Source organism: Microbulbifer litoralis (assembly GCF_023634065.1).
In the GTDB taxonomy this organism is placed as follows: domain Bacteria; phylum Pseudomonadota; class Gammaproteobacteria; order Pseudomonadales; family Cellvibrionaceae; genus Microbulbifer; species Microbulbifer litoralis.
This window is the reverse complement of the sequence record NZ_JALKCV010000008.1, coordinates 115,344-173,014: the sequence shown is the minus strand read 5'-3', so window position 1 is coordinate 173,014 and position 57,671 is coordinate 115,344. Positions and strand designations below refer to the sequence as shown.

The following is a 57,671-nucleotide window of genomic DNA, read 5'->3' as shown; positions in this document are numbered from 1 at the left end:
CCTGCCGAGCGCCCGCGATGCCGCGACCTTTATCGGCGCCGGCCGCGCCGTCGACACCATCGACACCATGCCGGATGCGGACTGCTGGCTGATCGCCACCAGCGACGGCCAGATAACCGCAGTCGCCGGGGCCCTGGGGCGACGCGCGGAACGCGGGCACAGCGTAATATTTCACTGCAGCGGCGCCCTCAGCTCGGAAGTTCTCGCCCCCTGCAGACCCGCCGCCACCGCCAGCGCCCACCCGGTGCACAGTTTTGCCGCGCCGGAATCGTCGCTGCAGACACTGGCCGGCAGCAGCGTCGCCCTCGAGGGCGATCCGCGCGCGCTGGACATACTGGGCAGCGCGTTTACCGCGCTCGACTGCACAACACTGACCATCGAAGCGGAAAACAAAAGCCTCTACCACGCCGGCTCGGTCTTTGCCTGCAACTACCTGACCGCACTGATGGACCTGAGCCTGCGCACCTTCGCCGCCGCCGGTATCGATCGCGAGCGGGCGCTGCAAATGCTGCAGCCCATCGTATTGCAGACGGCCCGCAACAATATGCAGCTCGGCCCCGAACGGGCGCTGACCGGCCCCATCGCGCGCGGCGATACGGCCACCGTGGCCACACAGCTGGACGCCCTGCGGGCGGCGGATCCGCAACTGGCGCAGTGCTATCGCCAACTGGGGCTGGCCTGTGTAGAGTTGGCCCGCCGCGGCGCACTGCCGGAAGACGCGGCCAAAACCCTGACTGAATTGCTGGAAGAACCATCGCGGTGAAAGACCCACAACCAAAACCCGGGAAATCCCGAGCCAGGGAAGACTCCCCCGAATACCTGCAGAAGCGCGCTTTCTACGACAGCCTGCTGACCATTTACGGGCGCAAACCGGTACTGGAAGCACTCGAGGACCTGTCCCTGCCGGTCCACAAACTGCACCTGGCCGACAGCAACCGCCGCGACCACCTGATTGCGCGTATCGAGCAGCTGGCCACCGAACGCCAACTCGAAATCGCCCACTGGGATCGCAAGGGACTATCGCGTATTTCCGGGAACGCGCGCCAGGACCAGGGTGTGGCCCTGGACCTGGCACTGCCCCACTACGGCAGCGCCGAGGCATTTTTGCAGCAGATGCCCGACAGGCCCTATGAATTGCTGGCCCTGGATGGCATTACCAACCCGCAGAACCTGGGCATGATCATCCGCTCCGCCTGCGCCGGCGGTATGGACGGAATCATCCTGCCGAAGAAAGGCTGCGCGCAGATCGATCCGCTGGTGATCAAGGCGAGCACCGGCACCGCCTTTAAAATGCGGCTGCTGCGCTGCGAAAAACTGGCCCCCACCCTGGCGCAATTTCGCCAGCGGGGTGCGCGCGTCTGCGGACTTTCATCCCACGCACGCGATACCGTTACCGGGCTCGACAAGAGTGCGGCGACGGTATTTGTACTGGGCAACGAAACCCACGGTGTCAGCGACGCCGTCGCCGAGCAGTGCACACAGCGTCTCAGGATCCCGATGAAAAACGGCGTGGAAAGCCTCAATGTGGCGGTAACCGCTGCCCTGATCAGTTTCCGCTAAACCCCTCACGGGCGAGCGGCGAGCCTGTCGCCCCGAATTTTGCCCTGGACGACATCCTGTCTCATTTTTCCACAAAGTCCGAAAAAATCGCGCCATTTTGTGGAAAAGGGGGCGGTTTCAACTACATATCTTCAAGGGTAAAAAGAGACCGTCCCGAAAAGGATTTCGGGCCCGATACCGCCCGCGGCAGCGCGCGGCGGAACCAATAACAGTAAACAAGGATGTAACGCCATGCGCCTGTACCACTCACTGCTCCTGTCTGCGGGGCTGTTCACCGCGGCGATGCCGGTTGCCGCGGAAGGCCCCGCCGACAACTATCTCGACCTGACGCCCTATTTCACCCGCGTCGACAGCGACCGCAACACCGAGCGCCAGGCCGGTGGCCTGCGCGCCGCCTACGGCTGGGGCTGGCAGGGCCACTGGTATTCCGAGGTGCAGGTGTTCGGCGCCATCCTGGAAACCGAGAACACCAACGGCAGTGTGGAATTCCAGGACCAGACGGATTACTACATGTCCGGGGTCGGCCTCGACGTGGTCTACAACTTCGGGGACCGCGACGGCTACACCCCCTTCCTGCTGGCGGGCCTCGGTGGTGTCTACGACGATGTGATGCCGGATTCCGACGACACCACCAGCGCCTTTGTAAATTTCGCCGCCGGCTTCACCAGCCAGGAAATTTCCGCACGCGGTATCCGCCTGCGCGCCGAAGTCCGCTACCTGTACGATTTCTTCGAAGACGGCATGAGCGACTGGCAGCTGGGCTTCGGCATCAGTATCCCGCTGCGCTGCCCGCCTCCCCCGGCGCCCGTATACGCCGCCGCACCCAGGCAGACGGGCCCGGTCAACGTCAACCTGCGGGACTCCGATGGCGACGGCGTGCTCGACCGGGACGATCGCTGCCCGGATACCCTGCCCGGCGCACGGGTGGACAGCGAGGGCTGCGTGCTGGCCAACCAGACCATCACGCTGGACGATATCCACTTCGAATTCAATTCGGCGATACTGACCCCCGCCGCCAGAAACTCCCTGCAGGAGGTTGCCCGCTCCCTGCGCAGCCAGCCCGGCAACCAGGTGGAAATCGCCGGCCACACCGACAGCCTCGGTAACGACAGCTACAACCTGAAACTGTCCCGGCAACGGGCCAACTCCGTCCGTGCCTACCTGGTCCGCAACGGTGTCGACGCAAACCGGCTCACCGCCAACGGCTACGGCGAGCAGCAACCGCTGGAGTCCAATGCCACCGACAGCGGTCGCGCCATGAACCGGCGCGTGGAAATGCGTTTTCGCTGATCGCCCCGGTGGAACCCCGGCTTCCCGGGGTTCCCCGTGTCATGGGCCCACGGCGACGATACACCCCCGCTTCGACGGCACAGGCGCACACACAACAGGCTTTTCGCGCCCCGCGGTAGACAACCGCGCCCACCGGATCAACACTTCCCCCATCAAAAATGAAAAGGAAATCATTGACCATGAAAAGATCTCTCCTGGCGCTGCCGCTTACCCTCTCACTCCCCCTCTCCGGCAGCTTTCTCTCCAGCGGCGCAATCGCCGAGGGGCTGGATGATATTTACGTGGACCTGATGCCGGTCTTCAGCCGCGTGGACAGTGACCGCAGTGCCGACAACGATGCCTACGGCGCTCGCGCCATCTACGGCCGTGGTTGGCGGGGCCCCTGGTACACCGAGGTTCAGGCATTCGGCATACGCGCGGACGGAAGGAATCTGCTGAGCGGCAAAAACCTCTATACCTCCGGCGTCGGCATGGACATGGTCTACGCCTTCCGGGACCGCTCGGGCTATACCCCCTTCCTGCTCGGCGGCGCCGGCGGCACTGTCAACAACGGCTACCCCGGCGGCGCGGACGTCAACGGCTTTATCAACCTGGGGGCGGGTTTTGTCAGCGCGCCGATCAACAGCAACGGCCTGAAAATCCGCGCCGAAGTGCGCTACCTGCGGGATTATTTCGCCGATGACATGAACGACTGGCAACTTGGGCTCGGCTTCAGCTTCCCGCTCCAGAAAGCGGCCGAGCCCGCCCCGGCCCCGGCCCCGGCGCCGGCCCCCAAACCCGCCCCGCAACCGCCGAAAGACTCCGACGGCGACGGCGTTTTGGACAAGGACGACCGCTGTCCCGACACCCTGCCGAACACCCGCGTAGACAGTGAGGGCTGCGCTCTCAAGGCACAGACCATCACGCTGGAAGACATCCGCTTTGAATTCAATTCCGCCACGCTGACGCCCGCCGCCACCGGGTCGCTGAACAAGGTCGTGAAGGCCCTCAACAACCAGCCCGGCGCCAGTGTGGAAGTGGCCGGCCACACCGACAGCCTCGGCAACGATGCCTACAACAAACGCCTCTCCGACCAGCGCGCCAATTCCGTGCGCCAGTACCTGGTCGACAACGGCATCGCCGCCTCGCGGATCACCGCCAGGGGATACGGCGAGGAACAGCCGGTCGCCAGCAATGACACCGAGGCCGGGCGCGCGCAGAACCGCCGCGTGGAACTGCGCTTCAAGTAGTCGGCACAACCCATCTTGCTCACAGATTCTGTGGATATCTCTGTGGGCAAGACACGGGAAAATCCCGCCAGGCCCCGTGACAACTCTGCAACCTTTTTGTGATGAAAACTTAATCAATGCCAGAAGCATTTAAAAATCAATAAGTTACAGAGTGTAATAAAACGATCTTGACAACAAGAGAAGCTAACTGCGGCACGGGAAAACGGTTGATTTCCCTGTGGAAATAGTTTCGCGGGAATGGGACTGAAGAGTCACAGTGACCACTGCCTCCCCGCCCCCTCAGGGCAACTGCATCGGGAAACCGCGCAGGCGCCTGCCGGTGGCACTGAAGATGGCATTGGAGATCGCGGGCGCCACCGGAACGACGGCAAACTCGCCGACACCCGCCGGCGGCCGCCCCTCGAAGTCGTGTAACTCGATCCGCATCTCCGGACAATCCACCATGGTTGCCAGCGGCATATCGTGGAAGTTGCTCTGGCGCACGGCACCGCCCACGACATCGATGCCGCCGTAAAGCACCGGTGTCAGGCCCCACAGGACACTGCTCTCGATCTGGCCCCGCACCAGGTTCGGGTTGACGATCAGGCCGCAATCCGCAACCACATACACGCGCACCACCCTGTAGCCGGTTTCGCCGCACTCGACCTCCACCACCTGCGCGCAGAAACTCCTGTCGTGATAGGCGGAAACGGCGACCCCCAGGCCGGTATTCTTCGGGCGGGGCCTACGCCATTGCGACAACTCCGCCACGGCTTCCAGCACCCGGACCTGCAATCGTTTCAGCTGCGGCAGCTGCGCTTCGAGGCTGTCGTTGTGGGAACTGCGGTAATCGTCCGGCGCCGGCCGCCGGGTCTGCGCAATCCGGTAGTCGATCGGATCGGCGCCGACCGCGCGGGCGATCTCGTCGATAAAGATCTCCCGCGAGAAGGTATCCTGGTGCTTGACCACACTGCGCCAGGAACCCCACTGCACCGGCGAATCGCGGTAGTGATGGGAATTGACATGCAGGTGGTTGAAACCATAGAAGTAGGTCATCTCCCCGCCGCCCCACTCGTGTGTGCTGATGGAAGACAGCGCCAGGCTGTCGATATTTCCGTCCGCATCCAGCGCCGCGCGGTAATGATCCCGGCGCAGCGGGTGGTAGGCGCCGAAGCGGATTTCGTCCTCGCGTGTCCAGGTCAGCTTCACCTTTCTGCCCAGCGCCCGCGAGATGGCCGCGGCCTCGATCAGGAAGTCGCAGAAATAGCGCCGGCCATAGCCACCGCCCATGCGGTAGTTGTGAATGGTGATGGCGGCCTTGTCGATAGCGAAATTGGCCGCCAGTTGATGCGCGCTGTACTGCGGCGACTGGGTGCCGGCCCAGATCTGCAGGTGTTTACGATCGGAAAAATCGGCGATGGCGCAGAGCGGCTCCATCAGGCCGTGGGCCATGTAGGGATTCTGGTAGGCCGCCTCGATCACGCGCTCCGCACCGTCGAAACCGGCCAGTTGCCGGCCGGCGGTCTGCCGCTCGACGTCGGGAATCTCCCGCAGTTCATCGAAAATGCGGTAGAGGGATTCGCTGTCACCTCCCTCGACCGGGCTCCATTCCACGTCCAGCAGGCGGCGCGCTTTCAGGCAGGCCCAGGTTGAGTGGCCGACAATGGCGATACCACCGGGAATCCCCTTGTCGAACATCGCATCGCGCGCGGTGGGCTCGACGGCGAACACGCTTTCGATCCCGGCGAGCTTGCGGCACTCGCGCGCATCGAACGACAGCGGGCGGCTGCCCCGCACCGGCGGACGCACCAGTACGGCGTGCAACATGTCCGGCAGCGACTCGTCGATCGAGTAGCGCAGGGTGCCGCGGACAATCGCACGATTCTCCAACCCGGGGTGCGAGCGCCCGATAATCGAGTAATCGTCCGGGTGTTTCAGGGGCGGGTCGGCGGGGACCGGTTGTCGCGCCGCGGCCGCTGCCAGTTCCCCATAGCCGAGGCGGCGCCCGCTGGGGCGGTGGATCACGAAGCCGTTGCGGGCGATACAGTCCCGTATGTCGACCCGCCAGCGCGCGGCCGCGGCGCGGCGCAGCATCTCGCGCGCACTGGCGCCAGCGGTGCGCATCAGCGTCCATTCGGATTCCACGGAGTAACTGCCGCCGGTGCCGAAGCGCCCCCACTCCTCCGCATATCCCTCGATCTCGCGGCTGAAGTCGAGCCGCCGCACCTGCACAGCGTTCCAGTCTGCCTCCAGCTCCTCCGCCGCGATCATCGCGATACCGGTCTGGGCCCCCTGCCCCATTTCCTGCTTGAAGACGCGGATCAGCACCGCGCCGTGTTCGCTGACCTCAATCAGTGGGCCGAGCAGCCCGGGCCCGGCATCATCCCCGCGACCGGCTGACACCGCCGTTGGCGCGGCGCCGGCGAGCGACAGTGCAAATCCCCCGCCGGCGAGCCCCGCTGCCCTGAGAAAACGACGACGGCTGATCACGACGGCTCCCCTTCACTTTGCAACTGTCCAGCCGCGCGATGGATGGCGCGGCGAATACGGCTGTAGCTGCCGCAGCGGCACAGGTTGGTCATATGGGTATTGATATCGCCGTTGCCCGGCTGCGGAACGCTTTTCAACAGCGCCGCTGCGGCCATGATCTGCCCGCTCTGGCAGTAGCCGCACTGGGGGACATCCACCTCCATCCAGGCCCGCTGCAACGGGTGCAACGCTCCCGCCCCACCGGCCAGGCCCTCGATGGTCGTGATACTGGCGCCGGCCAGGGTCCCGACCGGCCGCTGGCAGGCGCGCACCGCGCGCCCGTCGATATGCACGGTGCAGGCCCCGCACAGGCCGATACCGCAGCCGTACTTGGTACCGGTCAGGCCGAGCGACTCGCGCAGAAACCACAGCAGCGGCATATCGCCGTCGGCCTCTGTCACCGAGACCCGGCGCCGATTGACATCAAACTGGATCATGTTTGCTTTCCCCCCGGATGGTATTGGCGTTACAGGCGCGAGCTCCACAAGCGGCCGCGCTCCCGCAGTTGCCACACTAAAGGGCCCGGGGGGATGTACCGCTGGCCCTGGGACGAATCGCCGGACCCCGGGACGAACGACCGCCGACCGCGCGGCGACCGGGATGCGGGGTCCGCGGGCCAGTGATAGATTAGCCGTGCACGGACATTCCACTGATCGACAGTAATCGGGACACACGGGACGGAGGCTGGCTGCGGTGATAAGACAGGTAATGCTTCAGGGGTTTTTCGGCTTCAGGGAAATCCGGCCAGGGGAGATCGCCACAGCCTGCGTCGGCTGGCTCGGCTATATTATCGCGCTGACCGGCTACTGCATCGTGCACCAGCTGGTGGTCAGGACCACGCCGCTGGATATCCACGGATCCTTTACCTGGGCGCTGCGGGAGTGGGGTTTCTGGATCCTGCTGACGATGCTGGTCTTCAACCTGCTGCGCCCCCATCGCAGTGCGGGGCTGCGGCTGGTGCGGCAACTGCCACTGCTACTGGTTTTCGTTCTGGCCCTGTCGCTAACCTGCCGTGTGGTGATGGACAGTTTCGGCGCGGACCGGGGGATTGCCAGCACGCTGGTAGTACACCTGCCGCGGCACCTGGCGGCGCTGCTGGTGGTACTGGGCATCTGGTATTTCTTCCTGCGTCAGCCGGGGCCGGCCGGGCTGAATGGAGGGGATGGAGGGGACACCGCGCGGGACGGCGGGAGCGGATCCGCGCAGCGGGAACACCTGATGGTCGACAGGGGCAGCGGCAAAAAACTGCTGGCTTTCCGGCAGATCGAATCCCTGACCGCGGCGGGCAACTATGTGGAGGTGTACAGCGGCGGCGAAACCTACCTGATACGTGCGACCATGAAACAACTCCAGGCGACCCTGCCGGACAGCCTGTTCCTGCGCTCGCACCGCTCGCATATCGTCAATATCCGCGAGATCGAGCGCATCGCACCGGGCAATCACACACTGCAAATGCGCTCCGGCCGGCGCCTGCCCCTGAGCAAGAGTTACCGCGGGCAACTGTACCGCTATCGACTCAATTCGGATTCCCGCAGTGAGCAGGGCGAGCGGTAGGAGCCAACCTGCAGGCGAATTTCCCGCAGCCCCCGCTCTTTGCGCCTGTGGGCAGCCCCCTACAGGCTGACGCGGAACGTCGTCGCCCCTTCCTCTCCATCGGTATCATTTTTCTCCCGGAAGCGGGTGCCGCCACTGCCGGCATTCAACTGGCGAATCGCGCTCGGCGCACCCCGCCCGTCCAGCTCGACCAGGCCGATGCCCGACTGGTTCCACAGCCGCTCACCGGCTTCCCGCCCGGTGGGCAACCTGGGGCTGATACGCATCCGGCGGCGCTTGGTAAACCAGTTCAGCGGCGAGCGCGGCGCGTACAGCCAGCGGTTCAGACGATCCAGGAATTCCAGCAGTCGCTGCGGGAATTCATTCTTGATGCCGCTGCTGGTCACCTGCCAGATCCTCGGGCTGGCGGAGCGGTGGCGCAGGCGCACGTCGTAGGCAAAGGAGTAGTGCACATCGCCGGAGAGGACGACAAAGGTTTCCGGCGTGCCCGAGTGACCGAAAATATTCAGCAGCACACTGGCCGCACCGCGGTGGGCCATCCAGTTTTCGGCATCCACTACCAGCGGCCGGCCGATAAATGTGAACAGTTGCTGCAACACCTCGATCAGCTTGACACCGAACATGGGCGCCGGCGATACCACGATCACGGCGCTCTCGCCCATCACCGACTGTTGGAATTCGGTCAGCGCCTCCCAGTCCATCAGCCCGGACGGGCGGCCCGGGGCAATCTCGCTGCGCCAGCGATGGGTGCGGGTGTCCAGCACCACCACCGGCGGCGACGTCGGCAGGCGGTAGTGCCACCGGCCGAAGCGCAGCAATGCATCGACCAATTCATCGTGGGTCCGCTCCGGCAGGAACCCGTCCGCATCGACCTCCCGCACCAGATCCGCAACCTGCGGCAGCAGCTCGCCGAAGGCCGCCGGTTCATTGCCCCAGCCCTGGCACAGCAGGTAGCCGATCAGCGCGTTGCCGACAATACGCCGCGAGAAAGCGTGCTCGTAGACCGTCGTTTCCCACAGTGCGGACAGGTTCCAGTCATCGGTGACATCGTGATCGTCAAAGATCATGTAGGTGGGGATATGGGCCAGTGCCCTGGCCGCGCGGGGCAGTTCGTCGATAAAGCGCTCGATGCACTGCCGCTCCCGCCGGTAGTCATCGGCCTCCTGCGCGGCCAGTGACGGCAGCGCCAGGTCGACCAGTCGCCAGCATACCGGCGACCAGGCCAGCAGGTACATGGCCATGACTTCCGCCAGGGAAATCAGGTGATTGCGGGCATTGGCGGAGGAGAAAACCGGCTTGCGGGCACCACCGAAGAACCGCTCGACCAGAGCCACGTTGCGCTCGGTGGCCGGCAGCAGTTGATGGCGGTGGTAAAAGGTGCGGGAATCGGCGCGCAGTACCCTGCTGTCGGCCACCTCGGCATCGGGCACCCGCTCCTCGAACAGCCCCAGCCGCTCGATCAACTGGTGGATGGCGCTCAATGTCGGCCCGGCGACATCGTCCACATAGACCTGGTCACCGGTCAGCAGCAACAGCGCCGGGCGCGCTTCCACATCGTCGCCGGCGGCCGCCACCTCGGCATCGACCCGCACCAGCCCGTCGCCGGCCGGATGGTGCGGGCGCCGGCAGGAACCGTGGAAAACCCGGTCGAGGCGCTGCTTCACGACGTAGTCGGGGTGGCTGACGCCGGGCCGACACAGGTGTGGGGCCCAGTCCCGGATCCAGGCGAGCGCATCGCCTGCGCCGTCGGCAGACGCCAGCCCCAGGTCGTAACCCACCAGGCTGCCTTCGGGCACAGGCTCGTCGAACGCCACCTGGACCAGGCACAGGAAAGCCCGTTCGCCGAACGGGATCCTCCGGACCTCCTCCCCGTCCAGGTCGCGCTCCATCGACGAGCCGGCCGCGGTCAGGCGCAGGCGCAAAGTTGCCGCGACCGATGTCACCAGCCACAGGGCCAGGCCGTCGGCGGTCGCCCGCCGGACAATGGGGCCGGCCAACACCGGCGGCAGGAGATCCCCCGTCCCGCGATGCTGCGGCGATTCAGGGGCGCCGTTCACCGGTTGCTGCCGGGATTGCATGCAATCAACAGGGGGCCGCGCCGCGCGGGAACACCGCCAGCGGGTGGGTGGTGGTGACAGCCAGCTGCACGCGCTCGCCGGGCTCGGCCCGGACCTCGTGGCTGACCCGCACTTTCAACTGCGAGCCGCCGTCGATATTGACCGCGTAGAGCCGAGAACAGCCCTCGTAGCGCACCCAGTCTATCACGCCGTTGCCGCTGGCCAGCGGCGTCAGCGACAGGTCGTCCGGGCGCACCAGCAGGTCGACCTCGCCGCTGGCACCGTCGACGGGAATGCCCGGCGCCGGGCCCAGCGCGGTCGAGACCTGCTCGCCCCGCAATTGACCGGGCAGGAAACTGGCCTCGCCGAGGAAGCGGGCCACGAAGCGGCTGGCCGGTTCGGAGAAACACTTTTCCGGCGTATCCAGCTGTTCCAGTTTACCGCCGTTCAGGATGCCGACGCGGTCGCCCACGGACAGCGCCTCTTCCTGGTCGTGAGTGACCCAGATGGCCGGCACGCCGGCGGTCTTCAGTGCCGCGCGGATTTCCCAGCGCAGGCTGTCCTTGAGTGCCGCGTCCAGGTTGGACAGGGGTTCGTCCAGCAGGATAAAGGCCGGCTCGTGGGCCAGGGTGCGGGCCAGTGCGACCCGCTGCTTCTGGCCGCCGGACAGGCGGTTGGGTTTGGCGTAGCGGAAATCGTCCAGGCCCAGCAGTTTCAGCCAGTGGTCGGCCAGTGCCGTGTCGGTCAGCCGGAAACACACATTCTGCTCGACGGTGAGGTGCGGGAAGAGCGCGAAATCCTGGAACACCATGCCCACATTGCGCTTCTCCGGCGGCACGGTACTGGATGGTGTGGATCGCCGGGTTCCCAGCAGGATCTCTCCCCTGGAAATCGGGATCAGGCCGGCCAGCGCCTGCAGGATGGTGGTTTTGCCACAGCCGGTGGGGCCCACCAGCATCAGGACTTCGTCGTCCGCCAGCGCCAGGTCGAGGTTCTCCACCACGCGGGTGGAACCGTAATTCACGGACAGATTGCTAACCTTCAGCATTGACCTTGGGGACTCTCCAAAACTTCGAATTCGGCCCGGCGCTCGCCGGACAACATCAGGGCCAGCCCCAGCGCCGACATCAGCACCAGCAACAGTCCGGGAATGGCCGCGCGGCCAAAATACCCCGCTTCGTACACGCGCCACAAGTAGGTGGCCAGGGTTTCGAAGCCGGTGGGGCCCAGCAACAGCGTCGCCGGCAGTTCGCGCATGGCCTCCAGGAACACCAGCGCCGCGCCGGCCACCATGCCGCGCAGTGTCAGCGGCAGGGTCACACGCCGGAATGCCTCCCGCGGGCTGGCGCCGAGCAGGCGCGCGGCCTTCACCAGGCTGGGATCCAGCCCCTCGGCGGTGGAGCGCACCGAGCCCACCGCCAGCGGCAGGAAGCGCAGCACATAGGCCAGAACCAGTAGCCCCAGGGTCTGGTACAGGAACGGCAGTTGCAAACCGATATAGACCAGCGCCGTGCCCATGACGATACCGGGCACACCGAAACCGAAATAGGTCACCCGCTCCATCAGGCGCCCCGCCCTGCCGGCAATGGCCGCATGGGCCACCGGCACCGCCAGCACCACCGCCGCCAGCGCGGCCAGGAAAGAGGCGTGCACGGAGTTCCAGGCGTAGCGGAAATCGAAGCCGCCAGCGCCCTCGCGCAGCAGCCAGACGCCAAACACCAACAGCGGCAGTACCACCGCCAGCAGCGTCACCGGCGCCACCGCCAGCAGGGTCAGCAGTTTCTGCCAGCGGCCGGGCCACAGCGTCAGCTGGCGGCCGGGTTTTTCCGCGCTGCCGCGCACACGGGACTCCAGGAACAGCACCAGGCCGACGATCACCAGCAACTGCAGCGACAGCATTGCCGCCTGGCTGAGGCCGAACGCGTTGTACTCGACAAAAATGACGCGGGTAAAGGTATCCAGGCGCATGATGGCCGGGGTACCGAAGTCCGACAGTGTGTACAGGGCCACCAGCAGGCCGCCGGCGGTGATGCCGGTGATCGCACGCGGCAACACCACCCGCCAGAGACTGGCGGCCACCGTCATGCCCAGGGTACGGGCCGCGTTGACCAGGCTGGCGTCGAGGCTCAGCAGCGAGGCGCGCGTGGTCAGCATCACGAAGGGATAGGAGTAGAGTGTCATCACCAGCGCAGCGCCCGGCAGTCCGTTCACCGCGGGCGTCTCCAGCCCCGACAGGTTTTCGATCTCGCCTCCCGGACCGAAGGCTGCGTAGAGGGTAAAGGCACCGATATAGCTGGGGATGGCCAGCGGTGCCGCCAGCAGGATCAGCCACAGCCGCCGCCAGGGCATCTGGACATAGGCAGTGACCAGCGCCAGCGGCACACCGATCGCGATGGAGCCCAACACCGTAAACACCATCAGCAACAGTGTGTTGGTGAGCACCCGCAGGTTGTGGGCATCGAACAGCTGTGCGCTGTCTACCGCCAGCCAGAAAAGCACGCTTACCGGCGCCAGCGCCAGCAGCGCTATCAGCAGCGCCAGCGGATAGGACCCGGGCCAATCAAACCGGGGCCAGCGGGCGATGGATCGCAGCGTCATAGCACCCCGACACTGCGCATCAGGTCAAGTGTCGGGCGCAGATCGGCCAGCTGGGTCAGGTCCACTTTCGGCGGCGAAATGGTATCCAGCGGCGGCAGCCCCTGCGGCGCAGCCACGCCCTCGACCAGTGGAATCTCATAGGCTTCCGAGGCCAGGTAGGACTGCACTTCGCGGGTCAGCAGGTAGCGGATGAAATTGATCGGCAGGTCGCCCTCGCTCAGCGCCAGGATACCGGATGCGTTCACCAGGCAGCCGGCGTCGCCGTTGCTGAATGCCAGGTCGACACTGGCATCGGGCTTACCGGATTTCAGTCGCAGCGTGTAGTAGTGGTTGGCAAAGCCCAGGTCCACTTCGCCGCGCTCGACGCCCATCACCACGCCCAGCTCGCCGGCGTAGCTCTTGGCGCGCGCCTTGATTCCCCGCAGCCAGTCGCCGGTGACCTTGTCGCCTTCCAGCAGGCGCATGGCGGTCACGAACGACTGGAAGGAGGCGTAGGCCGGCGCCCAGCCGATGGAAAAATCGCTGTCCGCCAGTGCCATCACGCTGTCGGGAATCTGCTCCGGCGCCAGCCGCCCGGTATTGTACGGCAGTGTGCGGATACGGCCGGTGACCGGCGCCCACTGCGGGTAGCGAAAACCGGTCTTGAGTTGCCCGGTCAGGTCCGCCGGCAGCTGTCGCGCCAGCCCCGCATCCGAGACCATGCCGATGGCCCCGGAATCCACCGCCCAGAAGATATCCGCGCGGCGCACACCCGCCCTGGCCTCGGCGACGATGGTGTTGGCCAGCGCAGCGGTGGAGCCGCGGCGGATCTGCAGGTTCAGTTTGGGATTGCGCTTGCGGATGGCCTCGAGCACATTCTCGTAGAGACCGCCCTCGCCGCGCCCCAGGTAGAGGGTGATATCCCCTTCCAGCGGCGGCAAGTCATCGACCGATACGGCACCGCCCGATTTGCCCGCGGCCGCCAGGCTGCGGCCGACCGAAAACGGCAGACCGCCCAGGGCGCCGGCCGCGGCCAGCGCCTGTACAAAAGTTCTGCGCTGCATTTGATACCCCCTACAGTTCCGCGCCCGCCACCCCGCCTGTACGGCGTGGCGATTCGATAAAAAAACGGATTCTAAACCGAACAGCGTCAGAAAACGTCCTTGCGGTCTTTCTCCGCTTTCACCAGCAGCGCCTTGGCCCTGTCCAGCTTGACCTGCATGGCCTTGACCACGTCGCGCACATCGTCGACCGACGCGTTGCGCTTCAGCGCCTGTGGCAGTGTCACGTTGAAGTCTTTTTCCAGGTCTTCCACCAGCGCCGCATCCTGTTCGATCAGCGCACCTTCAACCCCTTCGAAACGCTGCAGGTAGGTATCGTGAACGATGGTGGTTGCGGCCTCCGGCAGCTTCTCGGCGTACTTGGCCACCACGCGGTCCAGGCGGTGCTTGATGTCCTCCAGGGTCGCCGGCATGGTGGTCGGTTCGTTTTCGGTGGTCTGCACCTCGGCCAGCAGGCCTTTCTCCTGGTACTGGGCCGCCAGCTTCACGGCGCCCAGGGCCTGCCACAGGGTGTGCTCCAGCTCGACCTGCTCTTCACGCACCGCGCTCACCGGCGCGCCTTTATCGATGGCCTGCTTGATACCGTAGATTCCCTGCCAGATGCTGGCATAGGTGGGGACGTGGTTGGTCTCGATGGCGAGATGGAAATCCACCTCTTCCCAGAAGCCCGCCAGCGCATCGGAGTCCGCGGCCTTCTGGCCCCGCTTTTCGTAGGTGTCGACGACGCCGCCGAATTTACCGATCAGCCACTGTACCTCTTCGGTGTACTGGTCCAGGTGTCCCTTCAGGTCGTTGACGTGGTCACCGACAGCGCCGTGGGCAGAAACCTGGCCCGCCGCCAGCATGGCGAACAGGCCGAACAGCAGGCCGAATTGATTCCGCACTCGCGATAAAGATTGCATAGGAATGTCCCCCTCCGTGAATTGGCCAGAAATGATACTCATTATCAAAGGAGAGATAAAGCGTCGCGGGACGGAATGCGCGGGCGAAGCGGTGTATTGCCGCGGATCGCAGCCCCGCCACGATGGCGCGGCTTGGCGGCTACTTCAGGGACGCGGCCCGTCGGCGCCATCCACCCAATCGGCAATCCCACCCGGAGAGATCTCCGCAATCTCGCGCGCAGTCCGCTCGAGTGTCATGGCCAGGCGTTCAAACAGGCCCTCGATGATGGCCGCCTGCCGGGTCGGCTCGCCGGTGCGGCGGATCGCCTGCAGAAGGCGTTCGCTGGCTCGCCGAAATTCCGGGTTCACTTCGCCGCGGGCACTCTTGAGATAGGTGTCCGACAACACCCGCTGCCATTCCCGCAGCCGCCGGTCGACGACCGGCGAGCGGTGGTCCTGGACCAGCCGGCGCAGGCGGACGGATACATGCCCCAGGTTGAGGCCGGTAAAACCCAGGTCGGTCATATGCCGCTCAGCGGAGCCACCGGCCCGGTCGTAATTGGCCAGTCGCAACAATCGCTCGCCCATGCGGCCGTTGAACCAGTCCTCCGGCTGATCGTGATTATCCAGATCCCTGAGGTCCCGCGCGGTCGAGTGGATCAGGCGCCGCTGCAGCAACTGGCTGTCCGGCGGTGAAATCAGCCGGAAAACCCAGAACAGGATACCGATACCGACGAGCAGCCCCAGCGCGGTGCTGACCGCCGCCCCCGCATCGAAGGTCATGTTGTTGCTCGGCTGGGTAATCAGCGTAAACGGGATACAGAAACCCAGGCCGTAGGGCAGTGTCTCCTGGTTGGCGAGCACCAGCAGGCCGGCAAAGTACGGCCCCGCCAGAACCAGCACCAGTATCTCGAAGTCACCACTGCCGCGGGACAACAGCCCCAGCCCGAACAGCAATGCCACCGGGATGGATACCACGACCCCGACCAGCAATCGCGGCAATATGGATGACAGCGCCACCAGCGAGAAGCGCGCGAACATGACGGAAAAGACCACCGGCAGGATCATCAGCATGATCGCCGCCGGGCTGGCTGTCTGGATCCAGACAAAGGCCCCGATGGTGAAGACCACCGCGGTGCGAAAACCGTTGACTGCGCCGATCAGCGGATCGCGATGGGTTTTCAGGCTGGGGGCATTCAACAGGGTCCGGTCCCGGTATTGCAGGGCGTTGTAGGCCCGCAGTACCACCGCCAGGTCGCCAACCATTTCCACCGCTGTCTGCCCCATGCGGGAAACGATGGCCGACTCCCCCTCCCAGCCGGCGCACCTGTCCATGAGTTCGCGGCGCAGCGCCTGCGACAACCGGTAGGCTTCGCCGTAACTGTCCGTCTCAACAATCCGGCGGAGCCGCGCGCGCAGCACTGACAGCAGCCCGGCGAATGCCGGCGAAACCTGGTCCGCGTGTTCGCGACGGAAGCGGCCGAGAATCTGCGCCACCGCCAGCAACGACAGGATGCGATTGCACAGCAGGCTCGCCGCCCGCGCCCTGCCCGGCCCCTCGGGGCCCTCGTAGACCGCCGCGCTGGAATCGTCGTTGACGGCCACCAGGGTTTCCAGGATCGGATCCGTCTGTTCGCGCCGCTGCGCGCGGCTGCTGTCCGGATCCAGTTCCAGCGCGAGGTATTCCAGGGTCCGGTTGATGGCGGTACGGGCGTGAAAGCGCAGGTTGTCCTTGACCGTCACCGGCCACACCAGCCGGCTGACCAGCATGGCGCAGATGGCCCCGACGCTGATCTCACTGATCCGCGCGCGCGCGATGGCAAAAATGGCCTCGCTGTCCGTCGTGCTCGCATCCGCCATCACCAGGATCACCACCAGCCCGGCGGTCATGCCCGCCATCGCGAAGGCGTAGATGTAATTGGTGCTGTGGACCATGGACGCCGCGGCGGAATTGAAGCCGATCCACAGCGCCAGGCATCCCAGCGCCGGGACCGGATAGGCCGACAGGAAGGCCAGGATCAGGATACCGACCACCCCACCCGCCACCGATCCGATAATCTGGCACAGCGCCTTTTCCACCACCAGCCCGCTCTCCGGGCGTATCTGCAGGAAAACCGCGGAGACCAGCGCCCAGTAAGGGCGCTCCAGTTGCAGGTACATGGCGACATACAGCGCCAACGCCATGGCGAGGACGCCCTTGAAGGCAAAGATGACCGCGCGCCGGTCCGGCATCAACAACTGGGCGAGTACGGAAGGCAGCGTCACGATCCGGGCCCCGCTACTCTCGATCGAGATAGATCGACACGGTCATGCCGGCACTGATATTCACGCCCTCGGGCAGCGGGTCCAGCGCGATATCCACCGGGATGCGCTGCGCCAGCCGCACCCAGTTGAAGACCTGCTGGACCTCCGGCAGCAACTGGCTGTTGCCATTGGTATTGCTGTCGGCAATGCCCCCCGCAATGCTGACCACCCTGCCCGTCAGCATGCGGTCGCTGCCCATCAGCCGGATTCGGGCAGTCTGCCCCACGTGCACCAGTTGCAGCTTGGTCTCCTCGAAATAGCCGGTGACATAAAAGGAACCGGTCTCGATCAGGGACAGCACCGGCGCACCGCGGGTGGCGTAATTGCCCTGGCGCAGCGTCAGGTTGCTGACGATACCGCTTTCGGGCGCCACCACCTGCACCCGCTCCAGGTCGATCAGGGCCGCTTCCAGTTGCGCCCGGGCCAGGTCGTAGTCGGCCTTCGCGGCCTCCGCCTGGATACGGTAGATGTCCACATCCTCCTCGCTGATGGCATCGCGCGCGGACAGGCGCCGGCGCCGCCGGTCCTGGTGCCTGGCGAGTTCCCAGGCCACCCGCTTCTGCTCCACCAAAGCCCTGGCCTCGGCGACTTCCGGCTTGAAGCGGGCGTCGTCGATCGCAAACAGCAGGTCGCCCTTTCCCACCCGCTGCTGATTCTTGACCGCCAGCCGGGTCACCCAACCGGACACATCCGGCGCGATGATGATGACATCGGCGCGAACCCGGCCGTCGCGCGTCCAGGGCGAATACAGGTAGTGGTTCCAGACCCAGGTACCGGCTGCAATGGCGGCTGCCACGACCACCAGGGTGACCCCTATACGCAACAGCTTTCCCATCGGTCAGACCCGGCTCCCGACGAAATAAACCACCAGTGCCAGGTAACAGACGAAAAGCCCGACATCGAACCAGGCCTCCCGCCACAGCAGCCGGCGCAGATCCAACTGGTGCAGTAGCAGGTGCGAAACGAACGTCAGCGCCAGGGCAATGGGGACAAACACCACCATGGGGCTGAACAGCATTCCGCCAAATCCCAGTTCGTGCAGCATGGATGCTTCGCTCTCCGCAAAAAGCCACCGCCGGACACAAAACGGCGCCGGTAATCCATGAAAGACTAGCAATTACATGCAGGGGAAGAGGTTCGTGGAGAACGCCGGGTCCAAACCTGGCCCACAGATCGGCGCCGATTCCGTTCCCGGCTGTGAGCGGGAGAGGCCAAGTCAACTTGAACCGGTATTAAGAGTTGCCGAACAGCTGTTCCAGAAGCCTGCGAATGGCAAGGGCGTGCTCTTCGACAACCAGAGAGTAATGATTGCGAACTGCCGGGCCCGGCTGGTAATCGCCGCTATCCAGGGCGGCCTGTACCGACACCAGGGCCACCAGCTTGTCCACCTGGAGATAGAGATCCTCCTCCAATCTGGCTCGCGATGACAGCTCCGCTTGCAGACTGCCGGTAAACTGGTGATGCACTCCCCTACCCTCCGTTAATCAAATCCAAAACGCCAGGGATTTCCTCCCACTCCGGATATCGCCTATAGAACCATGGTCAGCAGGAAATTACCCACATGTGGGTTGCGATCTACCTTACAACCCATGTATGGGTAGCAATCAACTGAAATTCCGCAAAGTCCTCGCCCGCCAGCTCCGGGCCAGGCGGAACGCCATGGGACTGGGCCAGCAAGAGTTTGCCAAAAAACTGGCTATCAGCCAGTCCACCCTCGCCCGTATTGAAAGCGGCCAGCAGAATGTGACGATCGATATGCTGGAACTTATTTGTAGCCGTTTAAAGTGCGAGATCTTCGAGCTACTGCCAGATCAATAGAGCTGGTGCTCAACGGTCAGCATATTCCCACCGGCCAGGGCAACCTGACTTTTACCACCTTCTTAACCATTTGATATAAGCACCTTCCCCAACACCCTGCCGGATTCCAGTGCTTCGTGCGCCTCGGCAATACGGTCGAGCACCAGGTTCAATCCAATTCTCGGCTTGTATGCACCTGCCGCGAGGCATTGATTGATATCCGTGATCGCCGCTTTCTTTGCCTCATCGGGCACGTGATAGATATAGACAAAGCGCAGGACAACCCCCTGCATCATTGCTTTCAGCATCGGTAGCGAAAGCGCGTCCTCGGCACCATCAACCGCATATGTACTGATGACACCACCCTGGGCCAGACACCTCAAGTCCGTATCCAGGTTGGATTTCACATTCACATCAACAATGCGTTCGACCCCGGCGCCATCCGTTGCGAGTAAAACGACATCAGCGACATTTTCCTCAAACCGGTCAATAATCAAGTCTGCGCCATTAGCCCTGGCAACCTCCGCCTGCATTTCTCCGGCTACTGTTGTCGCAACCCAGGCTCCCGCCCACTTGGCCAGCAGGATGGCCGCAGTCCCCACGACACCGGCGCCGCCGTGCACCAAAACCCGGCGACCACGAAGTTCACCATCGGCGAACAAACAGTGGTGTGCCGTCAGAGCTGGAATCCCCAACGCAGCGCCAATATCAAAGGAGGTATTTTCGGGCAGCGTCACCGCTTGCAGGGACGGGACCACGACGTACTCCGCTGCCGTGCCATCGGCGCTGCCATGTTGCGCCTCGTAGATCCATACACGCTCTCCGATCCTCTCCGCGGATACCTGCTCACCTACCGCATCGATGACCCCGGCACCATCCTGATGGGGAACAATTCGGGGAAAGGCCATGGATGAAGAGAACCCTGTGCGCGCCTTGACATCCGTTGGATTCAGGCCTGAAACATAAACCCGGACCCGAACCTCCCCCGGCCCGGGCTCGGGCACCGGAACTTCCCCCAGGACCAACACATCTCGCGCCGCCCCCTGACGCTCGTAATAAACCGCTTTCATATCAATCTCCAGGCTGTTTCGCGATCGGCCCATCTCGGCCAACCTTTACCCGCTCAGGATCAAAGAAAGGGATACTTTTGACAAGTAGGCACAATAATGATACCTAAGGATATTAAATATACTATAGAGCAGGCCAAGCAATGAGTTCGCCACGCAAGGAATATATCTGTGCCGTCGAGGCCACCGTCGATGTCATGGGCGGCAAATGGAAACCGCTGATCATTCACTACCTGCTGGGGGGAACCAAAAGGTTTGGCGAACTGCGAAAACTGATAGGCGGCGTCACCCAGCGCTCCCTGACACTACAACTGCGCCAGCTTGAAGTCGACGGCATCGTCAACCGGGAAGTCTTTCCGGAAGTGCCTCCCCGGGTCGAGTACTCACTGACCGGTTTCGGAACAACGCTCGCCCCGATACTGGAAGCGATGAAACAATGGGGAGAAAACCATATCGCCAATCAGCAGTACTAACGGGCCACACGCGATGCCGTACTTCCCTGAAATCAGGAGACACGGCCATGCCACCTGATCAGTAAATATTGGGTGTCATGTTCGAGTGGACTTTACGTAGCCTGAAGGGAGATTCTCAGGTAACTTGTCAACCGCGAACGTTGCGATTCCCTGGTGTTCGTGGCTTACCCGTGGCTTCGATCTCCCCGACAGATAACAACCATAGAAAGCCTTATTTTTCGCCAAGAAAATAGCAGATTCCGTGAAATACTATTTATCTTTTAAATCCAGAACAGCATCCGCCCAAGCTACAATAACGGGGGACGAACCATCTCCCACCTGCCGTGCAACAAGTTCAATAACATCCACGTTCCGCACATCGGCCCTGAGCATCCGGGGCTCACTTTTCACACCTTCTGCGGAGGTTGACGTTATTTCCTCACCATCACCGTAAATGACAAATTCGACTTTCGCCTTGCCACCTGGAGTGTTGCCATCTATTCCGACAAAAACACTAAGTTCGTCGAATTGACCAAGCGCCTTAACCTCCAGTCGTGAATTTGCCAAAACCCCAATGCCATTTCTATATTCTTCCCCATCCAGCGTGATGCTATCACCGTATGGAGAGGCATTGACCCTGGGCCCACCGAATCCGGGGTAGTGCTGTCGATAAGCACTTCCACTTCGCTCAGGGTTGTGCTTCAAACTCAATCTTCGATGGGCCTTTGGGTCCAGCCCAAGCGTGTCCACACCGTCGACAGCGACATTGATACGGCCAGGAATTTCAGACAAGTAAATTCCATCCTTGAGTTGCCTATCGCCAGTGGCTTTGAAGATCAGGGACTCATGAGGCGCTAACTGAAAGATCTTTTCGCCTACAAACCGATATTGATCCTTTCTTGTCCACAAGTTCCTGAGTGAAACAGGAGTATCCGCCCTCATATTCAAGTCGGAAGCATGCAGTGTCACCCGCGTTGCTTCGGCACTGCGGTTAAATAGCAGAACGGCTTTTTCCGATGAGTTCTGCAAGCTCTTCACAATAACCTGAGCATTCTCGCCGTCATAAGCCAGTACTCCCTGGTTGCCCGCGGGATCCTGGTTCACAGCTATGATCTCCTCTGCACCCCATATATTCAGCAGGGATTGCGGAGCGTTCCTCAAATCAAAACCGATCATTAACGGCGCAGCAATCACAGACCAAAGCGCAAAATGGCTTTTCGCTTCAGTCAGATGATCCTCATCGAAATCGCCGTGGCCTATATACAGCATATCCGGGTCGTTCCAGTTTCCGGGTCCCGCGAACAAGGCCCTGGTCACTGCGCTGTCGAAAACATGCAACATACTATCCCAACTGTTGCGTATATCTTCGCTGGTGCGCCACAGGTTGCCATGATTCTTGCCCCACGACCGGACGTTGGCCGTGCCCCAGGTGCATATCGACAAGATGTAATCATTATCGGGGTTCGAACGACCCAGGGTGGCACTCAGATTGCGATAGAGCCCCTCTACGGCGGCGACGTCGGTGCTGGGTAAATCTCCCCTTACGATAAGAGGCTCAAAGGATTGATAGTCGAACTCGGAAACAAACTCCTTGCTCGCGCTATAGTCGGCAATACCACAAGCATCGACCTTCACATAATCAAACCCCCACTCTTCGAAGAACAGCGCAATGTCCCCCGGCAGGTGATTCCAGAGGCCGACCTCACGCTCCGCCGTTGACCCTTCTGGCAGGTTTGGGCTGTGCAAATCCCAAACCTGAGAGCAGGCATTGCGCCCCACGTCCGTGTAGATCCCCGCTTTCAACCCCATATTGTGTATGCGCTCTACAAACGGGCGAAAACTGGTGTCCCGCTTTTCACCCAGGTCGGCGCTGGGAAAGATGGAGGTGCGTATGACAATCCGGTCGTCGGACTGGCGTCTTTTCAACCACCAGCCATCGTCGATATTGATGTATCTGTAACCTTTCTTTGCCAGTCCGGAATCCACGATGGTCTTTGCCGCGCCCATCACTTTGCCTTCATCAACTTCGGTTCTGAACGCATTCCAGGAGTTCCAACCCATCGGCGGAGTACTGGCGTTACCTCCGGTGAATGCAGACCAATGACCACTTGGGGAAAGCCGGGCGTCCAAAGACATTTCCGCCGGCTCATTGGGCATTTCGGCCCGCGCGCCAATACATAGAAGGAATATGACTATACCAAAACAGGGAGTTGTCTTTTTCATATCATTGCTTCAATAATCTTCGCAGCCGATCCGCCAGCTATTCAAAGACAACTGCTTTTTCAGCCAGGACAGGTTCATATTGTTGGCCTGTGGGCAGAATTGCGCCGGCTCACCGGTATACTCCACACCAAACACCGCTTTGCCCGCGTTGATGAAAACCTGATAACCGCTGCACTCGTTGTATTCAAAACACTGCTCATTGAGCGCCCAATCAAAGTCTCCAACCAGGTCGGCCAACTGACCCACATCATTTTTGAGACCGACGGAAAGTCCCCGGGCATGGGCCTCCTGGGCGATCCAGCGGTTATAGGCCAGCTGGTCGGCACCAATCAGTGGAAGACCGGTTTCGTCGCCATTGGTATAGGCATCCATATTGTCCGGCTCGACACCGTCACAGCCTTTACTGACAGCCAGGTCCAACCGCGCCCCCATGATGTCGGTCAACAGATCAATACGGCGAATATCCAGCCAACGCTCGTCCCAATCCGCCATGTTGCCCGCAAAGGGCGGCTCATTGCCCGTGTACTGTTCATCGGTGATAAAGGGAAAAAACAGCTGCCAGTCTTCACGCCATCCTTCATAAGTACCGGCACTGAAGTAGCAGATGACAGTCCGTCCCTGATCTTTCAAATCCTGGATTTGTGCAGCCGGGGTATCAAACAGATCGACATCGTACATATCCACGTCGAAGCTGGTATCCAGGGTTCCGTTTATCTGCCACTGCCAAGTCAGGTTCTGGGCGGGAGTGGGTTTCCACCAATCGCCATTACCACCGCCTTGCTCGCTACCCTGCAGCTCGATGGTCATTAAATCGACATTGCTGACATCCAGGTTGTTGTTGGAACGGTAACGGACCTTGATAAGCCCGCTGGCGTTGATGTAACGCTCAGGGTTCTGTTGGACAACCAGGTTCTGCGCATACCACTGCCAGTTGGCAGCGCCCGCATTGTCACCCAGAGTCACCCATTTTCCGTCAACAAAGTCGCGCAGTTGAAACACCCAGCGCTGCGCCGCCTTGGCCTCACCAATCGTGTTGACCTTCAGTGCAAGGCTTTGCCACGAAGTCCCCGGTTGAGGTGACGGCGCATTGAAAAGGAACTGGCCAACAAACCGGGCGCTGCCGGGTGCCGCCTCCAGGTAGGTAGACCAATTGTCCTGCTGTCCGGCCTGGTCCTGTGTTTTCAACACCTCTATCGGCTGGTTGCTGATCTGCCCCTGGGATACGTTGATACTGTCGACATAGAGGGTTTCGGCCCGACAGGCACCGGCCAGCAGTGCCGCCGACAGTATTACCAGTTGCACGATGTTGATCTTTGACATTTCGCTTTCCTTATCAATATTTTCTATCGGTATTCGTCGATATAATCGGTCCCACTAGAATTTGTACCTCAAACCCAGGTTGGCCTTGCGCCCCCACTCGGCATAGGAGCCGGGAATGTCATTGCGGCCCTGATAACTGTGCCAGTTGTCATTCAACAGGTTATTAATCTCCAGGAATACTACCGTGTTCTCGCCAAAGGCATAGCTTGCGGAGGCAGACGCCCAAGTCATTGCATCGGTTGTGGATTTATAGGTGGTTTCACCCTCCGCGTTCAACGGGCTCCAATGGCTGCTGATATAGTTTTCGGTATGATCCGCCGACAGTTGCAGGCTGAGGTTCTCGGTTCCATACAGCAGGGTCAGGGAATAGGAAGTATCCGGCACACCCGCTAGCACGCCCTCCTTCACACCGCTGATATAGGATTCGGTATCGATATAGGTATAGTTGGCAGTAACACCGAAGCCGTTGTCAAAGAAATGCTGCAACCCGAGTTCGTAACCAAGTACCTTGGCTCTATCCAGGTTTTGTGGCTCAAATACATTGAAGGGCTGCTGGATGTATTCGCCCGTCGCAAAGTCTTCGCGCGGGAATACCGGCCGGGCTTCCGGGTTGTCGGGATATCTCTCCCGCCAGTCCTGAATAAAACCCGATATGTTCTTCTTGAAAACGGCGCCCGTCAGTGCCGACCCTTCCCGAAAGTACCATTCCAGGGAAATATCCGCCTGCTCGGCTTCCACTGGTGACAATTTCGGGTTGCCCACATGGTTTATCGTCCACTCCCCCCAACTCGCGGCCACATCGTCCACCTGGGTGGAGAGCTGGTTCAGGGACGCCCTGGCCATCACCTTGGCATAGGAAAGCCGCAGTTGCAGGTCGTCGGTAAACTCATAGGTGAAATTCGCTGAAGGCAGCAGCTTGGAATAGGAGTTGTTTTCGGATATGGCGACAGGGTCCTTGTGGACAACGACATAATTCCACTCCGACAGCGCATCTATGCGCTCGATCTCCCACAGCCAGCCGTCTGAAGTGGTATCGGTTGTCACATGCCGCAACCCCAGGTTGGCCCGCCAGTTGTCACTGATCAGGTTGGCCTGCATGTAGGCAGACAGGGTTTCCTCGGTCACGGCAAAAGACTCATTGGCGTTGAAGACGGGCGCATCCTGGTAGGAGTATCCCTCCGGGTAGAGCTCGCCGGTATTGGGGTTGATGATATCCGGGTTGTCGTCCGCGGCATGCAGCGCCTCCTGGTAGGCATCCAGGTCAAAGCCGATGAACTGGCGGGGAAAGTTACCACCAATATCCGACAGGAAATCCTCCACCGGGAAGGGCCGCACCACGTTGACGCCGGTTTCCCCAAAGGTGAAAGGGGCCGAGCTGTAGAGTTCCCGGGCATGCTGGTTATCAAACTTGGTGCGCTGTTTGGTCCGCTCGTTGTAGACCAGCCCGAAGTCCAACGACGCCAACTCGATATCCAGGACGGGAATTGACAGCTGGCCGGCGTCGGGGGCCCAGTTGCCGACCAGTGAAGCACCGTTTACTTCATCATCGATATTCACACCATTGGATTGCGAGTAGTGAGGTCCGAACTGGCTGTCATTGACCAGATCCCCGACCGAATCAATACCCGTGCTTTCATCAAAATCGAATTCCAGGTTGGGAAGACCACCCGGGGTCAGACTAAAGGTGGCAGTATTGGGCACACCTCCCACACCGTGGGCCACCACGAACTTGTCCTTGCCGCCGGCATCTCGGGTGGCCTTGGACAAATAGATGTCTCCCACCAGCTCCAGGTTGTCATTGACGGCAAAGCTTCCGTTCAGGCCCAACTGGTAGGTATCAACAACCCGGTGATCCGTAATGGTTACCAGTTCCGGAATCAGGTTGTCCATGGTGAAACCGGTCACAATGGTGCCTTCCGGATTCAGTTCAGTCGGCGCGCCCTCAAAAGTGGCATCCCTCCAGGTCGCGGAGCGCCCGATCATGTAATAGGACTGGGTATAACCATAGGAAGGGGAATCCAGCCGGGTGAACAGGCCGTCGACCGCGATGTCCACCCTGTCATTCGGCTGATATTGGAAAACACCCGACAGGGCGGTGCGCTTGCGCTCTTCCTGGTGGGCGGTGGTGGCGAAGGTACTCGGGATCTTGAGCATGTAGGAGGAATCCATCCAGTCCACATAGCCCTTGTCGCCATCGTGGTCCCAGTCCCAGTTTTCACCATAATTGAGATCCGTCATCTCATCGGTTCTCATGGTGGTGTCACTATACAGGGCGGATACCAGGATACCCATTGTGTCGTCGGCGAAAGTGTTGCTGCTGACGGCCGTCAGCTTGTAACCACTGTCGTCCGCCTTGTCGCTGTAATTGCCCTCCACGCTGATCGAACTCTGTGGTTCCTGGTAATCAAACGGTCTCGCGGTCACCAGGTTGATGGCTCCCCCTATGCTGCCTTCCAGCGTTGCAGCGGTAACGGATTTGTGCACCCAGGCTTCGGAAATCACTTCCGATGGCAACACATCGAAAGCGAACTCCCGCCCTTCCGCATCCGTGGCCATCAGGCGGTTATTCATGGTGACGATGCTGAACTGCGGACCCAGGCCGCGGATGCTGACACCGGACCCCTCCCCCCCGCGGGTGCGATCGATGGTTACGCCTGTGATATGTGCCAGGGAGTCGGCCACGTTGTCGTCCGGGAAGAGCCCCAACTCCTCTGCCGAAATTCCGTCCCTGACGGAATCCGCCATGCGCTTGCCATCCAGGGAATTGATCAGGCTTTGTTGCTCCGCAGTGACGACCACGACCTCCATCGCCTGCTCTTGCTCTTCCTGTTCCGTCGCCGCCAGACTCTGTTGGGCAGCCAACAGGGCAACCGTCAGCGCGGTCAAACTGAACCCTTTGGTTTCACTTTGCATGTTTCACTCCTTATTATTGGTTATATTTTGTACCTGATATTTAGAGCGAACCACTCAACCGGCGACCACCTCTCCGCTGCCGGATTGTTAATTCCACTCCATCTTGCTCGATGCTTTCAGGCTATTTGCCACGGAGAACCATCTTGACAATAAAAAATATAATGAAACCATAAAATTATATTGTCAATGGAACCTCATAATAAAAACATCAAAAAGTAACTTACACGAGCATAGTGAAACTTAAAGGAATGAGATGTTTCTTTTTATCAATCAAAAAGTGCGCCAATAGATTACTGTGGATTCAGGCGTCCACCAATAATGGGCATTCGCGGGCGGCGAGCAGCACCCCCGGCCTGACGCAGCCGCCAAATCGGAGACTGCGCGTTGGTTATTCGAAATGGATGCTGTCGATGATGACGGTGCCCACCCCGCCATGCCAGAAACTCATGATCAGTTGTGGAGGCACATTGCGATTGATGCCGTTGTCGGCCATGGGAATCCTGATATCCCGGTAAGACGTAGTGATCACCGGATGATTGCCACCGTCGAGAACAAATCCAGAAAACAGCTTCGATGCTCCGCCCAGCGACAGGTTGAAGTGATCCTGCTCGCCACCGGCGGCGCCCCTGATTCGCACCACGAGATAGGTGTACCCGGTGAGATCCTCGGCCACATCGGAGCCAAACCAACCACAGTTGTCGTAGCTGAGGACCAGCCCACCGCCAGACACCTCGGCGGCACCATCGCCGTTGAGAAAACAGTTCCCGCCAGTCCACTTGCCAAGGTCGTTCCGGGCACTCGACGGCCACGGCGGATCACCGTCGTAATCGTCCAGCACCAGACCGGCTACCGGTGGCGGATCGTCGGTGGTCACCGCCACCGTATTGCTCACCGGCGAACGGTTACCCGCCGCGTCCACGGCCTTGACCGCATACTCATAGTCCGTCGACGGAGCCAGCCCCGAGTCGGTATAGGCCGCGCCCGCCAGCGATTCGATCAGCGTGCCATCCCGGAACACTTCATACCCGGTCACCGCCATATTGTCGGCCGCCCCGCTCCACGACAGGGACGCCGTCGTATCCGTCACATCGCTCAACACCACGACCGGCGCGGTCGGCGCAACACAATCTCCCGCACATCCGCCCAAAGCGAGGTCACCGAGATTCACCCAGCCGTCCGCACCCTGGTTGGCGTTGGCGAACGACAGTGGATACGGCGGGCGCCACTGGTCGATAACCGAATCGGCAAGGCGTGACGCGGCCGGCCGGGAGCGGAGTACTCCGGGAGTGACCGCCTCGAGCGGGTTTCGCACGCGTAGGACAAGTTCGTAATCGCCCTCGGGAAGGCCCGCGGCATTCAGGTCGACGGAGAAATTGATCGGCCGGCCGAACTCCACATACGAGGGATCGGCACCGACATTCCAGTCCGGAAAGGCGCGAATCTGCAGTGGTTGCACCTGCCGGATATCCCAGTTGGTGTCCCAGCTTTGCACCATGACGCCGGCACTGTCCCGCAGACCGAGTTGCACGGTCCACGGATAGTAGAAAGGCGCCACGCCGCGATTCTCGATGGTGACACCCACACGGAAGTTGCCGGACACGGTGGCATCGAAGTTGGCCTGTGGGATATGCAGTGTGTACCCCATTCTGCGCACACCGGCGGCCACGTTTGGGTCGCTCACACTGTAGCTGCCCGCGCCTGTCTCGTTGATCATCCAGCTGATATGGGTAAGCTCCGTCGCGGCCAGTACGTCATCGACCTGGCCGGAACCAGCGGGCCAGGCGGCATACAGACTTCCCTGGATCTCCGGGCGCGCCTCACCGCCAATCGACTGGGATGTCCAGCGGTTTTCGATACCGGCATCCAGCAACAGCTGCGTGAATGCGTCGGCCCAACCGCTCATGGAAACCGGCAGCGTCAGGCTTTTGAGTTCGCCGTTTCGCCACTCCCTGTACGGCCAGGAGTCGTCGTGAAAACCGATACCGGCAGTGTCTGCACCGGCAAGATACGGGTAGCGCACCTCGAGCTGGATATTGTCGAACGCCTGGTCATAGGCCTCGATCAGGGTACGAATCGTGGCGTCGCTCGGCATCAGGTCCGGGTAGCCGTCACCGGGATCACGGTCGTAGGGCCAGGTGTGCCACTCGCCCCAGAGCCCGACCAGCCCCAGCGACATAAAGCCGATGGGCGGATCCGCGGTAGCACCCGGCCCGGCGGTATCGTAGCGGGCCGCAAAAGCGTTAATGAAGTTGGTAAATGCATCGATAGTGTCCGGGTCGTCGTAATCCGGGCTGACAGTTCCCCAGTATCCGTTGGTCCGCATCTCCACCTCGCCGTCCAGACACGGCGGGGTGCCGCTGCCCGGGTGACTGCCGGTACCGCCGTCGGGGTACTCGACGTAGAAGCGGAACACGAGCTGGCGCCCCCATACAGCGGCTTCATCCAGCGCCTTGTCGAAGGCACTCCAGTCGAAGACGTTACAACTGGACGGATCACTCATGACCTCGCTGAGAGCGAAATAGCTCCACATCAGCCCGCCGGGATATTTCTCGTTATAGTTGCTCCCCGGGAACAGATAGGGGGCAAAGCCTTTGAGCGGTTGACCGACAGGTGTGTCGGCGTAGCTGTATGTGTGCGCCGTCAAACTGGTGTCGGGTCCCTGGCCGACGGGGGGCCGGGGCGGCGGTCCCTGCGGGTCGGCCGCAGCCCGCGGCGCCACCGCGCTCGCGACGAGGAACACAGCGATTGAGGTAATGGCAGTGACCTGCGACAGTATTCGATTGAGTTTCACGATTCCTCCAGAGTTGTCTCGATAATAAGACGCGCCCGATAATCGCGTCAGGAACTGGCGTGCACGCCGCGCTCGCAGCGGGGCCCGACTCCTGCTAACGCAACGCGCTGAATGTCTGGCCCCACTCATCACGTTTCACTCCCTGTTCTGGATTATTTTTTTGCGCTTCCTTGTGGGGTAACCCGGTCCGTCCGCAAACACTTCCGGTTATCAGCTCAACAGTTTTAATATTATTAATATGATTAAACTGAAAAATTACTTTGTCAACAGAGTGGTATGGAAATACGCGCCTAAAAGAAACTTTTTAGACGCAAAGTGAAACTTCTGGAGATGGAATGTTTTGATTTACAGCCAGGAAGGGGGGTGAAAAAGCGATAACCCATAGCGCAGGCTTCTTCCTGCTCGCTCGATTATCGAAGCGCGATCATTGGAGGAAAGGGGAGTTCGGGGATGGATATCCCCACCCGGGGCAACTCGGGCCGAGCTGCTTTTACACGGCTGTGATATCAGGAATCAGAACCGACGACAATAACATCAATCCCCATTTCCATCAGTCCTTCCCGATATTCGTCGGGGATGCCATCGTCTGTAATCAGCTTTGATATTTCAAGGGGTTCGAGAATTTTATACAGACAGATCTTGCCGAACTTTGTTGAATCCGTAACGACGATGACTTCGGTGGATGCCTTGCACATCATACGGTTCAGGGTCGCCTCCGGTTCGAAATGCGTGGTCACGCCTTTCTGCATATGGAAACCATCGACCCCGAGGAACAGTTTGTCCACATGCAGGTCTTTCAACGCCTTTTCCGCCTGCTGACCGTGGAAGAACATGCTTTTCCTTCGCAGAGTCCCCCCGAGCACGATAAGTTCAATGGAGGCACAATCCGCCAACTGGTTCACGGCCAGCAAATCGTTTGTCACAACCGTCAACTCATCAAAATCACACAGGTAGGGGACTATCAAATTGGTCGTGGTGCCGGAATCCAGAATCAGGGACTCCCCGGAGCTGACGAAAGCCGCAGCCGCTTTCGCAATTGAATCCTTCTTGGTGGGATTCAATTGCTGTTTGAGACCAACCGCGTTTTCGGTGGTGGGCACCAGTTCATTCAGTATGGCACCGCCATAGGCCCGCGATGCCACACCGCGCTGTTCCAGAAACTTAAGATCCTTGCGGATGGTTACCGCCGACACACCAAACATATCGGCCAGCGGATACACCTGCACGCTGCCATTACTTCGCAGCATACTGACAATCTTTTCTCTCCTGGAACTTGTATCTCTCATTATTGGTCTCTTCAGCTCGAGCAAACAGGGATTGTATCACCGAGACCCATAAAGTGAAACAAAACAACAAGAGCGAAGGGAAAGTGAAACAGCAAGTATTCCGTTCACGCCTGCTCCATTGACGACTCGGATTCCTCGCTGAGCGCCAGCAGGAGGGCGGAAACAATGGCGAGTACCATGCCCAGCGCCACCGGGGTGGACGGTACCACCTGTAGAATCATCAGCGATAGAAGGCTGGTCACAATGGGGGGGAGGCAGTTCACCATGGGGCTGACCAATATGGCTTTCCCATACCTGAACGCGTAGACCAGAAACAGGGCCCCGAATGCATTGAGCAGGCCAATGCCAAACGCCAGGAGCGCCCCATCGGCTCCCCAGTTGGCCTGCAACGGCTCCTCCGCCATCAGCCAGGCGACGGGTGACAGGAAAATACTGGTAATCGCCATATAGAAGAAAATGGTTTCGGCACTCACCCGGGTATTGGCAAGCTTCAGGTAGTACCCCTGGACACCCCAGGCCAGGAATACCAGGATGGCGTACAGAAGCCATATGGATCCGTCACTGACACCGGTATTTTCCGAAGAATTCAGAAAGGGAATGGCTATCATTGCAAGCAGGATACCCGCCCCTCCCATTTTCCCGACACGCTCCCCGAGGAAGAACAACGACAGCAGTATGGTAATCACCGGCGACAAGGCGATAATGGGGAAAATCAGGTAGGCGGGGCCGTTTGCAATCGCACCGGAATACAGGATGAGCTGCCCGACCCCGCCGGAGAAACCGATAATGGCGCCATAAAGTATTGCCCCGGGGCTGATATCGAGCTTCCAGCCGGCCCTCCTCAGGGACAGAAGCGAGGGAACCAGCATCGAAATGGACCACATGATGAACCCCAGCTCCGCCGGAAATCCATTGCCTTCGGGAACCGAAATGGTGGCTCCCCAAATCCCCCAGAGCACAATCGTCAACAGAGAATAAAACAGCCAGGATCGGAATCTTCCCGTTTCTACACCGACATACTCATGCAACTTTGCCTCAGACATGTATCAACCCTCGTTCTTATATTCGCTATTGCCGCCGGGCTACTTTCAACTTCTCCAGACTCCCGCCCGGAAACCGATGATGGTCCAGCTTGGCCGCATATAGTGCGGCTCCCACATCCGGAGAGTAGTCCGGCTCTTTGAGCACACTGTCAGGGGATATTTCCTCGAGCGCTTTGCCGAGGGGGGAGAGAATGATTTTTCCCGACTTGAAGACGCCCCCTGAATAGGTTGTGACAACGGGCTCGTTTTTCTCAAACCCGAGCCTGTCCTTCAAGACTTTCACCATAAGCGCCAGTTCCCGGGCAGCGCTTTCAAATATGTGCACGGCAACCGGATCAGCCTCCTCCGCCGCAGCCGCTACCACCGATGACAGGCTGGCAATTTTTCCCCTCGACCCCTGCCATTTGTTCACGATCAGGGAACAGATATCCAGGTCACAGTCCAGATCCAACCTCTCCGCAAGCATTCCGTGGAGAAGCGTTTTGGCGCAGCGGCCATCGGACATCCTGGTGAAGGCTTCCAGTGCGAGCCGGGAAATCCAGTAAGCCGAACCTTCGTCCCCAAAAAGCTCACTCCAGCCGCCCACCCTGCCGCTGCTTTCTCCCCTCTCCCCGTATCCGATAGAACCGGTACCGGCAACAATATGAATACCGTCGCCACCCCCGGAACCGGATGCCCAGCCACAGATCATGTCATTGCCACAGCGGTAGTTTCGAGTGCCCAGGATACTCCGGGGGACGGCATCAATCTCCGCCACCAAAGCGCTGTCCTCTCCATATCCCGGAATTCCGAAAAAGGCGAATGACAAGGCCCCGGCGGCGACCTCTCCCTTGGTGAGCACTTCCTCCACGCCACGTTGAAGGACCTCCCTCAAGCCATCCAGGCCGATCTCAAAGTAGTAGGAGGTTGGCTCCAGATGGCGCGCGACTATTTTCCCCTCGCGATCCAGAAGAACAAAGGCGGTTTTGGTCCCACCGCCATCAACGCCCAAATACATCGGCCAGGCTCTCTTCGGTCGCAGTCTCATTCAAAGAAACAGGATAAATTGTCACGCCCTGAACCACCCGGTTGACCGTGCCTGTTGCCGACGGGTTATCCGGTTTCTTCTTCAACACCAGGGCCCGGTAAAAGGCGTATATCTGCGCGCAAATGATATAGGGAAAATAGAGCATGAAATCCGGCAACCCCGAGGCGCCTTCCACGGCAATATCATCGGCGGTCAATCGCTTGTCTTCTGCCGACAACGCAATCACTTTTCCCGCCTCCCCATCCCTGCGCAGTTCAGACAGAAGATCCATATCATACTTTCTTGTGTAGGGGTCATTGGAGATGAAAACAAAAACCAGTGTTTTGTCATTGATAACGGTTTTTGGTCCATGACGGAATCCCAGTGGCGAGTCGTGCAGGGCAACCACCTCTCCGTCTGTAAGCTCAAGCAGCTTTAATGCCGATTCCCGGGCAAGGGCGCCAAGGCCGCCGCTCCCCAGAAAAACCACCCGGTCATAGCCCTGTTGGGACAGGGTCTGCAGCGGAGCCTGTTGCGTCAGGATAAAATCGGCGGCGATGCGACCCATGTTATCCAGACCATTTCGCTCAAAATGGTCAGGGCAGAATACCAGGCCGGTAAGCAGCAACATCGAGGTGAAGCTTGAGGTCATGGCAAAGCTTCTATCGTTCGTTTCCTCCGGGGTCAGGAGCGCCAAAGCCCTAGGGCTCGAGCCACAGTACCTGAACAAGCCCCCCTCCCGGTTGCAGGTTATGACCAGATGATAACAATTTTCCAGGATCTGGTCCGCCACGCTCACAGCGGCCATGCTCTCCGGGCTGTTCCCCGATCGGGCAAAGGACACCATCAGGGTTGGAGTCCCGGGTTCAAGATAGCCCCGCGGATTTGAAACGATGTCCGTGGTGGGAATCGATTCCACCCTTCGCTGCAGCGATTCGGTAAGAAATGGAGCCATACAGCCTCCGATAAACGCCGAGGTACCCGCCCCGGTCAAGATAATTCGGAGGTTGCGTTTTTCAAGTACATTTTCCAAAAAATCCCTGGCCCTGTTTTTGGATTCCCGGTACGCGTCAAATGTACGCAGCCAGGCTTGGGGCTGCTGGCAGATTTCCCTGGCCGTCCAGGTGGCGGACAGGGCTTCGAGACTGGATTCGGTAAACCCGAGATGTTTCATTGATAATTCCTTACTGAGAACAAGCGCCAGAGTATTGACACAGAACTTCCTGTATTTTGTGAATAATGATTGAATCCACATCAAACATGATTTCGCCGCTTCGTATCGCCCTGTACTGGTCCGGCAGATATTGGCTGATTAATGTCAGCGGGGGCTTTTCCTTGTCAAAGTTTTTTCGCATTTTATCCATCGCTTCCGTCACCGGACGGAGGGACCAGTAATAACGAATCCTGTCGCTCAGGCTGTACTGTTTATCCCGAATCAGGCTGCCGCCCTCACCGGTATAGTAGCTTTTCCAGTATTTTGGATCCCGCTGCATCTGCTCCAGGATCACTCGCTTCACGTCGGAAACCTGCCCTTCGGGGAAATACTCCCGCTCTACCCTGTCCAGCGCCCAAACGGCTTCACGCATGGCAAAGGTGACGCCGGGTCCCACCTTGAGGATGGCAAAGTGATCCCGAACCAATTGTTTCAGGTTCTGTTCCGTCTGGTAATCCGTGGAGTGTGCCTCAAATAACATATGAGGATAATTTTCAATGGCCCGGCTGAGCGCAGCCGCCTTGCCCGGAAGATAGTCAACCACCTTGTGGTGATCGAATTCCACTCCCGGCTGCACAACCAGGCCGATCACCCTCGGCCAGGCCCGCTCCAGTCCCCGGGCCAGAAATGACTGGTAATGAGCCTCGATAGTGGCAGTAGCCGCTTCGGGAGAGGTTACCTCCAGCTCGGCGAGGTCCCCGGTGGCCCCGCCGGGAACCGGCACTTCCGTACCCACGATATAAACCGGGGCCTCTCCTCCCGACGATTGCCAGGCATTTTCGGCCACCTCGCACAAGCGAGCAGCCCTGGCGGCGACTATTTCATCAGGAAGGGGCACAGGGTCGCCGGCACAAGACATGGAACAGTCGAGATGAATTTTGCGGAAACCCGCTTCGACATACTGGCGGATCAGGACCTCCGACTTATCCATCGCCTCTTCCGGTGAGAGATCCTGCCAGCAATTCGGCCCCAGGTGGTCGCCCCCCAGCAGCACTCTGCCCTCCGGAAGGCCCACCTGCCCGGCCAATTCATGAACCAATAGGCAAAAATCGGAGGGCCGCAATCCGGTGTAGCCTCCATCCTGATTCACCTGGTTGGAGGTCGCCTCGATCAATGCATGGCCCCCGGTCTGCCGCGCATGCAATAAAGTCGCCTTTATGGCCAATGGATGAGCCGAACAGACAGAGCAGATTCCGACAGCGCGACCCTTTTTGTGCTCACTCAACATCTCCGCAAGCGCTCTCATGAACACCTCTATTTCATTAAGTTTCGGTAAAAAATCACAACGTGATGGCCTTCAGTTGAGTGGCGAAATTATGCATCAGCACGCAGAAAGTGTAAACATTTAATATTTCATTTAGTTTCGAACTGAACTCATGGTGATCATTAATGCGTCAAAATACTTGTTCAGCTGGATCCAGCCAGTATCGAGAGAGGCTATAATATCTTTTATATCAGTAAGTTAGGCGAGCTCTACGCTCCAGTGAAATACGAATGCATCAAGAAGTTTCAGTTTCAGGTAAACTTTGTATCAGAAAGTTTGATTTAAAGACGAAATTGTAGTTTCATTATATTTCCTTTCAACTCAAATTTCGGTTTACGCCGTTGATCGACAAAATAAAAGGAGCCGCCGTGCTGCAACAACTGATAATCCGATGCCTGCAGGGCCTGCTCCTCTCCGGTATCGCCTGGGCCGGTACAGGCCTGGCAGAGGAGCGTTTTTACACTGCCGGTGATTTTGACCGGGTCCAGAAAATCGACAGTCATGTTCACGCCAACTCCCTGTCCGCCGATTTGGTGGATATGGCCCGGAAAGCCAACTTCAAACTCATCAGCATCAACGTGGATTACCCTGACTTCCCACCGGTGGAGCGGCAACTGGAAATAGCCGCGCGGCTGTACCAGCGGCACCCCCGGGATTTTGCCTTTGCCGGAACTTTCACCATGGAGGGCTGGGGAGACCAACAGTGGGCGGAGAAAAAGATCGCCGAAATCGAACATGCTGTGGATGAAGGCGCCATCGCAATCAAGGTCTGGAAAAATATCGGGATGGACTTCAGGGACCAGTCAGGTGAGCTGGTGATGGTGGACGACGGGGCATTCACACCGATATTCAACCACCTGAACGAGCGTGGGCTGCCCCTGATCGGGCACCAGGGAGAACCCAGGAACTGCTGGCTCCCAATCAGTGAAATGACCGTTTTGAATGACAAGCAGTACTTTAAGGAGCACCCGCAATACCACATGTATCTCCACCCCGAGCTTCCCAGCTACGAAGATCAGATGGAAAGCCGGGATCGCATGCTGGACAGGCACCCCGAGCTGACATTTGTCGGGGCCCACATGGCCAGCCTGGAGTGGAGCGTCGACGAACTGGCCAGGTTCCTGGATGACAACCCCAAGGCGGTTGTGGATATGGCGGCCCGCATAGGACAGATTCAGTATCAGTCCATGCATGACTATGCCCGGGTCAGGGACTTTTTTATCAAGTATCAGAACCGGATTCTCTACGCTACCGACCTGACCTACAGCGACGGACAATCCGTCGGGGAGTTTTTTCAGCAAGCGCTTGAAGTATGGCAGTCGGACTGGAGATACCTGGCAACGGACCAGCCAATGACTTCCGGCTTCGTAGAAGGCAGCTTCAAGGGGTTGAAACTGCCGAAAGCCGTTATTGACAAAATCTACAAGGTCAACTCCGAACGGATCTTTGGCAAGGTTCTTTATAAAAAGTAACACATCCAATAAATAGTATGAGGAACATGAAGGTGATCGAAGTTCCAAAACCATCTTTCTTTTCCCGGCTTACCGCAATTCTATTGTTTTCGGTACTCCCGGGATGTCAGGCGCTGCCAGAGAGCGGGGTCCATTCATTTACCGATGAATTGAAAGTCGGGAACGACCACCTGGTACTCAGCTTTGATACGAAGTTGCACAGCCAGGTAATCGCCAGTTATTCCGGCCGGACAATTCCGTTGCAGGAGGAGCACCGGAAGAGCGAATACATCGTGCTCGAAAACGGGCCCGTCGGCGATTTTCAGGCCGAAAGCTATCGAACGCAGACTATCAATGACGACCTTGGGAAAGGGCTTCAATACATCATTACCGGCAGATCTGCGGAAGGCATGGTGAAACAGGTCGATGTCCGGGTGTATGACAGCTATCCTTCCAGCGCTTTCCTGTCGGTTAGCTACCGCAACGATACAGGTAACCCGGTCCGGATACTGAAGTGGGTCAACCACAATTACCAAATCGCTTCCACATCGCCCTCATCACCGGACTTCTGGTCCTTTCAGGGCGCCTCCTACGCCGACCGCCGGGACTGGGTTCAACCGGTCACTCCCGGTTTCGAGCAGAAAAACTATATGGGCATGAACTCCTCCGACTACGGCAGCGGCACGCCTGTTTCGGACGTCTGGACCCGGGATATCGGCATCGGTGTCGGTCACGTCGAGCTGACACCCAAGCTTGTTTCACTACCGGTGAGCTATGCGCGGGGAGATTCGGGAGTCACTATCGGCATCGAGTACGACCGACCCGAGACACTCAACCCGGGGGAAACCCTGACCACCTTTGAAACCTTCCTGAACCTTCACCAGGGTGATTATTTCGCAACCCTGGCCAACTATCGCCATATCATGTCCGCTAAAGGCCTGGAGGCTCCCGAATATCCGGACAACAGCTATGAACCGATATGGTGCGCCTGGGGCTATGAACGGGATTTCACCGTGGAAGAGGTACTGCAGACGCTGCCGAAAGCGAAGGAAATGGGGCTGAAGTGGGCGGTGCTGGACGATGGCTGGCAGACATCCGAAGGCGATTGGTACCTGGACAGGGACAAGTTTCCCCACGGCGACGAGAGCATGCGGCAGCTCGTTGACAAAATAGAGGAAGCGGGACTGAAAGCCAAGCTCTGGTGGGCTCCGCTCGCGGTTGATCCGGGCACCGACCTGATCAGGGATCACGAGGATATGTTGCTCCTGGACAAGGATGGAAACCCGGTGGATATTACCTGGTGGGACAGCTACTACCTGTGCCCGGCGTATGCGAAGACACAGGAGTACAGTGAGGAGCTGGTCCGGAAAATGATGGGGCAATGGGGCTACGCGGGCCTTAAAATCGACGGACAACACCTGAATGGTGTGCCCCCCTGCTACAACCCGAAACACAATCACAAACATCCGGAAGAATCGGTGGAACAGCTTCAGGAATTCTGGAAGCGCATTTATGAGACAGCCCGGGAGATCGACCGGGAATCCATCGTGGAAATCTGTCCCTGCGGCACCTCCTATGCTTTTCACAACATGCCCTATATGAACCAGTCCGTCAGTTCCGACCCCTTGAGTTCCTGGCAGATTCGCCACAAGGGGAAAACTCTCAAGGCGTTGATGGGTGAGTCCTCTCCCTACTATGGCGATCATGTGGAACTGAGTGATGACGCCAGTGATTTTGCCTCCTCCGTCGGAATCGGTGCGGTAGTCGGTACCAAGTTCACCTGGCCCTCGGATAGCCATCCCGAAAAGGGCTTCCAGCTGACACCGGAAAAGGAGCGTTCCTTCCGACATTGGATCGATATCTACAATGAAAAAATGCTGCCCAAAGGCGTCTATATGGGCGAGCTGTACGATATCGGCTTTGACAAGCCCGAGACCCATGCCGTTTCAAAGGATGGAAAGATGTACTACGCCTTCTATGCCGACGGTTGGGAAGGTTCGGTGGAGTTGAGGGGGCTGGCAGCGGGCCAATACCGGGTCGTGGATTACGAAAACGATCGTCCCCTCGGCACAGTAGCGGGGCCAACCGCCACATTGAAGGTGGATTTCAACAAGCACCTGCTGATCGAGGCCATTCCTGTTGACTAGGGCAAAAATACTACTCTTTATGGTAATCGTCGGTTTGGGTGGTCCGCTATTCGGCGGGCCATCCCAAGCCGCGACTACTCACCCCATGGACTGGGAACTGCCACTGCTCACCGGGCAAGACGGCAACAAAAGCCTGAGTATTTCCGACTACCGGGGAAGAATCGTCTACGTTGATTTCTGGGCATCCTGGTGTCGCCCCTGCCTAATATCCATGCCATTTCTGGACGCACTGCAAAAAGAGTTTGGGGACAGGGGCTTTCAAGTCGTGGCTGTCAATGTCGATCACGACAAGGGAGACGCCATTGCATTTTTAGGCCGGCACCCCGTGGATTACCCGGTCGTCCACGCCCCGGATGGCCAGCTGATGAATCACCTTCAGGTGGTGGGCCTGCCCACCGTCTTTCTGCTGGAGGCCTCTGGCGAGGTCACTCTGGTCCACGTCGGGTTCAAGCGATCCGACAAGGCATTTATCAGGGCGGTGGTCGATCGAGCGTTGGCGAAAAACCAAAATCAAAGCAGAGAATAGCCTTATTATTCCGCGATACCCCAGCAAATTTCACACAGTGCATACTCGATATCATCCGGCACTCAAACAGACTGACAGTCACATGTGGCAGATTCTCTCGGATGAATCCCATAAAAGTGTCTTCATCCCTGAAAGACGTATTTTCACTCCCACTCAATAGTCGCCGGCGGCTTGCTGGAAACATCGTAAACCACCCGCGAGATATTCTCGATCTCGTTGATGATCCGGTTGGAGACCTTTTCGATCAGCTCGTACGGCAGATGCGCCCAGCGTGCGGTCATGAAGTCGATGGTTTCCACTGCGCGCAGGGCCACCACGTATTCGTAGCGGCGGCCGTCGCCGACCACACCCACGGATTTGACCGGCAGGAATACGGCGAAGGACTGGCTGGTCTTGTGGTACCAGTCGGCCTTGTGCAGTTCCTCGATAAAGATCGCGTCCGCCTCGCGCAGGATATCCGCATATTCCTTTTTCACTTCGCCGAGAATACGTACGCCCAGGCCCGGCCCCGGGAAGGGGTGGCGGTAGACCATGTCGTAGGGCAGGCCCAGCTCCAGGCCGATTTTGCGCACCTCGTCCTTGAACAGTTCGCGCAGCGGTTCCACCAGTTCCATTTTCATGTCTTCCGGCAGGCCGCCCACATTGTGATGGGACTTGATCACGTGTGCCTTGCCGGTCTTGGCGGCGGCGGACTCGATCACGTCCGGGTAGATGGTGCCCTGGGCCAGGTAGTTGACGTCCTTCAGCTTGGCCGCTTCCCGGTCGAAAATCTCGATAAAGGTATTGCCGATGATTTTGCGCTTGGTCTCCGGGTCGTCCTCGCCTTCCAGGCGCGACAGGAAATCGTCCTCGGCGTTGGAGCGGATCACCTTGACGCCCATGTTCTCGGCAAACATCTCCATGACCTGTTCGCCTTCGTTTTTGCGCAGCAGGCCGTTGTCCACGAACACACAGGTCAGTTGGTCGCCGATAGCCCTGTGCAGCAAAGCCGCCACCACCGAGCTGTCGACACCGCCGGACAGGCCCAGCAATACCTTGCCGCTACCCACCTGCTCGCGAACCTTGGCAACCGAGTCCTCGATAATGTTGGCCGGCGTCCAGAGTTTTTCGCAGCCGCACAGCTCCATGACAAAGTGCTCGTAGATGCGCATGCCCTGCAGCGTGTGCGTCACTTCCGGGTGGAACTGCACCCCGTAGAAATTCTTTTCCGCACAGTACATGCCGGCAATCGGGCAAGACCCGGTGGAGGCCATCAGTTCGAAGCCGCCCGGCATTTCGATCACTTTGTCGCCGTGGCTCATCCACACGTCCAGCAGCGCACTGCCATCGCCGTCCAGGTGGTCCTTGATATCGTGCAGCAGGGCGGAATCGCCCTCGACCTTAACGCGGGCGTAGCCGAACTCGCGGATGTCACTGCCCTGCACCTTGCCGCCCAACTGGTGGGCCATGGTCTGCATGCCGTAGCAGATGCCCAGCACCGGCACGCCCAGTTCGAACACCACTTCCGGTGCGCGTGGCGAGCCCTTCTCGGGCACCGATTCGGGACCGCCGGCGAGAATGACGCCCTGCGGGTTGTACTCGCGGATCTCCTCCTCGCTCATATCGAAGGCGCGGATCTCGGAGAAAACCCCCAGCTCACGCACACGGCGCGCGATCAACTGGGTGTACTGGGAACCGAAGTCGAGAATCAGGATACGGCTGGCGTGGATGTCTTGGCTCATGGCTTACTCGGTTGCTGTAAGGGAAATCCCGAAACACAAACGGACCCCACTGGGCCCGCTTGTTATTGGAAAAATTCATGTACTGCCCGGACTGCCACCGGGAGCGCCGGGCTCCAGCCCGGCCAAGCAGCCAAGGGCCGCTTTCAACTATTCAAAAACACGGGCCTGCGGCCCGTTGCCGAGCTGGAGCCCGGCGCTCCCGGATCAGCGCCCGTTGATCGGGTAGTTCGGCGCTTCCTTGGTGATGGTAACGTCGTGCACGTGGGACTCGCCCATACCGGCCGAGGTCACGCGGACAAACTGCGGCCGGGTGCGCATGGTTTCCATATCCAGGCTGCCGGTATAGCCCATGGCCGAGCGCAGACCGCCCATCATCTGGTGCACGATGGCGGAGATGGGGCCCTTGTAAGGCACGCGCCCCTCGATCCCCTCCGGCACCAGCTTCTCGGCGCCCTTGCTGGCGTCCTGGAAGTAGCGGTCGGAGGAGCCCTGGGTGCGGGACATGGCGCCCATGGAGCCCATGCCGCGATAGGACTTGTAGGTACGGCCCTGGAACAGTTCCACCTCGCCCGGCGCCTCCTCGGTACCGGCCAGCATGGAACCCATCATGACGGAATAGGCACCGGCGACGATCGCCTTGGAGATATCGCCGGAGAAGCGAATACCGCCGTCGGCGATCAGCGGCACATCGGTGCCCTGCAGTGCCTTCGCCACCTCGGCGATGGCGGTGATCTGCGGTACGCCGATACCGGTGACGATGCGGGTGGTACAGATGGAGCCCGGACCGATGCCGACCTTGACTGCATCCGCGCCGGCCTCGGCCAGCGCCTGTGCGGCCTCTGCGGTGGCGATATTGCCGCCGATCACATCCACCTGCGGGTGCATGTCCTTGATGCGGCGCACGCGCTCGATCACGTTGCGGGAGTGGCCGTGGGCGGTGTCCACCACCAGCACGTCCACGCCGGCTTCCACCAGCGCGGCGACGCGGTCGTCGGTATCCGGGCTGGTGCCCACGGAGGCGCCGACGCGCAGGCGGCCATCGCTGTCCTTACAGGAATTGGGATACTGTTCGGCCTTGTTGAAATCCTTGACGGTAATCAGGCCGCGCAGTTCGAACTCGTTGTTGACCACCAGCACCTTTTCTATGCGGTGCTTGTGCAGCAGTTCCTGCACCTTGTCCGGCGCGGCCCCCTCCTGCACGGTTACCAGGCGCTCACCCGGGGTCATGATGCTGGCGACGGTGGCATCCAGGTCGGTCTGGAAGCGCACGTCGCGGCTGGTGACGATGCCCACCAGGTTGCCCTTTTCCATCACCGGCACACCGGAGATGTTGTGGTGGGTGGTCAGGGCGATCAGTTCGCGCACCGTGGCGCTGGACTCGATGGTGATCGGGTCCTTGACCACGCCGGCCTCGAACTTCTTGACCGCGCGCACTGCCAGCGCCTGGTCCTCGATCGTCATGCTTTTGTGGATGATACCGATACCCCCTTCCTGCGCCAGGGCGATCGCCAGGCGCGATTCCGTCACGGTATCCATGGCGGCGGACACCAGCGGAATATTCAGGGTGATATTGCGGGACAGTTTGGTTTTCAGGGACACATCCTTGGCCGTTACCTCGGAGTAACCGGGCACAAGCAGGACGTCGTCAAAGGTGAGGGCTTCGCGCGCGATGCGCAGACTGGACTCAGACATGGACACTCAAACCTCGGCTTAAACCTAGAATTAGCGGGATTGGGTATCGGCGCGATTATAGCCACATCGCCGTCGCGACGAAAGCGGAAATTCATATTTCTCGCAATTCGGGCAGTCTCCTTCCCCCCGGCAGCCGGATATTGCAATATTGGCCCGCCAAATCCCCGCCCGCGAGGCCCGAATGCTACAGAGCGCGCCAAACAGTCAGAGCAACCGCAGTGTCCTCTCGGTCAGCGACCTGAACCGCGAGGTCAAACAGCTGCTCGAGAGCAGCATTCCCCTGCTCTGGGTCGGCGGTGAAATCTCCAATTTCGCCGCCCCCAGCTCCGGCCACTGGTATTTCACCCTCAAGGACGCCCGCGCCCAGGTGCGCTGCGCCATGTTCCGCGGCCGCAACCGCAGTGTGCGCTTCCGCCCCGGCAACGGTCGCGAGGTGTTGCTGCGCTGCCGCGTGAGCCTCTACGAGGGCCGCGGCGAGTACCAGCTGATTGTCGAACATATGGAGGAGGCGGGCCTCGGCGCGCTGATGCGCCAGTTGGAGGAGCTCAAGGCCAGGCTGCAGGCGGAGGGCCTGTTCGATCCCGCGCGCAAGAAGGCCATGCCGTTCCTGCCCGCCAATATCGGCATCGTGACCTCCCCCACCGGCGCCGCGGTGCGCGATATGATCCAGGTGCTGGGGCGGCGCTATCCGGCGGCCAGGATCGAACTCTGGCCGGTCCAGGTGCAGGGCCAGGGCGCCGCGCAGCAGATCGCCGCGGCCATCGACAGCGCCGGGCGCAGCGGCCGCCACGACCTGCTGATCGTCGGTCGCGGCGGCGGCTCGCTGGAGGACCTGTGGCCCTTCAACGAGGAGATGGTCGCCCGCGCCCTGGCCGCCTGCCCGGTGCCCACCATTTCCGCCGTGGGCCACGAGACGGATACCACCATCGCCGACCTGGCCGCGGACCTGCGCGCACCGACGCCCTCCGCGGCGGCGGAAATCGCCAGCGCCAACGCCGCCGAGCTGCTGCAGACCCTGGCGGCGCTGCGCCAGCGCCTAGCCCGCACCGCGCAGTTGCAGCTGCGCCACCTGCGCCAGCAGGTACAACTGACCGGCAACCGCCTGCGCCACCCGCGCGAACAGCTGCAGAATCGCGCCCAGCGCCTCGACCACCTGGAGCTGCGCCTGAAAGGCGCCGTGCAGCAGCTGCTGCACGGCCGCCGGCGCGACCTGCAGACAGCGCTGCGCGCCTTCGGCCACTGCCACCCGGAACGCGATATCGAAATCCGCCGCGCGCAGTTGCAACAGGCCGCCCGGCAGCTGGCCGGGGCCATCGAGGCACTGCTCCAGCGCCGCGGGGAAAGGCTCCGGCACACGGTACAGCTGCTGCACAACGTCAGCCCGCTGGCGGTCCTGCAGCGGGGCTACGCCATTGCACAGGACGAACAGGGGCAGGTGGTGAAAAGCTACCGGGAGCTGGAAGTGGGCCAGCCGCTGCGGGTGCGGCTCGCCGAGGGCAGCGTTTCCGCCAGCGTAACCAACGTTGGAAAGAGCACCGCCGAGTAGACGGGCGGCGACCGGACGCCACACTATAATCCCGGCGTAGGCGGCCATAGGAGCAGTCTATGCCGAACCAGCGCCGTACCGGTATTTCCCCACTGGTGTTGTTTATCGCCGTTGCGATTGCCGCTGCCCTGTTTGCGATACGGGGCTGCGACGACCGCCAGCGCATGCAAGACCAGGCCCGCATGCCGGTCACCACCGCCGGGCGCATTCCCAGCGAGGAAGACTATACCGGCTACATTGAAACCGGCGACCTGAAGGAAATCCGCAAGCGCGGCACTATCCGCTACGTGAACCTGGTGGGTCCGCGGGAGGACGCACTGCCGCGTGCGGCGGTGGTCACCAAGCGGCATTTCGATCTCGCCAACCGGCTCGCCAAACGCCTGAAGCTGGAACCCCAGTGGATCCAGGTGCACAGTATCACCCGGGCCATCGAGCTGATTCGCAGCGGGCGCGCCGATATCATGGCGGACAACTTCTCCGTCACCGAGGCCAGGCGCGAATTGATCGACTTCTCCACGCCGATCTTCCAGACCTACCAGATCCTGGTGACCGGGCCCTCCGGCCCCGATATCAGTGACCCCAACGAACTCCGCGATGTGGAATTCATCGTCCCCAGCGGCTCCACCCAGGTGGATACCGCCAGGCGGATGATCCGGGACAACCCCGACGCCAACCTCAGCGTCACCGAGGTGGACCTGTACGGCGATCTCGACCAGTTGATGGACGCGGTCAACGAAAAGCCCAACCGGGTGGCGATACTGCAGGAAAACATCGCCGGGGAAATGCGCCACTATCGCGACGACGTGGAGCTGGGCGCACGGGTATCCGACCTGGAGAATATTGCCTGGGGGATGCGCAAGGATGCCAGGCGCTTGCAGATCACGGTCAACAACTTCCTCACCCAGAACCTGGTCAAGGGAGAGACCGCGCGCATCGCCGACTGGAAGGCCATCAAGCGGTCCGGCCTGATACGCCTGCTCACCTACAACAGCCCCACGTCCTACTTTATCTGGAAAGGTGCCCTGATGGGCTTCGACTACGATCTCGCGCGGACCTTTGCCGCCAGGCACGGACTGGAACTGCAGGTGGTGGTGGTCCCGTTCGAGGAAGAGCTGATCGACTGGCTCAAGCAGGGCCGCGGAGACTTCGCCGGCTCCGGGCTGACCATCACCAAAGAGCGCATCGCGCGCGGTATCGCATTCACCACGCCCTACCTGGAAACACCGGAACAGATAATCAGCCACAGCGGCAAACCCAAGATCGAGACGATCCAGGACCTGGACGGTCGCACCCTGACCGTACGCGCCCACTCATCGTTTATCAAAACGGCGCAGGTGCTGCGGGACAGCGGTATCGACGTGCAGGTCGAAATTGCCAATCCGGAGATTTCCTATTCACAGATATTCAGCATGGTGGACGAAGGTGAGCTGGATGCGAGCATTGCCGACAGCAACGCGGCCAATGTGGAGGCAGCGCTGCGCACCGGCATCATCACCGGCACCCTGGTCAGCGATCCGCGCCCGCAGGGCTGGATGGTACTGCCCGAACACCGCGAACTCCTGAAACAACTGGACAAGTTCCTGAAGAAGTTCAAGAAGAGCCCGCTCTACGAGGAAACCTACAACCGATACTTCAAACCCAACAAACGTTTCCAGCAGAAAATCCGTGCGCGCATCATTCCCGGCCAGGACCTCTCCCCCTACGACGAGCTGGCCAAGTCCTCCTCCGAGGAATTCCGCTTCGACTGGCGCCTGGTCATCGCGCAGATGTGGCAGGAGAGCAATTTCAATCCCAAGGCGGTCTCCCCGGTGGGCGCCCAGGGCCTGATGCAACTGATGCCCGCCACCGCCGAAGACATGGGCTTCCCGCCACCGGTGTTCGAGCCCGACCGCAACATCATGGCCGGCGTTAAATACCTGAACTGGGTGCGCGGGCGCTTCGACCCGAGGCTGCCCGCCGCCACCCGCCTGTGGTTTACCCTCGCCTCCTACAACGCCGGCTACGGCCACCTGCTGGACGCGCAGCGGCTGGCAAAGGAACTGGGGCTGGACCCGGATATCTGGTTCGACAATGTCGAGACCGCGATGCTGAAGCTGTCGGAGCCCAGGTACTTCAAAAAGGCGCGCTACGGCTATGTGCGCGGCGCCGAACCGGTGGCGTACGTGCGCAAGATCAGCAACCTGTACAAGGCCTACGTGGATGTGGCCAGTGGTGAATCCACGGTGGACGTGCCACTGAGAAAGAACCACCCGGGGGATACTGCCGAAACTGAAGCCGGCAGCGGCGCCCCCTCCGCCAGGGAGCCGCCATAAGATTACGGAGCGGTATCGTCCGTGGCTACCATTTGCCGGGAGACGACGGATGGGGCCTTCTATGTGGTTTCGAACCTGCAATATCTGCCTGGTGATCGCGATTGTCCTGCTGGCCGCCTGTCACAGACAGGATTCGCCCAAAACGGAAACCGACACCGCCTCGCGCCCCAGCCTCCGCCAGCAGTTCCAGCTCGACAATTACATCGAAATCGGGGATCTGTCCGCGCTCAGGAAGCGCGGCATCATTCGTTTTGTCAGCCTGTCGGGACCGGAGGAAAATCACCTGCCGCGATCCGAGGTGGTTACCCAGAGCCATTTCGACCTGGCCAACCAATTCGCCAGAAGGCTGAAACTCGAGGCCAAGTGGGTGCAGGCAGACACCCCGAAGGAAGCCATCCAGATGCTGCTGGACGGCCACGCCGATGTACTGGCGGACAATTTCACCGACACCGAAAAACGGCGCGAGCTGTTCAGCTTTTCCATTCCGGTATTCCACACCCAGCAACACCTGGTAACCGGCAGCGACGGCCCGGATATCAGCGACCCGGACAAACTGGAGAATGTTGAAATCGTCGTGAACGCCAACACCACCCACGTGGACACCGCCAGGCAACTGATCGACGCACACCCGGACGCGGGCCTGACCCTGCGCGAGGTGCCACTGAACGATCGGCTGGACGACCTGCTGGACCTCGTCAATGAGCATCCCAATACCATCACGATTCTCGACAGCAATGTTGTAGAGGGGCTGCGCAGCTACCGGGACGATGTACATATTGGTGCCGCCGTCTCCGAGCAGGAAAACATCGCCTGGGGCGTTCGCAAGGAGTCCAGATACCTGCGGGCCAGGATCAATAACTTCCTGACCGGGAACCTGGTCCAGTTCCATAGCGAACGTTTCGCCGACTGGGACGAGATCAGGGAATCCGGTGTTATCCGCCTGCTGACCTACAACCATCCCACCTCCTACTTCCTGTGGAAAGGCCTGTTGATGGGGTTCGACTACGACCTGGCCCGCGCCTTTGCGGAAAAGCACGACCTGCAGTTACAGGTGGTGGTCGTGCCGCACGACCAGGAGCTGATTGACTGGCTCATGACGGGACGCGGCGATATTGCCGGCTCATCCACCACCATCACCCAGGCGCGAATCGACCGCGGCGTGGCTTTTACAACCCCCTACCTGGAAATGCGCGAACAGGTCGTCAGCAACAGCGACAGCCCCAAGATTGAAGACGTCCGCGACCTGGCGGGGCGCACGTTGACCCTGCGCGCCTACTCTTCCTTCATCAAAACCGCAGAGGCCATCCGCGACAGCGGCATCGACGTCGAAATCGAAGTGGCACCGGAGGAGATGTCCTACTCGCAGATTATCAATATGATCGCGGACGGCGAGCTGGATGCCACCATCGTCGACGCGCACGCGGCCAAGATCGAAAGCTCGCTGCGGGATTCACTGGTGCCCGGCCTCTACACCAGCGACCCGAGACCACAGGGCTGGATGGTTTTGCCACAGAATACCGAACTGAAAAAGAAGCTGGACAGGTTCCTGAAGAAATTCCGGGAAACCGAAGAGTACCAGCGCAAATACCAGGCCTACTTTGAGCCGAACAAGCGCTTCACACAAAAGGTGCGTGCCCGAATCATTCCCGGCAGGGATATTTCCCCCTTCGACCAGCTGGTGAGAAACTCTGCCCTGGAACACCAGTTCGACTGGCGACTGGTGGTGGCACAGATGTGGCAGGAGAGCAATTTCAATCCCGACGCGGTATCGCCGGTAGGGGCACAGGGGCTGCTGCAGGTAATGCCGGCAACCGCCGAAGAGATGGGGTATCCGCCACCACTGTTCGACCCGGAGCGGGGTATCAAGGCCGGGGTGAAATACCTGGACTGGGTGCGGGACCGCTTCGACCCGACACTGCCAACCGACAATAAGCTGTGGTTTACCCTCGCCTCCTACAACGCCGGCTACGGCCACCTGCTGGATGCGCAGCGGCTGGCGAAGGAGCTGGGGCTGGATCCCGATATCTGGTTCGACAATGTGGAAGTCGCCATGCTCAAGCTATCCGAGCCCCGCTATTTCAACAAGGCCCGCTACGGCTATGTGCGCGGTGCGGAGCCGGTGCAGTATGTGCGCAATATCAGCGAACTCTACAAGGCTTACTCCGAAGTGATATCGGGCGATATCGATCCCCCCATGCGTGAAGCGCGCAACGGGAGCGATAGAGCCCCGCCAGCGGGAGGCAGGACACCAGTGCTGCTGCCGATCCGGACGGCGCACTGATCATTCGTCATTGATTATTGGTCGTTGGTCAAAACGATCTTGCCAATATGGGTACTGGACTCCATCAGCCGGTGGGCATCCGCCACCTGCGCCAGTGGGAGTGTGGCCGCCATTTGCGGCCTTATCCGCCCTCCGGCGAGCAGCGGCCAGACTCTCGATTCCAGCGCGTCGGCAATGGCCGCTTTCACCGCGGCGAGCTGCGGCCTCAGGGTGGAGCCGGTCAGGGTCAGGCGCTTTACCATGACCGGCAGCATGTTCACCTGCACCCTGGCACCCTGCAGGAAAGCGATATTGACGATGCGGCCGTCGCGCGCGGCCAGCTGGATATTGCGATCCACATAGTCGCCGCCCACCATATCCAGGATCACGTCCGCGCCGTGGCCACCGGTTGCCTCCCGCACCACTCCGACAAAATCCTCGGTCTTGTAATTGATGGCCCTTTCCGCTCCCAGTTTTTCACAGGCTGCGCACTTCTCGTCCGAGCCTGCGGTGGCGAACACCCGCGAGCCCAGTGCGCGGGCAATCTGGATGGCCGCGGTGCCGATACCGGAGGAACCGCCGTGCACCAGCAGTATCTCGCCGGGCTGCAGCCCGGCGCGGTCGAAGACATTGCTCCAGACGGTAAAGAAGGTTTCCGGCAGGGCCGCGGCCTCCGTCAGTGACAACCCGTCCGGCACCGGCAGGCACTGGCTGGCCGGGACACAGGCGTATTCCGCGTAACCGCCGCCATTGGCCAGCGCGCAGACCCGGTCCCCGATCTGCCAGCGTCCGACGCCCTCGCCCAGTGCGACGATATCGCCCGCGACTTCCAGGCCCATGATCGGCGAGGCGCCCTCGGGCGGCGGGTAGAGGCCCATGCGCTGGACGATATCCGGCCGGTTGACACCGGCGGCCGCCACCCGGACCAGCACCTCGCCGGTCGCCGGCTCGGGCCTGTCCCCTTCTGCCAGCTGCATTACCTCCGGGCCACCGTGTTCCGGCAAATCGATATAGCGCATGGGTTTCTCCACTCAATCCTGGGGCCTCTGCCCGAAAACAACCGCGGCCAACCGCCGCTTCCTACTAATAAGCATGCATGACAACTCAAGTTTCGGGGGTTCAGTTCAGGGAGCCGGGACGGGGTACGCCCTTCTGGGACACGCAGTGAATACATCCCTGTACGCTTGTCCGCGAGGTCCCTCTCGCAGACAGTCCCAGAAGGGCGCACCCCGTCCCGGCTTGTGCCGTCTCCAACTCCGAAGCTTGAGATGGCAAGTACGCATGCATGCGCGCAAGCCTGTGCGACTCGCGCATTGTAGGAGCGGCGGTTGGCCGCCAACAAGCCCGGCAGCGGGATCAGATGTCGTAGTTGAGTTTCACCCCGATGACGCGCCCCCGGTTGAGCGGGGTAAAAGAGGAATTGGGGCCGAGATCCACACCCAGCGCGTCCGAAACCTGCAACCTGGTCGGCAACTGGGTGTCGTTGCCCTCGCTGACTTCATCCAGCATGTTCTGGCCGAACAGCGTCAGGCGATAATTGCCTTCCAATGGCGCAAAACCGATGCTGAAGTCGACCATATCCACCTCGCTCAACATACCGGCATTGTTGTCGGTGTAGGGCGATGCATCGCGGTGGTTGAAATTGACCCGCGAGGTCAGCGTGCCGGCCGAGCCCAGCGACAGGTCGTGGATCAGGCCGACGCCGTAGGTCCAGGGCGCGAGCCGCGGAATCTCCAGGCCCAGGTCAGTATCATCGACAACCCCGTCGCCGCTGATATCCAGCCACACATCGTCGTAGTCGCCGTCCACATAGCCCAGGTTCATGCTCAGCAGCAGGCTGTCGGACAACCCCGCCATCATTTCGAATTCGGCCCCGCGAATGGTGGCGTCGGCGGTATTGCGGATCAACTGTACAACCGCCGCGCCGCTGTCGGCCAGGTTCACCTCGCGCTGCATGTCTTCGATGCTGTTGTGGAATACGGCCAGGTTGGTCCGCAGCCGGCCGTCCAGCCATTCCGCCTTGGCGCCGACCTCGAAACTGCTCTGCTCCTCCTGGTCCGTGGGCCCGGGCAATTCCCCGGCCGCGGTATTGCGCATGTTGTAACCGCCGCTGCGGAAGCCCTTGGTCCAGACGGCGTAGGTCTGGGCGCTGTCGCTCAGGTTCCACTGCAGGCCGACCTTCGGTGTGAAGGCACTCCAGCTCTCCGTATCGTTGAACTCGTAGGCCGGGCAGCCATCCAGGGTGCAGCCGTTGCCCGGCACGATGGCGGCGATCTGCGCATCCTTGTCCTCTTTCGAATAGCGACCGCCGAGGGTCAGCACCCAGGATTCGTTGAGATCGATATCGGCCTGGCTGAAGACGCCCAGCGCCTCGTGCTCCTGCAGCCCGCCACCGGTCATGACAACCGGGAAAAGGGCGTTGTACGGCGGTGGCGCCAGGTCGGCCAGCGCGCCCAGTATTTCCCGCCGCTCCAGGTAGGTCAGGTCCTGGCTGAACCAGTAGACACCGGATGTGATCGATGTGGCACCGAAACGCCCCGAGTAACGGAGCTCATTGCTGACCTGGCTCTGGTCGATCACGCTGCCGGAGTGGAACAGCGGCAATGGCAGCGAATCGATATCCGCACGGCCGCGGCTCTCGAATTCCCGCCAGGCGAGAATGTTGGTAACGGTGCCGTTGCCGAAGGCCACATCCTGGTTGTACTCGGCCACCGCCTGGTTCCAGTCGCGCGCACCCCAGCCCTCCTCGTCGATGGCAATCTCGAAAGAGTCCCCGCTGTTGTCCCAGTCGGTCACACCGACGGAGGCGGCGATTGCCTGGGAGATGTCGCCGCGGTTCTGCCCCGGCACGCCATCCGAGTCCACCTCGCCGTGCTCGAAACGCATCAGTAGTTCGGCGGATTCGCCCAGGTCGACACTGAAACTCGGGCGCACGAACCAGGTGGTGGACGCGCCGTATTCATCGTTGCCGGTATACTTGTTTTCAAACCAGCCGGCATCGTCGTTGTAGTAGGCGGTCAGGCGGCCGTTGATGTTTTCACTGATCTGCCCGGACACGGCGCCGGCCAGGTTGGTTTCCCGGTTGTCGGTCGTGGACAGGCGCAGCTTGCTGGAAAATTCCTCCGTGGGTTTGGCCGTTTTTACCAGCACCGCGCCGCCGGTCACATTGCGACCGAACAGCAGCCCCTGGGGGCCGCGCAACACCTCGATGCCCTCCAGGTCGAACAGGTCGAGCACCACGCCGCCGTTAATGCCCAGGTACATGCCGTCGACAAACACGCCCACCGTCGGGTCGATGGACGGAATGGAACTGTTGACGCCGAGCCCGCGAATGGTGAAGTTGGCGGTGCTCTTGACCGTGCCCACATCGTCGAGCTGCACGTTGGGCATCTTGAAGGCCAGGCTCTGCAGGTCTTCCGTCTGCAGCGCCTCCAGCTGGGCGCCGGAATAGGCGGTAGCCGCGACCGGCACCTGCTGCAGTTTTTCCGCCTGGGCGCGCTTGCGCGCGGTCACTTCCACTTCCTCCATCACGGTTGCCACCGATCCCTCGGCGGCGTGCGCACTGCCCACGCCGCAGGCGAGTGACAGCGCCGCCAGCGAGCAGGTGGAAGCGAGCGTTATATTGGTTCTCGGGTTGAACGGACTTCCCATGACTTTCTCTCCATTGCGCTGAGTTATTTTTATAGGTTCAGCAACGGAAACACCGCGGTCGGTACTGCTATGGTTTCGTTTGTTTTTATTCTCGAAACCCCGACCAGTTACCGCGCTGTTCTGAATCCGCCCCGCGTCGCGGGGGATCCATTGAAGATTACCCGATCAAGGGGTCGTGTAAAGAAAAATAATCCCCGTTTATACACTTTCCAGTGGCGATCAGGTGAACCTCAATTCAATGACATTAAATACAGGTTAGTAGCACACCGGCGGCGATCGATTGCACCGGAAAACCCGACGTTCCTACCGATAATTCCTGTAGTAAAATTACCAAAAAAATTCTGCAATCAGCGGCGCTGCCCCCTGGCCCAATCGGCAAATGACAGTCCGCTCTCCGCGAGCTCCCTCAACAGTGGTGCCGGCTCCCAGCAGTCACCGCCGTACTCCGCCTGGAGATCGCAGATGGCGTTTTGCACCCTGTCCAGCCCCAGGCTGTCGGCGTGGTACATGGGACCACCGCGATGGGCGGGAAAGCCGTAGCCGTGAATATAGACAATGTCGATATCCCCGGGCCGTTGCGCGATTCCCTCCTGCAGTATTTTTGCCCCTTCATTGACCAGCGCCAGCAGCAGGCGCTCGCGAATTTGTCCCTCGGTAAAACCGCGACGCACCACATCGAGTTCGAGGGCCTTTTCCTCGATCAGGGAGGCGACCCCGGGGTCGGGTTTGCGTTCCCGGGTGTCCGCATCGTATGTGTAGAAACCGGCACCACTTTTCTGTCCCAGCCGGCCGCGTTCAACCAGCGCATCGGCAATACAGTAGCCGCGCGGATCGCCCTTTTGTTCCGCGTCCAGGGACTGGCGCGCGCGGTAACCGATATCCAGGCCCGCCAGGTCCCCGACCGCAATCGGCCCCATGGCCATGCCCCAGGATTCCATGGCGCCATCCACCTGCTGCGGCGAGGCGCCTTCAAGCAGGCAGCGCTGTGCCTGGCCGGCGTAGCGCTGCAGCATGCGGTTGCCGATAAAGCCGTAGCAGACACCGGACAACACCGGCACCTTGCCGATGCGCCTGGCCAGCTTCATCGCCGCGGCCAGCACATCGTCCGCGGTTTTCCTGCCGCGGACCACTTCCAGCAACTTCATGATGTGCGCTGGGCTGAAGAAGTGCAGGCCCACCACGTCGCCGGGTCGCGAGGTCACCGAGGCGATCGCATCCAGGTCCTGGTAGGAGGTATTGCTGGCGAGCATGGCACCGGGTCGGCAGGTGCGATCCAGGCGAGCAAACACTTCGCGCTTTACGTTCAGGTCTTCATACACGGCCTCGATGACCAGGTCCACCTGCGAAAGGTCGTCGTAGTCGGTGGTGCCGCGGATCAAACCCAGGCTGCGTTCCACCGCCTCCCCGCCCAGTTTGCCGCGCCGCACCGAAGTACCGTAGTTGCGTTCGATCGCGGCAGTGCCCCGGGCCAGCGCGTCCCGATTCATTTCCAGCAGCGTGACCGGCACACCGGCGTTGGCAAGGCTCATGGCGATGCCGCCGCCCATGGTGCCGGCACCGACAATCCCCACCGAGCGTACCGGCCGCGCCTCCACGCCTTCGAGTCCCTCCACCCTGGCGGCCTCGCGTTCGGCAAAAAAGACATGCCTCAGGGCGCGGGACTGTTCGGACTCCTTGCATCGCGCAAACAGGGTGCGCTCTTTTTCCAGCCCCTGCTGCAGTGGCAGCTTGGCCGCGGCCTGAATCGCATCGACGATCAGTTGCGGCGCCAGCTGCCCCCGTGCGCGTTTCTCGAGCCGGTGGCGAAACGACTCGAGAATCTTTGCGTCCACGGGCGCGACCGCCAGCTCGCCGACCCGTCGCGGGCCACACCCGCTTTTGAGGATCTCGCGCGCGTATGCCAATGCCTGCGGCAGTAATTCGCCGGCCCCGGTTTCAAACACCCGGTCGACCAGGCCGATTTTCTCCGCCTCGGAAACCGGCAGCGACCTGCCGCCGGAAATGATTTCCAGCGCCTTCTCCACCCCCACCAGTCTCGGCAGCCGCTGGGTGCCGCCGGCGCCGGGCAGTAGCCCCAACCTCACTTCCGGCAGCCCGACACTGGCATCCGCCAACGCACAGCGGTAGTGACAGGCCAGCGCCAACTCCAGGCCGCCGCCCAGGGCCGTACCGTGCAGCGCGGCAATCACCGGTTTACCGCACCGCTCTATCTGCTCGACCACTTCCGGCAGCAATGGCACCTGCGGCGGTTGGTCGAATTCACCGATATCGGCGCCGGCCACGAAGGTGCGGCCTGCGCAGATCAGCAGCAGCGCTTCGCTGTCGTCGTCCCGGGCTGTCGCGAAGGCCTGCTGGATTTCATTCCGCAACGCCGTGGACAACGCATTGACCGGTGGGTTGTCGATCCGGATAACGCCGATGCCATCGCGAATGTCATAATCAAGCAGAGACATACTTCTCCCTTTCCTATCCACTGTTCCTCTGTCACCCATTTGCCCGAGCCGATGCCAGCGGGATGGGCAGCCCATCAAAACACCCGCGGCAGACTCAGGCCCGCTCCAATACCATCGCAATCCCCTGCCCCGCGCCGATACACATGGACACCAGCGCGTAGCGCCCGCCGCAGCGTTCCAGTTGCCGCAGTGCCGTCAACACAATACGCGCGCCGCTGGCACCCAGCGGATGGCCGACGGCGATAGCGCCGCCATTGGGATTGACGCGTTCGTCGTCGAAATCGATTTCCAGCTGCCGCAGGCAACCCAGCACCTGTACCGCAAAGGCCTCGTTGATTTCGATCACGTCCATATCCCGCAGGGTTAAACCGGCGCGCCTCAGCACCTTGCGCGATGCCGGCACCGGCCCCAGGCCCATCAGCCGCGGCTCGACCCCCGCGACCGCGGAGGCGGCGATGCGCGCCCGGGGGGCGATACGGGCGGCTTCGCCGATCCCGCGCGAACCGACCACCAGTGCCGCGGCACCGTCGTTGATGCCGGATGCATTGCCGGCGGTCACCACGCCGCCGTCGAACAGTGGTTCCAGTTTTGCCAGTGTCGCCACGTCGGTATTCGGGCGCGGGTGCTCGTCGCACTTCACCAGCCGTCGCTCCTCTCCCCTGCGGCGGGCGGGCACGGCTACCGGCACAATCTCTTCGGTAAAAAAATCCCGCGCGCGGGCCGCTTCGTACCTGGCCTGGGAGGCGGCGGCAAAGCGGTCGCTCTCCCCGCGGCCGATATGCAACGCTGCAGCTATGTTGTCCGCGGTCTCGGGCATGGCGTGATTGCCAAAGTGTTCGGCAACCAGCGGATTGGTAAAGCGCGGACCGAGCGTGGTGTCGGCCAGCTGCTGGCCGCGATCGAAGGGAGCCCCGGCCCTGGAGAGCACCAGCGGCGCGCGGCTCATGGACTCGACACCACCGGCGATAAACAGCTGGCCCTCTCCCGCCCTGACGCAGCGCGCCGCGTCCGCCACCGCCGCCATGCCCGAGCCGCAGAGCCGGTTCACGGTGATACCGCCGGTTTCCAGCGGCAGGCCCGCGAGCAACCCGGCGAAGCGGGCCACATTGCGGCAGTCCTCGCCGGCCTGGTTGCTGCTGCCGGCTATCAGGTCCTCGCAGTGGCGCCAGTCGAACGGATTGCGCCCCACCAGTTCCGACACCACCCGCGCCAGCAGGTCGTCCGGGCGCACCGTTGCCAGGCAGCCGCCGTGGCGACCGAAGGCGGTGCGGCCGCCGTCGTAGATATACGCGCTCATCGCTCCCCCCTGTGGCATCGGCATCGGAAAAGGTCTGGCCAACGCTCGACGCGCGATCGTTTTTATCCGGGTTCAAGCCAAACCGTCGACCGCCTATTGATACACTCACTTCAAAAGTAATTCAAGTGTTCCGCACTGCAGAATTTAGTGTTAGCGTATCTGGCAATCTGATCGGACAGGGAGGCAGGAGCATGATCCGCGACCGGGAAACGCTGGCGCAGTTGCTGGACACCATCGCCCGCTTTGTGCGCGAGCGGCTGGTCCCGGCGGAATCCCAGGTCGCGGAGGCGGACGCCATCCCGGAGGCGCTGGTGGAGGAAATGAAAGCGCTGGGGCTGTTCGGGCTCACGATTCCCGAAGCCTACGGCGGCCTGGGCCTGACCATGGAAGAGGAGGCGCTGGTGGCAATGGAGCTGGGCCGCACCTCGCCGGCGTTCCGCTCGCTGGTCGGCACCAACAACGGAATCGGCTCCGCCGCCATCGTCTTCGACGGAACCGGGGCACAGAGGCGCCGCTACCTGCCCCGCTACGCCAGCGGCGAACTGATCGGCGCCTTCTGCCTCACCGAGCCCGACGTGGGCTCCGATGCGGCATCGGTACGGACCGCGGCGGTGCGCGACGGCGATTACTACCACATCAACGGCTGCAAGCGCTTTATCACCAATGCGCCGCGCGCCGGCACTTTTACCGTGATGGCCCGCACCGATCCCTCGATCAAGGGCGCGCGCGGCGTATCGGCGTTTATCGTCGATGCGGATACCGCGGGCATCAGCCTGGGACCGAAAGATAAAAAAATGGGCCAGGCCGGCGCCCACACCTGCGATGTGATTTTCGAGGATGCGCGGGTGCCGGCGGAAAACCTGATCGGCGGCCGCGAGGGCGAGGGCTTTGTCACCTCGATGAAGGTGCTGGATCGCGGGCGGCTGCATATCGCCGCCCTCTGTGTTGGCACCGCCGAGCGGCTGCTCGACGACGCCCTGCACTACGCCGCCGAGCGCCGCCAGTTCGGCAAACCCATCGGCGAACACCAGATGATCCAGGCCATGCTGGCGGACTCGCGCACCGAGGCCTATGCGGCGCGGAGCATGGTGCTGGATGCGGCGCGCCAGCGGGACGGGGGCCAACCGACCAACACCCTGGCTTCCTGCTGCAAACTGTTCGCCACGGAAATGGTCGGGCGCGTCGCCGATCGCGCGGTGCAGATTCACGGCGGTGCCGG

Annotated in this window: 41 protein-coding genes (2 of these 41 cut by a window edge); 14 read left to right on the top strand and 27 right to left on the bottom strand. The window is 61.0% G+C overall.

Annotation, left to right across the window (positions count from 1 at the left end):
* From MWN76_RS13550 to MWN76_RS13535, 4 genes are all read left to right on the top strand, one after another.
* Positions 1-763, top strand: the 3' portion of a protein-coding gene (locus MWN76_RS13550) for a Rossmann-like and DUF2520 domain-containing protein (protein ID WP_250461977.1). 104 nt of this gene lie to the left of the window's left edge; the window shows 763 of its 867 coding nt (coding positions 105-867); the start codon falls outside the window, past its left edge; the stop codon is at positions 761-763.
* Positions 760-1,560 carry a TrmH family RNA methyltransferase gene (locus MWN76_RS13545; RefSeq protein WP_250461975.1) on the top strand — a complete coding sequence of 267 codons (801 nt, stop codon included), beginning with the start codon at positions 760-762 and terminating at the stop codon, positions 1,558-1,560. The genes MWN76_RS13550 and MWN76_RS13545 overlap by 4 nt, the downstream gene beginning before the upstream one ends.
* Positions 1,561-1,791: 231 nt before the next feature.
* Positions 1,792-2,850 carry an OmpA family protein gene (locus MWN76_RS13540; RefSeq protein ID WP_250461974.1) on the top strand — a complete coding sequence of 353 codons (1,059 nt, stop codon included), beginning with the start codon at positions 1,792-1,794 and terminating at the stop codon, positions 2,848-2,850.
* 179 nt (positions 2,851-3,029) lie between these two features.
* Entirely contained in the window at positions 3,030-4,079 is a 1,050-nt protein-coding gene (locus MWN76_RS13535) for an OmpA family protein (protein WP_250461972.1), read from the top strand.
* Positions 4,080-4,358: 279 nt separating this feature from the next.
* On the opposite strand, the gene MWN76_RS13530 is transcribed toward MWN76_RS13535, so the two are convergent.
* On the bottom strand, positions 4,359-6,548 hold the full coding sequence (locus MWN76_RS13530) for a xanthine dehydrogenase family protein molybdopterin-binding subunit (RefSeq protein WP_250461970.1): 2,190 nt from the start codon (positions 6,546-6,548) through the stop codon (positions 4,359-4,361).
* Positions 6,545-7,024, bottom strand: a complete 480-nt coding sequence (locus tag MWN76_RS13525; protein WP_250461968.1) for a (2Fe-2S)-binding protein — start codon at positions 7,022-7,024, stop codon at positions 6,545-6,547. Before MWN76_RS13525 ends, MWN76_RS13530 begins: the two co-directional genes overlap by 4 nt.
* 271 nt (positions 7,025-7,295) lie before the next feature.
* Between MWN76_RS13525 and MWN76_RS13520 the strand changes: the two genes are divergently transcribed.
* A complete protein-coding gene (locus MWN76_RS13520) occupies positions 7,296-8,141 on the top strand; it encodes a LytR/AlgR family response regulator transcription factor (RefSeq protein ID WP_250461967.1) in 846 nt (281 codons plus the stop codon).
* A gap of 59 nt (positions 8,142-8,200) precedes the next feature.
* Here the strand turns inward: MWN76_RS13520 and MWN76_RS13515 are convergent, their stop codons facing one another.
* From MWN76_RS13515 to MWN76_RS13475, 9 genes are all read right to left on the bottom strand, one after another.
* Positions 8,201-10,198 (bottom strand): metallophosphoesterase family protein, encoded by a 1,998-nt coding sequence (locus tag MWN76_RS13515; RefSeq protein WP_250461966.1) that lies wholly within the window; start codon positions 10,196-10,198, stop codon positions 8,201-8,203.
* Positions 10,199-10,223: 25 nt separating this feature from the next.
* On the bottom strand, positions 10,224-11,222 hold the full coding sequence (locus MWN76_RS13510; protein ID WP_250461965.1) for an ABC transporter ATP-binding protein: 999 nt from the start codon (positions 11,220-11,222) through the stop codon (positions 10,224-10,226).
* Between the two features lie 17 nt (positions 11,223-11,239).
* Complete coding sequence (locus tag MWN76_RS13505) at positions 11,240-12,796, bottom strand: ABC transporter permease (RefSeq protein ID WP_250461964.1); 1,557 nt, start codon at positions 12,794-12,796, stop codon at positions 11,240-11,242.
* The gene (locus MWN76_RS13500) at positions 12,793-13,839 is read right to left on the bottom strand and encodes a type 2 periplasmic-binding domain-containing protein (protein WP_250461963.1); all 1,047 of its coding nucleotides are present in this window, start codon (positions 13,837-13,839) and stop codon (positions 12,793-12,795) included. Before MWN76_RS13500 ends, MWN76_RS13505 begins: the two co-directional genes overlap by 4 nt.
* 86 nt (positions 13,840-13,925) lie before the next feature.
* The gene (locus MWN76_RS13495) at positions 13,926-14,738 is read right to left on the bottom strand and encodes a hypothetical protein (protein ID WP_250461962.1); all 813 of its coding nucleotides are present in this window, start codon (positions 14,736-14,738) and stop codon (positions 13,926-13,928) included.
* A gap of 144 nt (positions 14,739-14,882) precedes the next feature.
* Entirely contained in the window at positions 14,883-16,982 is a 2,100-nt protein-coding gene (locus MWN76_RS13490) for an FUSC family protein (protein WP_250461961.1), read from the bottom strand.
* Positions 16,983-16,995: 13 nt separating this feature from the next.
* A complete protein-coding gene (locus tag MWN76_RS13485; RefSeq protein ID WP_250461960.1) occupies positions 16,996-17,856 on the bottom strand; it encodes an efflux RND transporter periplasmic adaptor subunit in 861 nt (286 codons plus the stop codon).
* Between the two features lie 3 nt (positions 17,857-17,859).
* Positions 17,860-18,066, bottom strand: coding sequence for a DUF1656 domain-containing protein (locus MWN76_RS13480; protein ID WP_250461959.1), 207 nt, complete (start codon positions 18,064-18,066; stop codon positions 17,860-17,862).
* A gap of 187 nt (positions 18,067-18,253) precedes the next feature.
* Positions 18,254-18,487: a hypothetical protein gene (locus tag MWN76_RS13475; protein WP_250461958.1), complete on the bottom strand. Its 234-nt coding sequence runs from the start codon at positions 18,485-18,487 to the stop codon at positions 18,254-18,256.
* A gap of 127 nt (positions 18,488-18,614) precedes the next feature.
* Here MWN76_RS13475 and MWN76_RS13470 point away from each other — a divergent pair, with 127 nt between their 5' ends.
* Complete coding sequence (locus MWN76_RS13470; RefSeq protein WP_250461956.1) at positions 18,615-18,839, top strand: helix-turn-helix domain-containing protein; 225 nt, start codon at positions 18,615-18,617, stop codon at positions 18,837-18,839.
* Positions 18,840-18,901: 62 nt separating this feature from the next.
* Here the strand turns inward: MWN76_RS13470 and MWN76_RS13465 are convergent, their stop codons facing one another.
* Entirely contained in the window at positions 18,902-19,888 is a 987-nt protein-coding gene (locus MWN76_RS13465) for an NADPH:quinone reductase (RefSeq protein ID WP_250461955.1), read from the bottom strand.
* 140 nt (positions 19,889-20,028) lie between these two features.
* Between MWN76_RS13465 and MWN76_RS13460 the strand changes: the two genes are divergently transcribed.
* Positions 20,029-20,358 (top strand): winged helix-turn-helix transcriptional regulator, encoded by a 330-nt coding sequence (locus MWN76_RS13460; protein WP_250461954.1) that lies wholly within the window; start codon positions 20,029-20,031, stop codon positions 20,356-20,358.
* Positions 20,359-20,607: 249 nt separating this feature from the next.
* On the opposite strand, the gene MWN76_RS13455 is transcribed toward MWN76_RS13460, so the two are convergent.
* The 9 genes from MWN76_RS13455 to MWN76_RS13415 form a co-directional block, all read right to left on the bottom strand.
* A complete protein-coding gene (locus MWN76_RS13455; protein ID WP_250461953.1) occupies positions 20,608-22,560 on the bottom strand; it encodes an NPCBM/NEW2 domain-containing protein in 1,953 nt (650 codons plus the stop codon).
* A 9-nt stretch (positions 22,561-22,569) separates the two neighbouring features.
* A complete protein-coding gene (locus tag MWN76_RS13450) occupies positions 22,570-23,880 on the bottom strand; it encodes an endo alpha-1,4 polygalactosaminidase (protein ID WP_250461952.1) in 1,311 nt (436 codons plus the stop codon).
* A gap of 54 nt (positions 23,881-23,934) precedes the next feature.
* Positions 23,935-26,793: a TonB-dependent receptor gene (locus MWN76_RS13445; RefSeq protein WP_250461951.1), complete on the bottom strand. Its 2,859-nt coding sequence runs from the start codon at positions 26,791-26,793 to the stop codon at positions 23,935-23,937.
* Positions 26,794-27,181: 388 nt separating this feature from the next.
* On the bottom strand, positions 27,182-29,584 hold the full coding sequence (locus MWN76_RS21180) for a DUF4832 domain-containing protein (RefSeq protein ID WP_250461950.1): 2,403 nt from the start codon (positions 29,582-29,584) through the stop codon (positions 27,182-27,184).
* A 506-nt stretch (positions 29,585-30,090) separates the two neighbouring features.
* Complete coding sequence (gene agaR / locus MWN76_RS13435) at positions 30,091-30,870, bottom strand: transcriptional repressor AgaR (protein ID WP_284500480.1); 780 nt, start codon at positions 30,868-30,870, stop codon at positions 30,091-30,093.
* A gap of 104 nt (positions 30,871-30,974) precedes the next feature.
* Positions 30,975-31,913, bottom strand: coding sequence for a DMT family transporter (locus tag MWN76_RS13430; RefSeq protein WP_250461948.1), 939 nt, complete (start codon positions 31,911-31,913; stop codon positions 30,975-30,977).
* Positions 31,914-31,938: 25 nt separating this feature from the next.
* The gene (locus tag MWN76_RS13425) at positions 31,939-32,910 is read right to left on the bottom strand and encodes an N-acetylglucosamine kinase (protein WP_250461947.1); all 972 of its coding nucleotides are present in this window, start codon (positions 32,908-32,910) and stop codon (positions 31,939-31,941) included.
* Complete coding sequence (locus MWN76_RS13420; protein ID WP_250461946.1) at positions 32,894-34,093, bottom strand: SIS domain-containing protein; 1,200 nt, start codon at positions 34,091-34,093, stop codon at positions 32,894-32,896. Before MWN76_RS13420 ends, MWN76_RS13425 begins: the two co-directional genes overlap by 17 nt.
* A gap of 10 nt (positions 34,094-34,103) precedes the next feature.
* Positions 34,104-35,360 carry a D-tagatose-bisphosphate aldolase, class II, non-catalytic subunit gene (locus MWN76_RS13415; protein WP_250462047.1) on the bottom strand — a complete coding sequence of 419 codons (1,257 nt, stop codon included), beginning with the start codon at positions 35,358-35,360 and terminating at the stop codon, positions 34,104-34,106.
* Between the two features lie 404 nt (positions 35,361-35,764).
* Here MWN76_RS13415 and MWN76_RS13410 point away from each other — a divergent pair, with 404 nt between their 5' ends.
* The 3 genes from MWN76_RS13410 to MWN76_RS13400 all read left to right on the top strand — a co-directional run bounded on the left by MWN76_RS13410 (position 35,765) and on the right by MWN76_RS13400 (position 39,520).
* Positions 35,765-36,868, top strand: coding sequence for an amidohydrolase family protein (locus MWN76_RS13410; RefSeq protein ID WP_250461945.1), 1,104 nt, complete (start codon positions 35,765-35,767; stop codon positions 36,866-36,868).
* A 26-nt stretch (positions 36,869-36,894) separates the two neighbouring features.
* Entirely contained in the window at positions 36,895-38,994 is a 2,100-nt protein-coding gene (locus MWN76_RS13405; RefSeq protein WP_250461944.1) for a glycoside hydrolase family 36 protein, read from the top strand.
* 85 nt (positions 38,995-39,079) lie between these two features.
* Positions 39,080-39,520: a TlpA family protein disulfide reductase gene (locus MWN76_RS13400; RefSeq protein WP_250461943.1), complete on the top strand. Its 441-nt coding sequence runs from the start codon at positions 39,080-39,082 to the stop codon at positions 39,518-39,520.
* Between the two features lie 143 nt (positions 39,521-39,663).
* Here the strand turns inward: MWN76_RS13400 and guaA are convergent, their stop codons facing one another.
* Positions 39,664-41,241: a glutamine-hydrolyzing GMP synthase gene (gene guaA / locus MWN76_RS13395; protein ID WP_250461942.1), complete on the bottom strand. Its 1,578-nt coding sequence runs from the start codon at positions 41,239-41,241 to the stop codon at positions 39,664-39,666.
* Between the two features lie 204 nt (positions 41,242-41,445).
* The gene (gene guaB, locus MWN76_RS13390; protein WP_250461941.1) at positions 41,446-42,933 is read right to left on the bottom strand and encodes an IMP dehydrogenase; all 1,488 of its coding nucleotides are present in this window, start codon (positions 42,931-42,933) and stop codon (positions 41,446-41,448) included.
* Between the two features lie 181 nt (positions 42,934-43,114).
* Here guaB and xseA point away from each other — a divergent pair, with 181 nt between their 5' ends.
* The 3 genes from xseA to MWN76_RS13375 all read left to right on the top strand — a co-directional run bounded on the left by xseA (position 43,115) and on the right by MWN76_RS13375 (position 49,072).
* Complete coding sequence (xseA, locus tag MWN76_RS13385) at positions 43,115-44,479, top strand: exodeoxyribonuclease VII large subunit (RefSeq protein ID WP_250461940.1); 1,365 nt, start codon at positions 43,115-43,117, stop codon at positions 44,477-44,479.
* Between the two features lie 59 nt (positions 44,480-44,538).
* Positions 44,539-46,791: an MltF family protein gene (locus MWN76_RS13380; protein WP_250461939.1), complete on the top strand. Its 2,253-nt coding sequence runs from the start codon at positions 44,539-44,541 to the stop codon at positions 46,789-46,791.
* 61 nt (positions 46,792-46,852) lie between these two features.
* Complete coding sequence (locus tag MWN76_RS13375) at positions 46,853-49,072, top strand: transporter substrate-binding domain-containing protein (RefSeq protein WP_250461938.1); 2,220 nt, start codon at positions 46,853-46,855, stop codon at positions 49,070-49,072.
* Positions 49,073-49,086: 14 nt separating this feature from the next.
* Here the strand turns inward: MWN76_RS13375 and MWN76_RS13370 are convergent, their stop codons facing one another.
* From MWN76_RS13370 to MWN76_RS13355, 4 genes are all read right to left on the bottom strand, one after another.
* Positions 49,087-50,070, bottom strand: a complete 984-nt coding sequence (locus tag MWN76_RS13370) for an NAD(P)H-quinone oxidoreductase (protein WP_250461937.1) — start codon at positions 50,068-50,070, stop codon at positions 49,087-49,089.
* Between the two features lie 337 nt (positions 50,071-50,407).
* The gene (locus tag MWN76_RS13365; protein ID WP_250461936.1) at positions 50,408-52,702 is read right to left on the bottom strand and encodes a TonB-dependent receptor; all 2,295 of its coding nucleotides are present in this window, start codon (positions 52,700-52,702) and stop codon (positions 50,408-50,410) included.
* Between the two features lie 347 nt (positions 52,703-53,049).
* Positions 53,050-55,155: a 3-hydroxyacyl-CoA dehydrogenase NAD-binding domain-containing protein gene (locus MWN76_RS13360; RefSeq protein WP_250461935.1), complete on the bottom strand. Its 2,106-nt coding sequence runs from the start codon at positions 55,153-55,155 to the stop codon at positions 53,050-53,052.
* A 94-nt stretch (positions 55,156-55,249) separates the two neighbouring features.
* Positions 55,250-56,452: an acetyl-CoA C-acyltransferase gene (locus MWN76_RS13355; RefSeq protein ID WP_250461934.1), complete on the bottom strand. Its 1,203-nt coding sequence runs from the start codon at positions 56,450-56,452 to the stop codon at positions 55,250-55,252.
* A 191-nt stretch (positions 56,453-56,643) separates the two neighbouring features.
* On the opposite strand from MWN76_RS13355, the gene MWN76_RS13350 reads away from it, so the two are divergent.
* Positions 56,644-57,671 carry the 5' portion of an acyl-CoA dehydrogenase family protein gene (locus tag MWN76_RS13350; RefSeq protein ID WP_250461933.1) on the top strand. Its footprint extends 124 nt past the window's final position, so the window shows 1,028 of its 1,152 coding nt (coding positions 1-1,028); its start codon is at positions 56,644-56,646; its stop codon lies beyond the right edge, outside the window.

Coding starts and splice junctions, on each gene's coding strand:
- MWN76_RS13470 (WP_250461956.1), top strand. CDS start 18,615: ATGGGTAGCAATCAACTGAAATTCCGCAAAGTCCTCGCCCGCCAGCTC.
- MWN76_RS13540 (WP_250461974.1), top strand. CDS start 1,792: ATGCGCCTGTACCACTCACTGCTCCTGTCTGCGGGGCTGTTCACCGCG.
- xseA (WP_250461940.1), top strand. CDS start 43,115: ATGCTACAGAGCGCGCCAAACAGTCAGAGCAACCGCAGTGTCCTCTCG.
- MWN76_RS13405 (WP_250461944.1), top strand. CDS start 36,895: ATGAAGGTGATCGAAGTTCCAAAACCATCTTTCTTTTCCCGGCTTACC.
- MWN76_RS13360 (WP_250461935.1), bottom strand. CDS start 55,155: ATGTCTCTGCTTGATTATGACATTCGCGATGGCATCGGCGTTATCCGG.
- agaR (WP_284500480.1), bottom strand. CDS start 30,870: ATGAGAGATACAAGTTCCAGGAGAGAAAAGATTGTCAGTATGCTGCGA.
- MWN76_RS13535 (WP_250461972.1), top strand. CDS start 3,030: ATGAAAAGATCTCTCCTGGCGCTGCCGCTTACCCTCTCACTCCCCCTC.
- MWN76_RS13465 (WP_250461955.1), bottom strand. CDS start 19,888: ATGAAAGCGGTTTATTACGAGCGTCAGGGGGCGGCGCGAGATGTGTTG.
- MWN76_RS13370 (WP_250461937.1), bottom strand. CDS start 50,070: ATGCGCTATATCGATTTGCCGGAACACGGTGGCCCGGAGGTAATGCAG.
- MWN76_RS13450 (WP_250461952.1), bottom strand. CDS start 23,880: ATGTCAAAGATCAACATCGTGCAACTGGTAATACTGTCGGCGGCACTG.
- guaA (WP_250461942.1), bottom strand. CDS start 41,241: ATGAGCCAAGACATCCACGCCAGCCGTATCCTGATTCTCGACTTCGGT.
- MWN76_RS13445 (WP_250461951.1), bottom strand. CDS start 26,793: ATGCAAAGTGAAACCAAAGGGTTCAGTTTGACCGCGCTGACGGTTGCC.
- MWN76_RS13485 (WP_250461960.1), bottom strand. CDS start 17,856: ATGGGAAAGCTGTTGCGTATAGGGGTCACCCTGGTGGTCGTGGCAGCC.
- MWN76_RS13460 (WP_250461954.1), top strand. CDS start 20,029: ATGAGTTCGCCACGCAAGGAATATATCTGTGCCGTCGAGGCCACCGTC.
- MWN76_RS13525 (WP_250461968.1), bottom strand. CDS start 7,024: ATGATCCAGTTTGATGTCAATCGGCGCCGGGTCTCGGTGACAGAGGCC.
- MWN76_RS13415 (WP_250462047.1), bottom strand. CDS start 35,360: ATGTTGAGTGAGCACAAAAAGGGTCGCGCTGTCGGAATCTGCTCTGTC.
- MWN76_RS13495 (WP_250461962.1), bottom strand. CDS start 14,738: ATGCAATCTTTATCGCGAGTGCGGAATCAATTCGGCCTGCTGTTCGGC.
- MWN76_RS13375 (WP_250461938.1), top strand. CDS start 46,853: ATGTGGTTTCGAACCTGCAATATCTGCCTGGTGATCGCGATTGTCCTG.
- MWN76_RS13400 (WP_250461943.1), top strand. CDS start 39,080: ATGGACTGGGAACTGCCACTGCTCACCGGGCAAGACGGCAACAAAAGC.
- MWN76_RS13500 (WP_250461963.1), bottom strand. CDS start 13,839: ATGCAGCGCAGAACTTTTGTACAGGCGCTGGCCGCGGCCGGCGCCCTG.
- MWN76_RS13520 (WP_250461967.1), top strand. CDS start 7,296: ATGCTTCAGGGGTTTTTCGGCTTCAGGGAAATCCGGCCAGGGGAGATC.
- MWN76_RS13380 (WP_250461939.1), top strand. CDS start 44,539: ATGCCGAACCAGCGCCGTACCGGTATTTCCCCACTGGTGTTGTTTATC.
- MWN76_RS13430 (WP_250461948.1), bottom strand. CDS start 31,913: ATGTCTGAGGCAAAGTTGCATGAGTATGTCGGTGTAGAAACGGGAAGA.
- MWN76_RS13355 (WP_250461934.1), bottom strand. CDS start 56,452: ATGAGCGCGTATATCTACGACGGCGGCCGCACCGCCTTCGGTCGCCAC.
- guaB (WP_250461941.1), bottom strand. CDS start 42,933: ATGTCTGAGTCCAGTCTGCGCATCGCGCGCGAAGCCCTCACCTTTGAC.
- MWN76_RS13420 (WP_250461946.1), bottom strand. CDS start 34,093: ATGAAACATCTCGGGTTTACCGAATCCAGTCTCGAAGCCCTGTCCGCC.
- MWN76_RS13455 (WP_250461953.1), bottom strand. CDS start 22,560: ATGAAAAAGACAACTCCCTGTTTTGGTATAGTCATATTCCTTCTATGT.
- MWN76_RS13505 (WP_250461964.1), bottom strand. CDS start 12,796: ATGACGCTGCGATCCATCGCCCGCTGGCCCCGGTTTGATTGGCCCGGG.
- MWN76_RS13365 (WP_250461936.1), bottom strand. CDS start 52,702: ATGGGAAGTCCGTTCAACCCGAGAACCAATATAACGCTCGCTTCCACC.
- MWN76_RS13480 (WP_250461959.1), bottom strand. CDS start 18,066: ATGCTGCACGAACTGGGATTTGGCGGAATGCTGTTCAGCCCCATGGTG.
- MWN76_RS13425 (WP_250461947.1), bottom strand. CDS start 32,910: ATGTATTTGGGCGTTGATGGCGGTGGGACCAAAACCGCCTTTGTTCTT.